General features: G+C 71.9%; 47 protein-coding genes, 2 tRNA genes and 1 riboswitch (1 of these 50 cut by a window edge). Of the genes, 28 read left to right on the plus strand and 21 right to left on the minus strand.

The window, feature by feature from the left end:
- From pth to ABT123_RS05400, 5 genes are all read right to left on the minus strand, one after another.
- Positions 1-253, minus strand: the start of a protein-coding gene (gene pth / locus ABT123_RS05380; protein WP_351310004.1) for an aminoacyl-tRNA hydrolase. 344 nt of this gene lie to the left of the window's left edge; the window shows 253 of its 597 coding nt (coding positions 1-253); its start codon is at positions 251-253; its stop codon lies off the left edge, out of view.
- A gap of 90 nt (positions 254-343) precedes the next feature.
- Positions 344-934 carry a 50S ribosomal protein L25/general stress protein Ctc gene (locus tag ABT123_RS05385; RefSeq protein WP_351310006.1) on the minus strand — a complete coding sequence of 197 codons (591 nt, stop codon included), beginning with the start codon at positions 932-934 and terminating at the stop codon, positions 344-346.
- A gap of 194 nt (positions 935-1,128) precedes the next feature.
- Positions 1,129-2,109 (minus strand): ribose-phosphate diphosphokinase, encoded by a 981-nt coding sequence (locus tag ABT123_RS05390; protein ID WP_351310007.1) that lies wholly within the window; start codon positions 2,107-2,109, stop codon positions 1,129-1,131.
- 124 nt (positions 2,110-2,233) lie between these two features.
- Positions 2,234-3,682: a bifunctional UDP-N-acetylglucosamine diphosphorylase/glucosamine-1-phosphate N-acetyltransferase GlmU gene (gene glmU / locus ABT123_RS05395; protein ID WP_351310009.1), complete on the minus strand. Its 1,449-nt coding sequence runs from the start codon at positions 3,680-3,682 to the stop codon at positions 2,234-2,236.
- 106 nt (positions 3,683-3,788) lie between these two features.
- Positions 3,789-3,864, minus strand: a tRNA-Gln gene (locus tag ABT123_RS05400).
- Positions 3,865-3,996: 132 nt separating this feature from the next.
- On the opposite strand from ABT123_RS05400, the gene ABT123_RS05405 reads away from it, so the two are divergent.
- Positions 3,997-5,280, plus strand: a complete 1,284-nt coding sequence (locus ABT123_RS05405; RefSeq protein ID WP_351310011.1) for a sensor histidine kinase — start codon at positions 3,997-3,999, stop codon at positions 5,278-5,280.
- A gap of 63 nt (positions 5,281-5,343) precedes the next feature.
- Here the strand turns inward: ABT123_RS05405 and ABT123_RS05410 are convergent, their stop codons facing one another.
- Positions 5,344-5,850, minus strand: a complete 507-nt coding sequence (locus ABT123_RS05410) for an SUKH-3 domain-containing protein (RefSeq protein ID WP_351310012.1) — start codon at positions 5,848-5,850, stop codon at positions 5,344-5,346.
- Positions 5,847-6,377: a YwqJ-related putative deaminase gene (locus ABT123_RS05415; RefSeq protein WP_351310013.1), complete on the minus strand. Its 531-nt coding sequence runs from the start codon at positions 6,375-6,377 to the stop codon at positions 5,847-5,849. Before ABT123_RS05415 ends, ABT123_RS05410 begins: the two co-directional genes overlap by 4 nt.
- Positions 6,378-6,603: 226 nt before the next feature.
- On the opposite strand from ABT123_RS05415, the gene ABT123_RS05420 reads away from it, so the two are divergent.
- From ABT123_RS05420 to ABT123_RS05430, 3 genes are all read left to right on the plus strand, one after another.
- The gene (locus tag ABT123_RS05420) at positions 6,604-7,596 is read left to right on the plus strand and encodes an SMI1/KNR4 family protein (RefSeq protein ID WP_351310015.1); all 993 of its coding nucleotides are present in this window, start codon (positions 6,604-6,606) and stop codon (positions 7,594-7,596) included.
- Between the two features lie 7 nt (positions 7,597-7,603).
- Entirely contained in the window at positions 7,604-10,156 is a 2,553-nt protein-coding gene (locus ABT123_RS05425; RefSeq protein ID WP_351310017.1) for an SUKH-4 family immunity protein, read from the plus strand.
- 158 nt (positions 10,157-10,314) lie between these two features.
- Positions 10,315-11,202 carry a coiled-coil domain-containing protein gene (locus tag ABT123_RS05430; protein ID WP_351310019.1) on the plus strand — a complete coding sequence of 296 codons (888 nt, stop codon included), beginning with the start codon at positions 10,315-10,317 and terminating at the stop codon, positions 11,200-11,202.
- Between the two features lie 28 nt (positions 11,203-11,230).
- Here the strand turns inward: ABT123_RS05430 and ABT123_RS05435 are convergent, their stop codons facing one another.
- Complete coding sequence (locus ABT123_RS05435; protein WP_351310021.1) at positions 11,231-12,094, minus strand: alpha/beta fold hydrolase; 864 nt, start codon at positions 12,092-12,094, stop codon at positions 11,231-11,233.
- Between the two features lie 81 nt (positions 12,095-12,175).
- Between ABT123_RS05435 and ABT123_RS05440 the strand changes: the two genes are divergently transcribed.
- The gene (locus tag ABT123_RS05440) at positions 12,176-12,763 is read left to right on the plus strand and encodes a CGNR zinc finger domain-containing protein (RefSeq protein ID WP_351310022.1); all 588 of its coding nucleotides are present in this window, start codon (positions 12,176-12,178) and stop codon (positions 12,761-12,763) included.
- Positions 12,764-12,766: 3 nt separating this feature from the next.
- On the opposite strand, the gene ABT123_RS05445 is transcribed toward ABT123_RS05440, so the two are convergent.
- The gene (locus ABT123_RS05445) at positions 12,767-13,648 is read right to left on the minus strand and encodes a hypothetical protein (protein ID WP_351310023.1); all 882 of its coding nucleotides are present in this window, start codon (positions 13,646-13,648) and stop codon (positions 12,767-12,769) included.
- A 128-nt stretch (positions 13,649-13,776) separates the two neighbouring features.
- Here ABT123_RS05445 and ABT123_RS05450 point away from each other — a divergent pair, with 128 nt between their 5' ends.
- Positions 13,777-14,139: a DUF4180 domain-containing protein gene (locus ABT123_RS05450; RefSeq protein ID WP_351310025.1), complete on the plus strand. Its 363-nt coding sequence runs from the start codon at positions 13,777-13,779 to the stop codon at positions 14,137-14,139.
- 7 nt (positions 14,140-14,146) lie between these two features.
- Here ABT123_RS05450 and ABT123_RS05455 read toward each other — a convergent pair whose 3' ends face one another.
- Positions 14,147-15,844, minus strand: a complete 1,698-nt coding sequence (locus tag ABT123_RS05455; protein ID WP_502970874.1) for an MFS transporter — start codon at positions 15,842-15,844, stop codon at positions 14,147-14,149.
- Between the two features lie 302 nt (positions 15,845-16,146).
- On the opposite strand from ABT123_RS05455, the gene ABT123_RS05460 reads away from it, so the two are divergent.
- From ABT123_RS05460 to mfd, 3 genes are all read left to right on the plus strand, one after another.
- Positions 16,147-16,956, plus strand: a complete 810-nt coding sequence (locus ABT123_RS05460; protein WP_502970875.1) for an ABC transporter ATP-binding protein — start codon at positions 16,147-16,149, stop codon at positions 16,954-16,956.
- Positions 16,953-19,529 carry an ABC transporter permease gene (locus ABT123_RS05465; RefSeq protein ID WP_351310028.1) on the plus strand — a complete coding sequence of 859 codons (2,577 nt, stop codon included), beginning with the start codon at positions 16,953-16,955 and terminating at the stop codon, positions 19,527-19,529. Before ABT123_RS05460 ends, ABT123_RS05465 begins: the two co-directional genes overlap by 4 nt.
- Positions 19,530-19,769: 240 nt before the next feature.
- Positions 19,770-23,309 carry a transcription-repair coupling factor gene (mfd, locus tag ABT123_RS05470; RefSeq protein ID WP_351310030.1) on the plus strand — a complete coding sequence of 1,180 codons (3,540 nt, stop codon included), beginning with the start codon at positions 19,770-19,772 and terminating at the stop codon, positions 23,307-23,309.
- 69 nt (positions 23,310-23,378) lie between these two features.
- On the opposite strand, the gene ABT123_RS05475 is transcribed toward mfd, so the two are convergent.
- Positions 23,379-23,552 carry an Rv0909 family putative TA system antitoxin gene (locus tag ABT123_RS05475; RefSeq protein WP_351310031.1) on the minus strand — a complete coding sequence of 58 codons (174 nt, stop codon included), beginning with the start codon at positions 23,550-23,552 and terminating at the stop codon, positions 23,379-23,381.
- Between the two features lie 86 nt (positions 23,553-23,638).
- Here ABT123_RS05475 and ABT123_RS05480 point away from each other — a divergent pair, with 86 nt between their 5' ends.
- On the plus strand, positions 23,639-24,361 hold the full coding sequence (locus tag ABT123_RS05480; RefSeq protein ID WP_351310033.1) for an HNH endonuclease family protein: 723 nt from the start codon (positions 23,639-23,641) through the stop codon (positions 24,359-24,361).
- Positions 24,362-24,379: 18 nt separating this feature from the next.
- Here the strand turns inward: ABT123_RS05480 and ABT123_RS05485 are convergent, their stop codons facing one another.
- Positions 24,380-24,943 (minus strand): TetR/AcrR family transcriptional regulator, encoded by a 564-nt coding sequence (locus ABT123_RS05485; protein ID WP_351310034.1) that lies wholly within the window; start codon positions 24,941-24,943, stop codon positions 24,380-24,382.
- Between the two features lie 60 nt (positions 24,944-25,003).
- Here ABT123_RS05485 and ABT123_RS05490 point away from each other — a divergent pair, with 60 nt between their 5' ends.
- Positions 25,004-26,059 carry an NAD(P)H-dependent flavin oxidoreductase gene (locus tag ABT123_RS05490; RefSeq protein WP_351310036.1) on the plus strand — a complete coding sequence of 352 codons (1,056 nt, stop codon included), beginning with the start codon at positions 25,004-25,006 and terminating at the stop codon, positions 26,057-26,059.
- 101 nt (positions 26,060-26,160) lie between these two features.
- On the opposite strand, the gene ABT123_RS05495 is transcribed toward ABT123_RS05490, so the two are convergent.
- Together ABT123_RS05495 and ABT123_RS05500 are read right to left on the minus strand one after the other, a co-directional pair.
- The gene (locus ABT123_RS05495) at positions 26,161-26,973 is read right to left on the minus strand and encodes a hypothetical protein (protein WP_351310038.1); all 813 of its coding nucleotides are present in this window, start codon (positions 26,971-26,973) and stop codon (positions 26,161-26,163) included.
- A gap of 166 nt (positions 26,974-27,139) precedes the next feature.
- Positions 27,140-27,835 carry an Rv1352/Rv1906c domain-containing protein gene (locus ABT123_RS05500; protein ID WP_351310039.1) on the minus strand — a complete coding sequence of 232 codons (696 nt, stop codon included), beginning with the start codon at positions 27,833-27,835 and terminating at the stop codon, positions 27,140-27,142.
- 142 nt (positions 27,836-27,977) lie between these two features.
- Here ABT123_RS05500 and ABT123_RS05505 point away from each other — a divergent pair, with 142 nt between their 5' ends.
- The 3 genes from ABT123_RS05505 to ABT123_RS05515 all read left to right on the plus strand — a co-directional run bounded on the left by ABT123_RS05505 (position 27,978) and on the right by ABT123_RS05515 (position 32,266).
- A complete protein-coding gene (locus ABT123_RS05505) occupies positions 27,978-30,026 on the plus strand; it encodes an N-6 DNA methylase (protein WP_351310041.1) in 2,049 nt (682 codons plus the stop codon).
- 135 nt (positions 30,027-30,161) lie between these two features.
- Complete coding sequence (locus ABT123_RS05510) at positions 30,162-30,731, plus strand: hypothetical protein (RefSeq protein WP_351310043.1); 570 nt, start codon at positions 30,162-30,164, stop codon at positions 30,729-30,731.
- Entirely contained in the window at positions 30,728-32,266 is a 1,539-nt protein-coding gene (locus ABT123_RS05515; RefSeq protein WP_351310044.1) for a protein kinase domain-containing protein, read from the plus strand. The genes ABT123_RS05510 and ABT123_RS05515 overlap by 4 nt, the downstream gene beginning before the upstream one ends.
- A 222-nt stretch (positions 32,267-32,488) precedes the next feature.
- Here the strand turns inward: ABT123_RS05515 and ABT123_RS05520 are convergent, their stop codons facing one another.
- Positions 32,489-34,840, minus strand: coding sequence for a YfhO family protein (locus ABT123_RS05520; protein ID WP_351310046.1), 2,352 nt, complete (start codon positions 34,838-34,840; stop codon positions 32,489-32,491).
- A 181-nt stretch (positions 34,841-35,021) separates the two neighbouring features.
- On the opposite strand from ABT123_RS05520, the gene ABT123_RS05525 reads away from it, so the two are divergent.
- Together ABT123_RS05525 and ABT123_RS05530 are read left to right on the plus strand one after the other, a co-directional pair.
- Positions 35,022-35,645 (plus strand): SurA N-terminal domain-containing protein, encoded by a 624-nt coding sequence (locus ABT123_RS05525; RefSeq protein WP_351310047.1) that lies wholly within the window; start codon positions 35,022-35,024, stop codon positions 35,643-35,645.
- Between the two features lie 25 nt (positions 35,646-35,670).
- On the plus strand, positions 35,671-36,663 hold the full coding sequence (locus ABT123_RS05530; protein ID WP_351310049.1) for a nucleoside triphosphate pyrophosphohydrolase: 993 nt from the start codon (positions 35,671-35,673) through the stop codon (positions 36,661-36,663).
- Positions 36,664-36,672: 9 nt separating this feature from the next.
- Here the strand turns inward: ABT123_RS05530 and ABT123_RS05535 are convergent, their stop codons facing one another.
- Positions 36,673-37,887, minus strand: coding sequence for a globin domain-containing protein (locus tag ABT123_RS05535; protein ID WP_351310051.1), 1,215 nt, complete (start codon positions 37,885-37,887; stop codon positions 36,673-36,675).
- A gap of 115 nt (positions 37,888-38,002) precedes the next feature.
- On the opposite strand from ABT123_RS05535, the gene ABT123_RS05540 reads away from it, so the two are divergent.
- From ABT123_RS05540 to ABT123_RS05580, 9 genes are all read left to right on the plus strand, one after another.
- Complete coding sequence (locus ABT123_RS05540) at positions 38,003-39,280, plus strand: cytochrome P450 family protein (RefSeq protein ID WP_351310053.1); 1,278 nt, start codon at positions 38,003-38,005, stop codon at positions 39,278-39,280.
- A gap of 146 nt (positions 39,281-39,426) precedes the next feature.
- Complete coding sequence (locus ABT123_RS05545; protein ID WP_351310055.1) at positions 39,427-40,578, plus strand: LysM peptidoglycan-binding domain-containing protein; 1,152 nt, start codon at positions 39,427-39,429, stop codon at positions 40,576-40,578.
- 276 nt (positions 40,579-40,854) lie between these two features.
- Positions 40,855-41,032: riboswitch (cyclic di-AMP (ydaO/yuaA leader) on the plus strand.
- A 3-nt stretch (positions 41,033-41,035) separates the two neighbouring features.
- The gene (locus ABT123_RS05550; protein WP_351310057.1) at positions 41,036-41,770 is read left to right on the plus strand and encodes a transglycosylase family protein; all 735 of its coding nucleotides are present in this window, start codon (positions 41,036-41,038) and stop codon (positions 41,768-41,770) included.
- A 262-nt stretch (positions 41,771-42,032) separates the two neighbouring features.
- Complete coding sequence (gene eno / locus ABT123_RS05555) at positions 42,033-43,319, plus strand: phosphopyruvate hydratase (protein WP_351310059.1); 1,287 nt, start codon at positions 42,033-42,035, stop codon at positions 43,317-43,319.
- Positions 43,320-43,410: 91 nt separating this feature from the next.
- Positions 43,411-43,893, plus strand: coding sequence for an FtsB family cell division protein (locus tag ABT123_RS05560; protein WP_351310061.1), 483 nt, complete (start codon positions 43,411-43,413; stop codon positions 43,891-43,893).
- Between the two features lie 52 nt (positions 43,894-43,945).
- Entirely contained in the window at positions 43,946-44,512 is a 567-nt protein-coding gene (locus ABT123_RS05565) for a DUF501 domain-containing protein (protein WP_351310062.1), read from the plus strand.
- Positions 44,509-45,450 carry a Ppx/GppA phosphatase family protein gene (locus ABT123_RS05570; RefSeq protein ID WP_351310064.1) on the plus strand — a complete coding sequence of 314 codons (942 nt, stop codon included), beginning with the start codon at positions 44,509-44,511 and terminating at the stop codon, positions 45,448-45,450. Before ABT123_RS05565 ends, ABT123_RS05570 begins: the two co-directional genes overlap by 4 nt.
- A gap of 381 nt (positions 45,451-45,831) precedes the next feature.
- On the plus strand, positions 45,832-47,214 hold the full coding sequence (locus tag ABT123_RS05575) for an NAD(P)/FAD-dependent oxidoreductase (RefSeq protein ID WP_351310066.1): 1,383 nt from the start codon (positions 45,832-45,834) through the stop codon (positions 47,212-47,214).
- A 177-nt stretch (positions 47,215-47,391) separates the two neighbouring features.
- Complete coding sequence (locus ABT123_RS05580; RefSeq protein WP_351310068.1) at positions 47,392-48,681, plus strand: class I SAM-dependent methyltransferase; 1,290 nt, start codon at positions 47,392-47,394, stop codon at positions 48,679-48,681.
- 90 nt (positions 48,682-48,771) lie between these two features.
- Here the strand turns inward: ABT123_RS05580 and ABT123_RS05585 are convergent, their stop codons facing one another.
- A complete protein-coding gene (locus ABT123_RS05585; protein ID WP_351310069.1) occupies positions 48,772-51,318 on the minus strand; it encodes an ABC transporter permease in 2,547 nt (848 codons plus the stop codon).
- Between the two features lie 67 nt (positions 51,319-51,385).
- Positions 51,386-52,150: an ABC transporter ATP-binding protein gene (locus tag ABT123_RS05590; protein ID WP_351310136.1), complete on the minus strand. Its 765-nt coding sequence runs from the start codon at positions 52,148-52,150 to the stop codon at positions 51,386-51,388.
- Positions 52,151-52,589: 439 nt separating this feature from the next.
- On the opposite strand from ABT123_RS05590, the gene ABT123_RS05595 reads away from it, so the two are divergent.
- Both ABT123_RS05595 and ABT123_RS05600 read left to right on the plus strand, forming a co-directional pair.
- Positions 52,590-52,671, plus strand: a tRNA-Leu gene (locus tag ABT123_RS05595).
- A 147-nt stretch (positions 52,672-52,818) separates the two neighbouring features.
- Positions 52,819-53,676 carry a Bax inhibitor-1/YccA family protein gene (locus ABT123_RS05600; protein WP_351310071.1) on the plus strand — a complete coding sequence of 286 codons (858 nt, stop codon included), beginning with the start codon at positions 52,819-52,821 and terminating at the stop codon, positions 53,674-53,676.
- A gap of 104 nt (positions 53,677-53,780) precedes the next feature.
- On the opposite strand, the gene ABT123_RS05605 is transcribed toward ABT123_RS05600, so the two are convergent.
- The gene (locus ABT123_RS05605) at positions 53,781-54,011 is read right to left on the minus strand and encodes a DUF4287 domain-containing protein (RefSeq protein WP_351310073.1); all 231 of its coding nucleotides are present in this window, start codon (positions 54,009-54,011) and stop codon (positions 53,781-53,783) included.
- A gap of 104 nt (positions 54,012-54,115) precedes the next feature.
- Here ABT123_RS05605 and ABT123_RS05610 point away from each other — a divergent pair, with 104 nt between their 5' ends.
- Positions 54,116-54,451: a hypothetical protein gene (locus ABT123_RS05610; protein ID WP_351310075.1), complete on the plus strand. Its 336-nt coding sequence runs from the start codon at positions 54,116-54,118 to the stop codon at positions 54,449-54,451.
- Here the strand turns inward: ABT123_RS05610 and ABT123_RS05615 are convergent.
- The gene (locus tag ABT123_RS05615) at positions 54,435-55,256 is read right to left on the minus strand and encodes a hypothetical protein (protein WP_351310138.1); all 822 of its coding nucleotides are present in this window, start codon (positions 55,254-55,256) and stop codon (positions 54,435-54,437) included. The genes ABT123_RS05610 and ABT123_RS05615 overlap by 17 nt on opposite strands.
- 309 nt (positions 55,257-55,565) lie before the next feature.
- Positions 55,566-56,786: an acetyl-CoA C-acetyltransferase gene (locus ABT123_RS05620; RefSeq protein ID WP_351310077.1), complete on the minus strand. Its 1,221-nt coding sequence runs from the start codon at positions 56,784-56,786 to the stop codon at positions 55,566-55,568.
- Positions 56,787-56,813: the final 27 nt, after the last annotated feature.

Here is a 56,813-nt window from a genome sequence, read left to right on the forward strand (position 1 = left end):
CCGGGCCGCCCGACAGGTTCATGAACGACATGGGCTTGGCCAGCACGATCCGCCGGTTCGCCGGACCCGGCGGGCCGATCCGGCCCTCCAGCACCTGCGCCCGCGCCTTGTGCGCCTTGAACTTCCCGCCCATCCGCTCGGCCAGCAGGTCGGCCACCATGAAGCCGATGTTGTGACGGTTGCCCGCGTACTCGCCGCCCGGGTTGCCCAGGCCCACGACCAGCCAGGGCGTCGTCACGTCGTCGTCCGGCATCGAAAGCTCCTTAACGAAGACGACCGCCGTCCCGCTCCAGTGGAGCCGGACGGCGGTCGGTCAGCAACAGCTGAGGTGAACGGCCGAAGATCAGGCCTCGGTGCCCTCGGCCTCGGCGGCCTCGGCGGCCGGCTCCTCGGCCTGCGGGGCGACGACCTGCAGAACGGCGGTCTCGCCGTCCACGGCCAGGGTGGTGCCCTTGGGCAGGACCAGGTCCTTGGCGTGGATGGCGGCGCCGGCCTCGAGGCCCTCGATGGAGACGGTGACGGCCTCGGGCAGGTGGGTGGCCTCGGCCTCGACCGTGATGGTCGTCAGCAGGGTCTCCAGCATGTTCGCACCGGCGGCGAGCTCGCCCTCGGTCTGGACCGGAACCTCGACGGTGACCTTCTCGCCCTTCTTGACGATCAGGAAGTCGACGTGCGAGATGGTGCGCTTCAGGGGGTGACGCTGCACGGCCTTCGGCAGGACCAGCTCGGTGCCGTCGCCCGCGATGTTCAGGGTGATCAGGACGTTCGGGGTCTTCAGCGCCATCATCAGGCCGTGGGCCTCGACGTTGACGTGCTTCGGGTCCTGGCCGTGGCCGTAGATGACCGCGGGGGTCTGGGCGGCGCGACGGGCCTGGCGGGCAGAGCCCTTGCCGAAGGTGGTGCGGAGCTCGGCGGAAAGCTTGACGTCGGACATGCTCACTCCTCGTGGGGTGACAGAAGAACGGACAGGTCACCCGGCCACGGATCGCAGCCTGCTACGAAGAGCGCGTCGATAACGGATCGCCGCACATGAGTGCGGCCTCCCTCGCCGAGCAACTCGAAGAGTCTACCCGGCGGGGAGGCCGCACCCCAAAACGATCTACAGCACAGTGGCTGCTACTGCTACTGCTACTGCTGCTCTTCCTCGAACAGGCTCGTCACCGAACCGTCCTCGAACACCTCGCGCACCGCGCGGGCGATCATCGGGGCGATCGACAGCACCGTGATCTTGTCGAGCTCCAGGTCCGAGGGGTCCGGCAGGGTGTTCGTGAACACGAACTCGCTGACCTTCGAGTTCTTCAGGCGGTCGGCCGCCGGGCCGGACAGGATGCCGTGCGTGGCCGTCACGATGACGTCCTCCGCACCGTGCGCGAACAGCGCCTCCGCCGCTGCGCAGATGGTGCCGCCGGTGTCGATCATGTCGTCCACGAGCACGCAGACGCGGCCCTTGACCTCACCGACGACCTCGTGGACGGTCACCTGGTTGGCGACGTCCTTGTCACGGCGCTTGTGCACGATCGCCAGCGGCGCGTCCAGCCGGTCGCACCACCGGTCCGCCACCCGCACGCGGCCGGCGTCCGGAGAGACGATCGTCAGCTTCGTACGGTCGACCTTGGCGCCCACGTAGTCCGCCAGCACGTTCAGCGCCGACAGGTGGTCCACCGGGCCGTCGAAGAAGCCCTGGATCTGGTCCGTGTGCAGGTCGACCGTCAGGATCCGGTCCGCGCCTGCCGTCTTCAGCAGGTCCGCGACCAGACGCGCCGAGATCGGCTCGCGGCCCTTGTGCTTCTTGTCCTGGCGGGCGTACCCGTAGGACGGCACGATCACCGTGATGGAGCGCGCCGACGCGCGCTTCAGCGCGTCGATCATGATGAGCTGCTCCATGACCCACTTGTTGATCGGAGCCGTGTGGCTCTGGATCACGAAGCAGTCGGCGCCGCGCGCCGACTCCTCGAAGCGGACGTAGATCTCACCGTTCGCGAAGTCGAAAGCCTTGGTCGGCACGAGCTCGACACCGAGCTGGTGCGCGACCTCCTCGGCCAGCTCGGGGTGGGCGCGGCCGGAGAAGAGCATCAGCTTCTTCTCGCCGGTCGTCTTGATCCCGGTCACAGCACAGTCTCCTCAGACGTGTTGAAAGCTGCTCGCCCCCATGTGCGTCCGTCCCGCACACGGTGAGCCAGCCGAATTGCGTGCACTTATCACGGTACGCCGTCGCCGACGCACCTGTTTCCGGTCAGCTCTCGGCCGGGACCTCATCGGTCGCCGACTGAGCGGCCTGCGCAGCCGCGCTTCCCGGACGCTTGCGGGCCACCCAGCCCTCGATATTCCGCTGCTGGCCACGGGCGACGGCCAGTGCGCCGGGCGGCACATCCTTGGTGATCACGGAGCCGGCGGCCGTGTAGGCGCCGTCCCCGACCGTGACGGGCGCCACAAACATGTTGTCGCAGCCCGTCTTGCAGTGCGAGCCGATCGTGGTGTGGTGCTTGTGCTCGCCGTCGTAGTTCACGAACACGCTGGCCGCACCGATGTTCGTGTACTCGCCGATGGTCGCGTCGCCGACGTAGGAGAGGTGAGGGACCTTCGTCCCCTCGCCGATCGTGGCGTTCTTCATCTCCACGTACGTGCCGGCCTTCGCCTTCGTGCCCAGCCGGGTGCCCGGCCGCAGGTACGCGAACGGACCCACGCTCGCCGAATCCCCGACCACCGCACGGTCGGCCACCGTGTTGTCCACCCGCGCCGACGCACCCACCACGGTGTCCGTCAGCCGCGTGTTCGGTCCCACCTCGGCGCCCGCGCCGATCGAGGTCTCACCCAGCAGCTGCGTCCCCGGGTACACGACGGCGTCCTGTCCGAAGCTGACCGTCACATCGATGAACGTACTGCCCGGGTCCACCACGGTCACGCCCGCGAGCATCGCCCGCTCCAGCAGCCGCGCGTTCAGCAGCGCCCGCGCCTCGGCCAGCTGCACCCGGTTGTTGATCCCCAGAATCTCCCGGTGGTCCCCGCCGACCGCGGCGCCGACCCGGTGCCCGGCCTCCCGCAGAATCCCCAGTACATCCGTCAGGTACTCCTCGCCCTGACTGTTGTCCGTCCGCACCTTGCCGAGCGCATCGGCCAGCAGCGCACCGTCGAAGGCGAACACCCCGGAGTTGATCTCGCGGATCGCCCGCTGGGCGTCGGTGGCGTCCTTGTGCTCCACGATGGCCTTCACGGCCCCGGACTCGGCGTCCCGCACGATCCGGCCGTAGCCGGTGGAGTCCGGCACCTCGGCGGTCAGCACGGTGACGGCATTGCCGTCGGCGTCGTGCGTCGCCACCAGCTGGGCCAGGGTGTCCCCGGTCAGCAGCGGAGTGTCCCCGCACACCACGACCACGGTCCCGCCGACCCGCCCGCCGAGCTCCTCCAGGGCCATCCGGACGGCGTGCCCGGTCCCGTTCTGCTCGTACTGGACCGCGGTCCGCACCCCGGCATCGATCGCCCCGAGGTGTGCGACGACCTGCTCCCGGGCGTGCCCGACGACCACGACGAGGTGTTCGGGGTCCAGCTCACGGGAGGCGGCGACCACGTGACCGACGAGCGAGCGCCCGCAGATCTCGTGCAGCACCTTGGGGGTGGCGGACTTCATGCGGGTGCCCTCACCCGCTGCGAGGACGACGACGGCTGCCGGGCGGTTGGCGCTCACGGGGATGCCCTTCGGCTTCAGGGGGTGGACGCACGAAGGATACCGGGGGGTTAAGGGGGGTAAACGAGCGCGGGTCCCGACTGTTAAGTCAGGACCCGGTTGGTATTGGCTCCCCCGTCAGGACTCGAACCCGAACCTAATGGCACCAAAAGCCACTGTGCTGCCAATTACACTACGGGGGATCAAACCCGACCAAACAGGACATTGCGCCCTGGTGATCGAGTCGACGCACCTACTATGCCGCACCAGGTGCCTTCGACGCGACGGTACAAGGCCCAGCCTGCCGACAGACACCCGCCCGTAGGCTGGGTGGTATGACCATGACGGGGGAAAAGCAAGGCGGCGAGGGTCGCGCGGGACCATTGTGGTGGGGGCGGCCCCGGGAGGCCGCCTTGGATGTGGGGCTCGGCGTGGTGTCCGCCGCCGAGTGCGGGTTCGAGGGGGTGGCCTTCGCGCGGGAGGCGGGGCTGCCGACCGCGGTGGGGGTGGGGTTCGGGGTCCTGGTGGGATCCATGCTGGTGCTGCGCCGGCGGTGGCCGGTCGCCGTGGTGCTGCTCGCGCTCGCCGTGTCGCCGACCGCGATGGGGTTCCTGCTCGGGGTGGTGGCGCTCTACACGCTGGCCGCCTCCGAGGTGCCGCGCCGGATCACGGTGCTGCTGGCCGTGCTGTCACTGACCGCGACCTTCGCCGTGACGTACGTACGGACCGAGGGCGACGTGGAGGCCAGCGGAACGTATCTCCTGGTGCTGTCGGGGTTCATCGCCATCGGGCTGACGGCGCCGCCCGTGCTGCTCGGCCTGTACATAGGCGCCCGGCGGCGGCTCATGGAGAGCCTCCAGGAGCGTGCGGATTCGCTGGAGCGGGAGCTCGGGCTGCTGGCGGACCGGGCCGAGGAGCGGGCCGAGTGGGCGCGGCAGGAGGAGCGGACGCGGATCGCCCGGGAGATGCACGACGTGGTGGCGCACCGGGTGTCGCTGATGGTGGTGCACGCTGCCGCGGTTGCGGCGGTGGCGCGGAAGGACCCGGAGAAGGCGGCGAAGAACGCGGCGTTGGTCGGGGACATGGGTCGGCAGGCCTTGACGGAGCTGCGGGAGATGCTCGGGGTGCTGCGGGCGGCGGAGAAGCAGGTGCAGCCGGTGCGGGCGGCGGCTGCGGCTGCGGTGCCGGTGGCCCTGGTGGCTTCGGTGGCCGTGGTGGAGGAGGGGCCGACGCTGGCGGAGCTGGAGGTGCTGGTCGGCCAGTCGCGGGCGGCGGGGATGGCCGTGGAGCTGGTGGTCCAGGGGGAGGCCGCGGGGTATGCGGCCGACGTGGAGCAGACCGCGTACCGGGTGGTGCAGGAGGCGTTGACCAACTGCCACAAGCACGCGCCGGGGGCGCGGGTGACCGTACGGCTGGCTCACCGGGGGGACGAGGTGGCGATGCAGGTGGAGAACGGACCCTGTGACGGTGAGGCGAAGGGGGCCGGGCTGCCCAGCGGGGGGAACGGCCTGGTGGGGATGCGGGAGCGGGTGCTGGGGCTCGGCGGGGTGTTCGTGTCCGGCCCGACGGATGCCGGGGGGTTCCGGGTGTCGGCGGTGCTGCCGGGGCGGTCCGGGTGACGGCGCTGCCCGCCGGGTGCCCGTACGAGCGGGAGGCCGCCGGGCCGCCGCCTGGCCGGCGGGTCAGGTGGTGAGGCGGGTGGGCTGGAGGCCGGTGAGGAGGGCCGTGAGGGCTTCGTCGATGCCGGCGCCGAGGTACCAGTCGCCGGTGTGGTCGATGGAGTAGACGCGGCCTTCGGCGTCGAGGGCGAGGTGGGAGGCGCCGTCGGCCTCCACGCCGAGGGGGCAGAGCCGGGTGGAGAGGGCGCGGCCGAGGTCGGCGAGGGTGCGGGCGAGGTGGAGTCCGGTGAGCGGGTCGAGCCGGAGGGGGGTGGGGGCTATCTGGCGGCCTGGGCCGGGGGCGGTGATGGTGAGGCCGCCGAATTCCGCCCAGGCCTCGACGGCCGCGGGGAAGACGGTGTGCTGGTGCCCGGCCGGGGTGGTGTGGTCGCGCAGGGCGTCGGCCCAGTATTCGGCCTGCTTGATGTCCCAGCGGCCGGGCTGCCAGCCGGCGGTGCGCAGTGCGGTGTCGACGACGGGCGGGAACCGGGTGGCCGAGGACCGGTCGTAGGAGGCAGAGGTGGCGGTCATGGCTTCTCGGGGGTGGTGAGGTCGACGGGGCGGACGCCGAAGTGGGCGAGGAGTGCGTCGCAGGAGCGGCAGGGCGGGGCGTAGCTGCCGTGCAGGGGGTCGCCGTCCTCGCGGATGCGGCGGGCGGTGATCCGCGCGTTCTTGAGGGCGCGGCGGGCTTCGCTTGCGGTGAGGGGTTTCCGGGAGGCCCGTTTGCTGCGGGCGCCCTCGACGGTGGTGAGGTGCCGGGAGAGCAGGATGGCTTCGGGGCAGCGGCCGGTGAAGCGTTCGCGCTGGTTGCTGGTGAGGGTGTCCAGGAAGTCCTGGACGAGGGGGTGGAGCGCGGGGGGCTGGTCGCCCTTGCCGGCGGTGCTGGTGAGGGTTTCGCCGCGGACCGAGAGCGCTGCGGCGACGGTGGGGAGGATGCCGTCGCGGCGGAACCGGAGGGTGGGCGCGGTGTGGCCGTCGGTGGCGCTCCAGCGCAGGCGGGGGTCGCCGGCCGGTGCGGTGGTGTCCGGCGGCCCGTTCCGTGTTGCCGTGTTCTGCATGTGTGTTCCCTCCCGTGGCGGCGGTGGTGGCCGCGGTCGCGCACGCCCCCGTGCTGCGGGGACAGCCTGCCAAACGTCCTCATGGGCGCGGAAGCGGGGTCGAATATTCGTATCAATTCGGATGTTCCGGGGCGGCGGGCGGGGGTGGAGCGCGGGGGAGGGGGCGCCTCTTGCAGTACCGCATAGGCTGTGCTGAACCAGCCAGATCCAGCAGGGGGCTACCGCCATGACGACAGGTCGGCTCGGGCAGCAGGCCGCGCCACCCAACGCCGCGTACTCCGGGCAGGTCGTGCACTTCCCGGACCCCGTCCGGGCCGCCCGGCATCCTCAGGGTGTGCGGATGGACGCGGACGGGCATCCCGATTTCGCTCCGTACGCGCGCGCGGCGGTGGAGATCGCCGAGCCGCCGGAGGGCTTCGGTGTGGACGAGCTGCGCCTGACGGACTGCGTGTCGGCGAACGCGGCGATGCATGCGGCCGGGCACGAGCTGTGGGACACGGTGGCGTCGGTGGCGACTCCGCACGGCTGGACCTGGCACCACGTGGCGGGCACGCGCCGGCTGGAGCTCGTCCCGGTGGAGGTGAAGGCGCTGCTGCGGCATCACGCCGGCCTGGCGACGGCTCCGGTGGACCACGAGAAGCGTGGCACGCGGCCCTTGCAGGAGGTGCGTCCGGTGCACCTGGGGCTGCCGAAGTCGGTGGTCTCGGTGTCGGAGGAGCAGGTGCAGGGGGTCGAGGAGGACCTCGGCTACCGGCTGCCGGAGGCCTACCGGTCCTTCCTGAAGGCCGCGGGCGGGTGTGCGCCGGTGGGCGCGGGCCTGGACGTGGAGCTGGGTCTGCTGGTGGACCAGCCGTTCTTCACCGTGCGTGAGGAGGCGGCGGTCAACGACCTCGTGTACGCGAACAAGTGCCTGCGGGACCACCTGACCAAGGACTACCTGTGCGTCGGGTTCGTCCAGGGCGGTCTGCTCGCGGTGAAGGTGAAGGGCGAGGCGCTGGGTTCGGTGTGGTTCTCGCCGTACGACGACGCGCGTGACCGGGACGGCTGGTCCGTCCAGGAGCGGGTGGAGCGGCTGTTGCTGCCGTGCGGTGCTGATTTCGACTCCTTCCTGGAACGGCTGGCGGGGAACCCGCCGGAGCTCGAGACGGTGGCCGGTCTCATGGTGGACGGCGGTTTCGCACGCTCGGTTCCGGTCTCTGGGCCGTCGGTGGAGGGGTGATTGCGTCGTGGTGACGTTTGCGCAGGCGCAGGAGCGCGCCGAGGAGTGGATCAACGGGGACATGCCCGCGTACCAGCACCGGGAGGTGCGGGTGCGGGAGTTCGGCCTCGGGTTTGTGGTGTGGGCGGAGGACCGTCCGGCGGGTCCGGTGTCGGGGGGTGGCCGGCAGCGGCTGGTCATCGCGCGGGACAGCGGTGAGGTGACGCTGTGGCCGGGGCTGCCGGTGGGTGAGGTGATCCGCCGGTACGAGGAGGAGTACGGGGCTGCGGTGTCGGGCGGCGGCCAGGAGGCTTCGGTTCCGCCGCCGCGGATCGACTCGGAGCAGACCTCGTTCATGCTGAGTCCGCCGGAGTGGCTGCGGGAGGCGGGGGCGTCGGCGATTCCGGCGACGCCGCAGGGGCCTGCGGCCCCGGTTTCGGCTTCGGGCGCGGCCTCGGCTTCGGGCGCGGCCCCGGTGCCGGTTTCGGCTCCGGCCTCGGTCCCGGCTCCGGTCTCGGATTCTGCTTCCGCGCCGGCGCCGGCGCCCATGTCAGCTCCGGTTGCTGCTGCCGGTGCCGACGCCGTCGATCCGTTGCGCCGCGGGAGTGTGCCCGCGGAGGCGGCGCCGGCCGCCGCGGAGGCCGGGCGTGCGCCCTCGGCCCCGGAGGAGGTGCCCTTGGGCGCGACCCCGTGGGCCGGGACGGATGTGAACCAGGGACCGGACGACGTGTCCGTGCCGCTGCCCGCGACCGTGTTCGCCCCGCCGCTGTCCGGTACGGATCTGGAGGACGTGCTGTCCCCCGCGGTGGAGCCGGAGGCCAAGACCGCGCTGATGGCCGGTGGCAGCCAGCTGCCCCGCACCGCGGTGGCCCCGGCGATCGATCTGAGTGCCGGCGGACCGGGTGCGTCGGCTGCCCCGGCTGCTCCGGGTGCTCCGGGTGCTTCGGGCGGTGCCGAGGACATCGCCGACGCGCCGACCAGCAAGGCCCAGGTGCCGAGGCGGCCCGCGCCCGCGGCCGGCGGGGACGGGCACCATGCCGCGACGGTGCTGGCGGGCCCCCCTGCGGGTCAGCCCGCGCCGCCCGGTCCGCCTGGTCCGCCCGGTGCGCCGGGTGTGCCGGCCGCGCCCGGTGTCGGTCAGCCGCCCGCGCCTCCCGGGCCGCCCGGGGTTCCGGGCGGTGGTCTTCCGCATGCCGCGACCATGCTGGCCGGCCCCGCCGTGGGTCAGCCACAGCCTCCCGGTCCGCCCGGTGCTCCCGGTGCTCCGGGTGTGGGCCAGCCGCCGGCGCCTCCCGGTCCGCCCGGGGTGCCCGGTGGGGATGCGCACCATGCCGCGACGATGCTGGCCGGGCCTGCCGTGGGTCAGCCGCAGCCGCCTGGTCCGCCCGGTGCTCCCGGTGCTCCGGGTGTGGGTCAGCCGCCGGCGCCGCCCGGTCCGCCCGGTGGGGACGCGCACCATGCCGCGACCATGCTGGCCGGCCCCGCCGTGGGCCGGCCGCAGCAGCCCGGTCCGCCCGGTCCGCCGGCGCCGCCCGGGCTCCCCGGGACGCCGCCCGGCGGAGTGCCGCAGCCGCAGCCTCCTCAGCCGCCCGTACCCACCGGGGTGCCCACCGTCGGCCCCGGCTACCAGGCCGTACTGCGCTACCGCGCGCCCGACGGCTCGGAGCAGCAGATCATCCGCCGCTCCGCGCCCGGCACCCCGCACCCGGAGTGGCAGATCCTGCACGAGCTGCGCGCCATGAACGTGCCGCCGCAGCAGGTGCTGGAGCTGCACACCGAGCTGGAGTCCTGTGAGCTGCCCGGCGGTTACTGCGCCCGGATGATCCGGGAGACCTGGCCTCAGGTGCGGATCACCAGCGTGGCTCCGTACGGCCAGGACCACGCAGGCCGCCAGCAGGGCATGCGGCACCTGCTCACCCACCAGGGCGAGCTGCACCAGGTGGCCGACGGTCCGGCGCGTCCGGCTCCGGTACGGGCGCCGCTGCCGCAGGTCCAGTTGCAGCCGGCGATCCCGATGGAGGCGATCGCGCAGGAGCTGGCGGGGGCCTTCGGTCCGCAGGGTGTGTTCCGGTTCGAGCAGCGGGCGGTGTCCCGGCAGGGGGTGCCGGAGATCGTGGCCCAGACCCTGGTCTGGGCTGGTCTGCCGGTGGACTTCGGGCCGTTCTTCTGGGCGCAGGCGGTGCCGGGTCAGCCGGTGCCGACGCTGGCCGAGCTGGCTGCGCAGCGGCAGGTGCAGCCGGCTTCGGACGCCGGCTCGTACCTGGTCGTCGGCAGTGACTTCGGCAAGGCGCTGTGCGTGCAGTACGGCACGGCGCACATCGTGGCGGTGCCGGTGGAGGGCGGGCCCGGTGGTGCGCCGGTGCCTCCGCAGTTCGTCAACTCGAGCCTGCCGCAGTTCGTCCGGTGCATGGCGATGCTGGGTCACATGTGGCGGCTGCGGCAGCATCTGACGCCGGAGCAGGCGGGCCGCTGGACCGTCGATTTCCAGGCGAATCTGGTGGGGCTGGACAGTGCCGCGCTGGCCTCGCCGGAGAGCTGGTGGTCGGTGCTGCTGGAGCAGATGTGGGACGGACTGCTCTGACCGGACGCTGATCGGGCCGCTGTCCGACGATGATCCGAATGGCCGGGCCGGGACCCCTCGACGGGGGTCCCGGCCCGGCCATTCCGGCTTCTGCCCGCAAATGGCGCATCCTTGACGGAAATCCCCGCGAGAGAGGCGCTTCCAGGATGAGTGCACCCATGTCACCTCAACCGCACCGCTTCACCACCGTCCGCGGGCGCGCCTACCGCATGGAGGACGTCGACCGCTATCTGTCCCGGCTGTCCGTGAGCCGGGACGAGGCCTGGGAGCGGGTGGCCCGGCTGACCGTCCTCGCCAAGCGGATGGAGGCGGAGGCGGTGCGGCTGCGCGAGGCGGTGGACCGGCTGGCTCCGCAGACGTACGACGATCTGAGCGAGCGGGCCCGCCGGATCCTCTTCCTCGCCGAGGAGGAGGCGGATGCGCTGCGGACGGACGCGCGGGCGGACGCCTCGGCGGCGGCGGGTGCCGCCGAGGCGCACGCGGAGCGGGTGGCGGAGCTGGCCCGGGCCGATGCGCAGGCGGTCCGTGAGCAGACGGAGGTGCGGGCCGGGCAGGGGCTGCTGCGGGCCGGGCAGGAGGCGGAGGAGCTGCGGGCCCAGGCCCGCGCGGAGACCGGGGAGTGGCGGGCGGAGGCCCAGGCGGCGCTGGTGGAGATGCGGCGGCGGTCGGAGGCGCTGCTCGAGGACCGCGAGGCGGAGCAGGCGGAGCGGTGGGAGGCGGCGGAGCGGGAGTTCGCGGCCCGGGCCGAGGAGATCCGGGTACGGCACGAGGAGCTGGAGGCGTACGGGCAGGAGCGGCTGACGGAGGCGCGGCGGGCGTTCGCCGAGGCCGAGGAGGCGGCGCGGCACGGGCAGGAGGACGCGGAGGCGCGGGCCGCCGAGCTGCTTGCCGAGGCGCGGGTCCGGGAGGAGCGGATCGGCCGGGAGACGGACCGGGTGCTGCGGGAGCATGTGGAGGCGCAGGAGGAGATGCGGGCGCATATGAACCATGTCCGGTCCAGCCTGGCGGCGTTGACCGGCCGGGCCCCGGCGGAGGACTCGCTCTGAGCCGCGCTCTGGGCCGCACTCTGAGCCTTTAGGCCCGGTCCGGGCGGAGCCGGGCGAGGAAGTCCTCGATCAGCGGGGTGATCTCGGGCAGGTGGGTTTCCAGCGCGAAGTGGCCGGCGTCCTCGAAGAGGTGGAGTTCGGCCTCGGGGAGGTCGCGCAGGTAGGCCTTGGCGCCGGCCGTGGTGAAGAAGGGGTCGCCGGCTCCCCACAGGATCAGGGTGGGCGGGCGGTGGGTGCGGAGCCATTCCTGCCAGGCGGGGTAGCGGTCCACATTGGTGCGGTAGTCGAAGGCCAGGTCGGTCTGGGCGTCGGCGCGGCCGGGCAGGTCGAGGAAGTACTGGTCCAGGGCCGGGGCGCCGGGGTCGAGGCGGGTGGGGTCGGCGAGCCCGGCCTCGTACTGGAAGCGGGTGCCGGCGGGGGTGAACAGGCTGCGGACGGCTTCCTCGTCGCCCGGGGTCTCGCGGCGGCGGGCGATGAGCTCCCGGGCCCCGTCGGAGAGGCCGTCCTCGTAGGCGTTGGCGTTCTGCACGATCAGGGCGGTGATCCGCTCGGGGCGGCGGGTGGCCAGGCGGAGGCCGACCGGGCCGCCGAAGTCGAAGAGGTAGAGCGCGTACGTGTCGAGGTGGAGGGCGTCGGTGAAGGCCTCGGTGATGTCGGCGAGCCGGTCGAAGGTGTACGTGAAGCCGGCGGGGGCTTCGGTGTGGCCGAAGCCGGGGTAGTCGGGGGCGATCAGCCGGTACCGGTCGGCGAAGGTGTCGATGAGTCGGCGGAACTGGTGGGAGCCGGTCGGGAATCCGTGCAGGAGCAGCAGTGCCGGGGCGTCGGCGGGGCCGGCCTCGCGGTAGAAGACGCGGACGCCGTCGATGTCGATGTGGCGGTTCCGGATGTCCATCACATGCCTCCTAGGGCTTCGATGGCATTAGGTTCTCCGATCATGGCTAATCCGTCAAGCGACTCAAGTACCATTAGGCGGGTGACTGCGAACGCGATGGGGGCCGTGACCTTCCCCCTCACCGGCGAGCCGCTCGCCCTCGACCTGCTCAACACCCGGCCCCCGGCGACCGGGGACCTGATCGGCGACCCGGCCGGCCTCACCGCCTGGCTGGGCGAGCAGGCGGGCCGGCTGACACCGGTCGCGGCGGTGGGCGCGGCCGAGCTGGCCGCCGTACACGCCGTACGGGAGGCCGCGGGTGCCGCGCTGCGTGCCGCGGCGGAGGGCGGCCGGCCGCCTGCGGCGGCGCTGCGCGCGCTGAACGGGGCCATGGCGGGGGCGCCGGCCCAACGCGAGCTGGAGTGGACCGAGACGGACGGCCTCACGGCGGCCCGGCGCAGGCCGGCCGCCCCCGCGGCCCGCCTGGCTGCGGAACTGGCGGAGGCGGCGGCCGAGCTGCTGACCGACCCGCGGGTCACCTCGGTGCGGGCCTGCGAGGCGGAGGACTGCGTCCTGCTGTTCCTGCCGGCCCACCCGCGCCGCCGCTGGTGCGTGGCCTCGGCCTGCGGCAACCGCACCCGGGTGGCCCGCTACTATGCCCGCCACAAGGCGGACCGGGGTGAGTCCTAGGACCTAGGCGTCGGGGGCCGGGCGCTGGGGGATCACGGTCGGTGCCGGCGCGGCATCCGCGGCAGCCGGGGCGGCCGGGGTGAAGGGGTACGGGTCGCTGCGGAGGCCGGATGCGGTGACCACCACCGCCTGGGTGCCGGTGAGCGGTCCCGGGCGGTCCACGACCAGGCGGCCGTTGTCGAGGCGGGCCTCGGTTTCGGTGCCGTTGAAGGACACGCTCGCCGCGTCCGGCCGGAAGCCGCCGCCCGACAGGGTGACCGGCCCGCCGGGGGCCTCCTGGCGGACGTCGGTGATCACCGGGGTGGGCCTGGCCGCCATCTTGTTCAGCAGGTAGGCGCCGGCCGGGGCCCCGGTCAGGGCCCAGATCTGTTCCGGCAGCCGGGGGAGCCCGGCGCCGATGTCGCTCAGGAAGAAGGCCACCACATAGGCCATGGTGACCGCGCTCAGGGCGACGTACTGGAGGTCGACGAGATCGGTGCGCCCGCCGTCGTTCGCGATGAGGTCGCGGACCGGCCGCGGGCCGGAGCCGGGCCCCGGACCGGGCTTGGCCAGCGTGCCCTGCTCGACCCGCAGTCCGACCACCGCCTTCGCGGCGATCAGGGCCACGTACGGTCCGCCGAGCAGGGGCAGGTAGACGGTGGCGAGCGGGGCGAGCGGGCCGTCGGGGCGGTGGAAGTACGCGATCCCGTCCCCGGCGAGGATCCCGTACCCCAGGACGACCAGCAGCAGCCAGACCAGGACGACCGTCCAGGCCAGGGCCAGGGTGGTGGAGGTGGACAGCCGGCCGTCCCGGCCGGTGATGAACGCGGGCTGTTTGCGCAGCCGTACGATCACCGGCCCGGCCAGCGCGCCCAGCGTCAGCAGTGCGAAGAAAGCGGAAAGCATGCTCGTCCCCCCGGTAGGTGCCCCGTGCAGTGGTCTATCGCGTGGCGGAGGCCATGACAAGGGCGACCCGGCGGCGGCTCCGGAATTGCCTCGACGCCGCCCGCCCCTGCCGCCTAGCCTCGGTCGCTATGACCGAGTTGCAGACCGTCCACGACGTGCCCGTGCTGGTGTTCCCCGCCGAGGGTGAGCCCATCGGCTGTGAACGCGATGCCCTGGACTGCATCGGGGAGGCCGGCTACCTGGGCGCCCGATGGGCGGTCATCCCCGCCGAACGCTTCGACGAGGCGTTCTTCCGGCTGAGTACCCGGGTGGCGGGCGACATCGTCCAGAAGTTCGTGAACTACCGGGTGGGGCTGGTCGTCCTCGGCGACATCTCCCCGTACACCGAAGCCAGTCCGGCGCTGCGGGACTTCGTCCGGGAATGCAACCGCGGGCTCCACACCTGGTTCCTCGCCGATACCGAGGAGCTGTACGAGCGCCTGAAGGGCTGAGCGGCGGCTATGCGGTCCGGCCGCCGCTCCGGGGGGCGCGGACCGGGCCGGCCGGCGGGTCCTCCAGCTGTTCGGGGAGGACCTGGAACCGGCGCGGGGCCATCAGCAGCAGGACCAGCAGGGCCGCGACCGCCGCCGCGGCGGCACCCACGTAGACATGGTCCACCGCGCTGGTCACGGCCCCGCGCAGATAGTCCGCCGCGGCATCGGTGAGCGCCGCCGGGTCCTCCAACGCCCGGGTGACCTCGTCGAGATGGGCCGGCAGTCCGGGCACCGGCGCATCGGCCAGCCGCGCCGCGAGGGTGGCGTTGGCGATCGCGCCGAACACCGCGGCGCCCACGCTCTGGCCCACCTGCCGGCAGAACAGCACCGATGCGGTGGTCACCCCGCGTTCCGCCCAGCCCACCGTGGACTGGACCCCGACGACCAGCGGCAGCTGGAACAGTCCGAGCGCACCGCCGAGCGCCAGCATCAGCAGGGCCGGCTGCCAGGGTTGGGCGGGGTGCGGGAGGAGGGGGAAGGCCGCGAGGCAGAGGAAGGCCAGGCCGATGCCGAGGGCGGCGGAGTTGCGGAAGCCGATCCGCCGGTAGACGTGCTGGCTGACCGCGGCGGAGATCGGCCAGCTCAGGGTCATCGCGGACATCACGAAGCCGGCCGCGATCGGGTCGAGGCCGAGCGCGGACTGCGCGTAGGTGGGCAGGAAGACCATCGGCGCGACCATGACCAGGCCCAGGGCGGCCATGGCCAGGTTGACCGCGGCGATGGTGCGCCGGCGCCAGACCCAGCCCGGCAGGATCGGTTCCGCAGCGCGTCGTTCCACGTACACCACGAGTACGGCGAGCAACGCGGTCGCACCGAACAGGCCGAGGGACGGCGCCGACAGCCAGGGCCAGGCCACCCCGCCCTGCACCAGGGCGAACAGCAGCAGCCCGCCGCAGGCGAACACGCAGGCGGCGCCCGCCCAGTCGATCCGGGCCAGCCGGGCCGCGGCCGGGAGGGCGGAGGCCGGCCGGGCCGGCTCGCGCAGGTGGCGGGCGGTGAGCCAGAGGGCGAGGGCGCCGAAGGGCAGGTTGAGCAGGAAGATCCAGCGCCAGTCCGCGTAGGCGGCGAGCAGCCCGCCGAAGGCCGGCCCGGCGATCGCGGAGACGGCCCACACGGTGGACATCCGGGCCTGGATCCTGGGCCGGTCCTTGAGCGGGTACAGGTCGGCGGCGAGGGTCTGCACGGTGCCCTGGATGGCGCCGCCGCCCAGGCCCTGGACGATACGGAAGGCGATCAGCGCGGCCATGTTCCAGGCGGAGGCGCAGAGCAGGGCGCCGACCAGGAAGAGGGCGGTGCCGGCCAGCAGGACGGGCTTGCGGCCGAAGGTGTCGGAGAGCTTGCCGTACACGGGGAGGGTGACGGTGACGGCGAGCAGGTAGCCGGAGAAGAGCCAGGAGAAGACGGAGAAGCCGCCGAGGTCGCCGACGATCTGGGGGACGGCGGTGGAGACGATGGTGCCTTCGAGGGCGACGAGCGCCATACCGAGCATGAGCGCGGCCACCAGAGCCGGCCGCGGCCGGCCGGGCGCCCGCCCAGCCTCGCCCGCCTGCTCTGCCTCGCCCGCCTGCCCCGCTCCGCCTCCGGCCCCGCCTGCCGTACCCGCCGTGCCGGATCCGTCGGCGCCCGTGTCCCCCGCCCCCACCTTGATCCTTTCACCGTGCACGTATCTTCCGGGCAACACCTTCTCACCCGGCCCGCACCGCGCGGTATCCCTCAGGGCGCCTCCCCCTGGAGGGGGAGGACCCCTAGGGGTTGCTCCTCACATTGGGCCAGGGTCCTTTCGTCCCGGCGGAGGACGAGGAAAGTCCCGGCCGGTCCTTAACTGGTTCCTACGGGCAACGGGGGGCGTTGCCGGGGGGTGGGGTTAACCCCCGGACGGATACGGAGATCGGCACCAGGGTGCCGGGCACCCCTCGCGGCACAGACTTGCAACGCGACGAAGCAACCGCGACGAAGCGACACCGGATGCGAACGAGGAGAAATACCGTGACAACGGCTGTGACCGAAACCAGGCACGGGGGTACTGGAGGGCGTACGGCCGTCGCGGCACGAGCGCGGCAGGTCCTGAAGGCCTACGGCGCGGGCGAGACCCGGGTGGTGGCGCTCGACCACGTCGACGTGGACATCCACCGCGGTCAGTTCACCGCGATCATGGGTCCGTCCGGTTCCGGCAAGTCCACGCTGATGCACTGCCTGGCCGGTCTCGACACGGTGACCGGCGGCCAGATCTACCTGGACGACACCGAGATCACCGGGCTGAAGGACAAGAAGCTCACCCGGCTGCGCCGCGACCGGATCGGCTTCATCTTCCAGGCCTTCAACCTGCTCCCGACGCTCAACGCGCTGGAGAACATCACCCTCCCCATGGACATCGCGGGCCGCAAGCCCGATGCGGAGTGGCTGAACCGGGTCGTGGAGACCGTCGGTCTCGCGGGCCGGCTCAAGCACCGTCCCACCCAGCTCTCCGGCGGCCAGCAGCAGCGGGTCGCGGTCGCCCGTGCCCTCGCCGCCCGCCCCGAGATCATCTTCGGTGACGAGCCGACCGGAAACCTGGACTCCCGGGCCGGTGCCGAGGTGCTCGGCTTCCTCCGCCGCTCCGTCGACGAGCTCGGCCAGACCATCGTCATGGTCACCCACGACCCGGTGGCCGCGTCCTACGCCGACCGCGTCCTCTACCTCGCGGACGGCCGGATCGTGGACGAGATGTACAACCCCACCGCCGACCAGGTGCTCGACCGTATGAAGGACTTCGACGCGCGCGGGCGGACCTCATGACCGTCCTCAAGACCTCGATGCGCAACTTCCTTGCGCACAAGGGGCGGATGGCGCTGTCCGCCATCGCCGTCCTGCTGTCCGTCGCCTTCGTCTGCGGCACCCTGGTGTTCACCGACACCATGAACACCACCTTCGACAAGCTCTTCGCCGTCTCCAGCGCCGATGTGACGGTCAGCCCGAAGGACGCCAAGAGCGGCGACGACAACCCGCAGACCGGCAAGCCCCTGGCCCTCGCCGGCAGCGCCGTCGCGCAGGTCGCCAAGGCGGAGGGGGTCAAGTCCGTCGAGGGCGGCGTCATGTCGATGTCCGTCACCGTCGTCAACTCCAAGAACGAGAACCTGGGTTCGACCACCGGTGCCCCGACCCTGGCGGGCAACTGGACCGAGAACGAACTCAAGTCCATGAAGATCACCTCCGGGCAGGCCCCGCGCGGCCCCACCGAGGTGATGCTCGACGCCGACACGGCCAAGAAGCACAAGCTGAAGCTGGGCGACGAGATCCGCACCATCGCCATCACCGGTGACATCCGGGCCAAGATCTCCGGCATCGCTTCCTTCACCGTCACCAACCCGGGTGCGGCCGTCGTCTACTTCGACACCGCCACCGCGCAGAAGCAGCTGCTCGGCACCGTCGGCGCGTTCACCCACCTCAACGTCGTCGCCAAGGACGGCGTGAGCGACGAGCAGCTCAAGCGATACGTGGCCACCGCCGTCGGCGCGGACACCTACAAGCTGCAGACCGCCAAGGAAGCCGCGGACGCCAACCGCAAGGACGTCGGCTCCTTCCTCAACGTCATGAAGTACGTGATGCTCGGCTTCGCCGGCATCGCCTTCCTGGTCGGCATCTTCCTCATCTTCAACACCTTCTCCATGCTGGTCGCCCAGCGGACCCGCGAGATCGGCCTGATGCGCGCCATCGGCTCCGACCGCTCCCAGATCAACCGCTCCGTCCTCACCGAGGCCTTCCTGCTCGGTGTGGTGGGCTCGATCCTCGGCGTCGGCGCGGGCGTCGGCCTGGCCATCGGCCTCATGAAGCTCATGGGCCAGCTCGGCATGAACCTGTCCACAGACGACCTGACCGTTCTGTGGACCACCCCGGTCATCGGCCTGATCCTCGGTGTCGTCGTCACCGTCGTCGCCGCCTGGATCCCGGCCCGCCGGGCCTCCCGGGTCTCCCCGATGGCTGCCCTCCGCGACGCCGGCACCCCCGGCGACCGCAAGGCCGGCATCGTCCGCGCCGTCATCGGCCTGGTCCTGACCGGCGCCGGCACCGCCGCGCTGCTGATGTCCGCCAACGCCGACAAGGCGAAGGACGGTTCGCTCTGGCTGGGCCTGGGCATCGTGCTCAGCCTGATCGGCTTCATCGTGATCGGCCCGCTGCTCGCGGGTGCCGTGGTCCGGGTGCTCTCCGGGGTCGTCCTCCGGCCCTTCGGTTCGGTCGGCCGGCTCGCCGAGCGCAACGCCCTGCGCAACCCCCGCCGTACGGGTGCCACGGCCGCCGCGCTGATGATCGGACTGGCGCTGGTCGCCTGCCTGTCGGTGGTCGGATCCTCGATGGTGGCCTCCGCCACCGACGAACTCGACAAGTCGGTGGGCGCGGACTACATCGTCAGCTCCGAGACCGGCCAGCCGGTCCTGCCGCAGGCCGAGCAGGTCATGCGCACCGCCAAGAACATCGACCACGTCACCGCCTACCGCGAGGTCGAGGCCAAGGTCACCGCCCCGGACGGGTCCGCCGCGGACACCGAGCTCAGCGTCACCGACCCCACGTACCCGCAGGACGTACGCCGCAAGATGGCGGCCGGCGAGCACCAGGACGCGTACAAGCCGGGCTCCATGGCGGTCGGGTCGATCTACGCGAACGAGCACCGCATCAAGGTCGGCGACGAGATGACGGTCGCCTTCAAGGGCGGCAAGACCGTCAAGCTGAAGGTCGCCGCGATCACCCTCGACGAGGGCAACCTCGACAAGGGCGCGAAGTACATCAGCACCGCCGTCGCCCAGGCGAACGTGCCGGCCGACCTCCTGCCGCGCCCGTTCATGCTGCTCGGCAAGGCGAAGGACGGCCAGGCCGAGGCCGCGTACGCCGGCCTGAAGACGGCCATGGCCGAGTACCCGCAGTACAAGGTCCGCAACCAGGCCGACTACAAGCAGGCCCTCAAGGACCAGGTCGGCACCCTGCTCAACATGGTCTACGGCCTGCTGGCCCTCGCGATCATCGTCGCGATCCTGGGTGTGGTGAACACCCTGGCCCTGTCGGTGGTCGAGCGGACCCGCGAGATCGGCCTGATGCGCGCCATCGGCCTCTCCCGCCGCCAGCTGCGCCGCATGATCCGCCTGGAGTCGGTGGTCATCGCCCTCTTCGGCGCCCTGCTGGGCCTCGGCCTGGGCATGGGCTGGGGCGCGACCGCGCAGCAGCTGCTCGCGCTGGAAGGCCTGAAGGTGCTGGAGATCCCGTGGGGCACGATCCTCGGGGTGTTCATCGGATCGGCCTTCGTGGGCCTGTTCGCGGCCCTGGTCCCGGCCTTCCGGGCCGGCCGGATGAACGTCCTGAACGCCATCGCCACCGAGTAGCCGGCTGGATAGCGGCTCGCGGCTCGCGGCTGTGGTGTGGTGGCTCCGGTCTCCCTCGGGGGAGGGACCGGGGCCACCGGCGTTTTCCGAAGGCCTCCTGGACCACGCCCTGCGCAATCCCTCGCGCGGGTGACGGACCCCCGTCGTAGGCTGGGACCCCCGGCCCGTGAGACGTGTCGGGCCCCTCGCGTTGCCCCGAGAACCCCGAGATCAACGAATCCTCCGGACGGAAAGCCCTTCATGAGCCTGCACGGACTGCTCGACGCCGTCATCCGGGACCCCGCTCTCACCGAGGCGGTCAAGGCAGCCGCCGACGGGAACCGGATGTACGTGGACCTGGTCGGTCCGCCCGCCGCCCGGCCCTTCGCGATCGCCGCACTGGCCCGGCGTACCGAGCGGACCGTGCTCGCCGTCACCGCCACCGGGCGGGAGGCCGAGGACCTGGCCGCCGCCCTCCGGTCGCTGGTGCCCCCGGACCAGCAGAGCTCGATCGTCGACTACCCGTCCTGGGAGACCCTGCCGCACGAGCGGCTGTCCCCGCGCTCCGACACCGTCGGCAGGCGGCTGGCCGTGCTCCGCCGGCTCACCCACCCCAGCAAGGACGACCCGGCCGCCGGCCCCGTCTCCGTGGTGGTCGCGCCCATCCGGTCCGTGCTCCAGCCGCAGGTCAAGGGGCTCGGCGAGCTGGTTCCGGTCGCCCTGCGGCAGGGCGAGTCCGTCGATCTCGGCGAGGTCACCGAGGCCCTCGCGGCTGCCGCCTACGCCCGCGTGGAACTGGTGGAGAAGCGCGGCGAGTTCGCCGTACGCGGCGGCATCCTCGACGTGTTCCCGCCCACCGAGGAGCACCCCCTCCGGATCGAGTTCTGGGGCGACGAGGTCGAGGAGATCCGCTACTTCAAGGTCGCCGACCAGCGCTCCCTGGAGGTCGCCGAGCACGGGCTGTGGGCCCCGCCGTGCCGGGAACTGCTGCTGACCGCCGACGTGCGGGAGCGGGCCGCGGCCCTGGCCCAGGCCCACCCCGAGCTCGCCGAACTCCTCGACAAGATCGCCGAGGGGATCGCCGTCGAGGGCATGGAATCCCTCGCCCCGGTCCTGGTCGACGACATGGAGCTGCTGCTCGACGTGCTCCCCGCCGGGGCGATGACGGTGGTCTGCGACCCCGAGCGGGTCCGCACCCGGGCCGCCGACCTCGTCGCCACCAGCCAGGAGTTCCTCCAGGCCTCCTGGGCCGCCACCGCCGGCGGCGGCGTGGCCCCCATCGACGTCGGCGCGGCCAGCCTGTGGGGCATCGCGGACGTCCGCGACCGGGCCCGCGAGCTCGGCATGATGTGGTGGTCCGTCTCGCCCTTCGCCGCGGACGAGGAGCTCACGGGCGACTCCCTCACCCTGGGCCTGCACGCCGCCGAGGCCTACCGGGGCGACACCGCCCGCGCCCTGGCCGACACCAAGGGCCGGCTTGCCGACGGCTGGCGCACCGTCTACGTCACCGAGGGCCACGGCCCCGCGGTCCGCACCGTGGAGGTGCTCGGCGGGGAGGGCATCCCGGCCCGCCTGGAAGCCGACCTCGGCACCCTGGAACCCGCGCTGGTGCACGTGGCCTGCGGCGCCCTCGACACCGGGTTCGTCCACGAGGAGCTGCGGATCGCCGTCCTCACCGAGACCGATCTGACCGGGCAGCGCACCGCCAGCAAGGACCTCGGCCGGATGCCCACCCGGCGCCGCAAGACCATCGATCCGCTGACCCTGGAGGTCGGCGACTACATCGTCCACGAACAGCACGGCGTCGGCCGCTACATCGAGATGGTGCAGCGCACCGTGCAGGGCGCCACCCGCGAATACCTGCTCGTCGAGTACGCCCCGGCCAAGCGCGGCCAGCCCGGCGACCGCCTCTACATCCCCACCGACCAGCTGGAGCAGGTCACCAAGTACGTCGGCGGCGAGGCTCCCACCCTGCACCGGCTGGGCGGCGCCGACTGGACCAAGACCAAGCAGAAGGCGAAGAAGGCGGTCAAGGAGATCGCCGCCGACCTGATCAGGCTGTACAGCGCGCGGATGGCCGCCCCCGGCCATGTCTTCGGCCCGGACACCCCCTGGCAGCGCGAGCTGGAGGACGCCTTCCCGTACGCGGAGACGCCCGACCAGCTCACCACCATCGCCGAGGTCAAGGAGGACATGGAGAAGTCGGTCCCGATGGACCGGCTGATCTGCGGTGACGTCGGCTACGGCAAGACCGAGATCGCGGTCCGGGCGGCCTTCAAGGCGGTCCAGGACGGCAAGCAGGTCGCCGTGCTCGTCCCCACCACCCTGCTGGTGCAGCAGCACTTCGGAACCTTCTCCGAGCGGTACGCGCAGTTCCCGGTCCATGTGAAGGCGCTGTCCCGGTTCCAGACCGACACCGAGTCCAAGGCCACCCTGGAAGGCCTCCGGGAGGGCTCGGTGGACGTGGTCATCGGCACCCACCGGCTGTTCTCGCAGGAGACGAAGTTCAAGGACCTGGGCCTGGTCATCGTCGACGAGGAGCAGCGGTTCGGCGTCGAGCACAAGGAGCAGCTGAAGAAGCTCCGCGCCAACGTGGACGTACTGACCATGTCGGCCACGCCCATTCCCCGCACCCTGGAGATGGCGGTCACCGGCATCCGCGAGATGTCCACCATCACCACCCCGCCGGAGGAGCGGCACCCGGTGCTGACCTTCGTCGGCCCGTACGAGCAGAAGCAGATCGGCGCGGCCATCCGGCGCGAACTGCTGCGCGAGGGGCAGGTCTTCTACATCCACAACCGGGTCGAGTCCATCGACCGGGCCGCCGCCAAGCTCCGCGAGATCGTGCCGGAGGCGCGGATCGCGACCGCGCACGGGCAGATGGGCGAGACCGCCCTGGAGCAGGTCGTGGTCGACTTCTGGGAGAAGAAGTTCGATGTGCTGGTGTCCACGACGATCGTGGAGTCCGGCATCGACATCTCCAACGCCAACACCCTGATCGTGGAGCGCGGCGACAACTTCGGCCTCTCCCAGCTGCACCAGCTGCGCGGCCGGGTCGGCCGTGGCCGCGAGCGCGGGTACGCCTACTTCCTCTACCCGCCGGAGAAGCCGCTGACCGAGACCGCGCACGAGCGGCTGGCGACCATCGCCCAGCACACCGAGATGGGCGCGGGCATGTACGTGGCCATGAAGGACCTGGAGATCCGCGGCGCGGGCAATCTGCTCGGCGGGGAGCAGTCCGGCCATATCGCGGGCGTCGGGTTCGACCTGTACGTACGGATGGTGGGCGAGGCGGTCGCCGACTACCGGGCCTCGTTGGAGGGCGGGGTCGAGGAGGAGCCGCCGCTGGAGGTCAAGATCGAGCTGCCGGTGGACGCACATGTCCCGCACGACTACGCGCCGGGCGAGCGGCTGCGCCTCCAGGCGTACCGGTCGATCGCCGCGGCCAACTCGGAGGCCGACATCAAGGCCGTCCGGGAGGAACTCACCGACCGCTACGGCAAGCTGCCCGAGCCGGTGGAGAACCTGCTGCTGGTGGCCGGGCTGCGGATGCTGGCGCGGGCCTGCGGGGTCGGCGACATCACCCTGCAGGGCACCAACATCCGCTTCGGGCCGGTGGAGTTGCGGGAATCGCAGGAGCTGCGGCTGAAGCGGCTCTACCCGGGGTCGGTCATCAAGCCGGCCACCTCGCAGGTGCTGGTCCCGCGGCCGAAGACCGGCAAGATCGGCGGCAAGCCGCTGGTCGGGCGGGAACTGCTCGCCTGGACCGGCGAATTCCTCAGCACGATCCTCGGGTCGTAGCCCTCGCGGTGGGCGGTACAACGGCGGCAGCCGCGGCATACGTGCCGCGGCTGCCGCCGTGCGGACCGCCTACTTGTTGGGGTCTTCGTCGATGCCGAGCTTGTCTTCCGCCTGCTGCTGGGCCTGGTCGATCTTCTCGGTGTACTTGCCGCCGGACCGCTCGTTGGCCTCTTGCTCGGCCTTGTCGGACATCTCCTTGCCCTTGCCCTTGGCCTGGTCCTTGAACCTGTCGAAAATCCCCATGCGAGAACTCCTTAGGTACCCCTGTATGTGACGCTACGCCGGTTTTGATCCATTCGCTCGCCGGGGGCGGTTTAGGATCTTGACTCATGCGCTCCCGCCTGGTGCCCTCCGTCGTCCTCCTGGTCCTCGCCGTGTCCGGCTGCTCCGGCTCCGGCTCGTCCTCGGGTGCCCCCGCCCCCGGCCCCGGCCCGGCCGACGGGGCCAACGCGCTTGCCGCCGTCGGGCAGCTGGCCGTCAAGGGGCGGGCGCCGAAGACCGGGTACGAGCGCGCCCAGTTCGGCACGGCGTGGCTGGACACCGACAACAACGGCTGCGGGACCCGCGACGACATACTCAAACGGGACCTGGCGGCCACCTCGTTCAAGGGCGGCGACTGCACGGTGGCTTCGGGGGTGCTGGAGAAGGATCCGTACACGGGGGAGCGGATCGCCTTCGAACGCGGCAAGTCGGGCGGCGGTGTGGACATCGACCATGTGGTCGCGCTCTCGGACGCCTGGCAGAAGGGCGCCGGCTCCTGGGACAAGGGCAAGCGCATCGCCTTCGCCAACGATCCGCTGAACCTGCTGGCCGTGGAGGCGGCGGCCAACCGGAAGAAGGGCGACGCGGACGCGGCGACCTGGCTGCCGCCGGACCGGTCGTACCGCTGTACCTATGTCGCGGCCCAGGTCGCGGTGAAGCAGAAGTACCGGCTGTGGGTCACCGAGGGGGAGCGGGACGCGATGAAGCGGGTGCTGTCGGACTGCCCGGACCAGCGCCTCCCCACCGGCGGCAACCCCACCACACCTCCGGCCCGGCCGGCCCGCCAGTAGCTCTCCCCGCAGGGCGGGTCAGCGCGCCAGCAGGGGGGCCGTGCGGTCCCACAGGTTGTCCAGCAGGCCCGGGTCGCCGGCCAGTTTCGCGAACAGGACCATGCCCTCCAGCTGGGCCAGCACCGCCCGGGCGGTGTCCCGGCCGTGATCCGGCAGGGCCGCGTGCACCAGGTCGATCTGCTCATCGAAGATCTCCGCGAGCCGGGCCTGGATCACCTCGTCCCGGCCGCTCAGCTCCAGCGCCAGATTGCCGAACAGGCAGCCGTTCACAAAGCCGTGCTCAGCCTTGGCAGCGTGCTGTGCCGCCGCCTGGTCCTCGAACAGCCGGCGCAGTCGGTCCTCGCCCGCGGTGTCCGGGGCGGAGAGCGCGGCGGTCCAGGCCGGCCGCTGGGCGGCCCAGTGGGCGTTGACCGCCTCGACGGTCAGGGCCTGCTTCGATTCGAAGAAGTGATAGAAGCTGCCCTTCTTCACCTCGGCCCGGGCGCAGATCTCGGCGACCCCGATGGTGCCGTAACCGCGGCTCAGCATCAGCGCGCAGGCCGCGTCCAGCAGGCGTTCCCGTGCGGTGCTCGTCCGTCCCATGGCGCGAGTATACGACCGGTCGGCTGGTGAATAGTTGACCGGTCGTCTACTCTCCCGGTCATGACCTCCTTCGCAGAGCTCTTCGAACTGGAACATCCCATCGTGCAGGGCCCGTTCGGTGGCGGGCTGTCCTCGGTCGCGCTCGCCGCCGCCGTCTCCGGGGCGGGCGGACTCGGCTCGTACGGGGCGCACATCCTCACCCCCGCCGGCATCGGCGAACTGGTCGCCGAGCTGCGCGCAGCCACCGCCCGGCCGTTCGCCGTCAACCTCTGGGTGCCGCACCCCGACGAGGCCGCGGCCCCGCCGGACCCGGCGGCGCTCGCCCGGTACGCGGAGCGGATGCGGCCCTGGTACGAGGAGCTCGGGCTGGACCCGGCCTCCCTGGAACACCCGCCGCCGGCCCCGGAGTTCGCAGAGCAGGTCGAAGCGCTGCTCGCCGCGGCCCCGCCCGTGATCAGCTGGGTGATGGGCATTCCGGAGCCCGCCGTCCTGGCGGAGGCCCGGCGGCTGGGCATCCGTACGATCGGCACCGCGACCACGGTCGCGGAGGCGGAGGCGATCGAGGCGGCGGGCATGGACGCGGTCGTGGCCTCCGGCAGCGATGCGGGCGGCCACCGGGGTTCGTTCCTGCGGCCGGTGCACGAGTCGCTGGTGGGCACGTTCTCGCTGGTTCCGCAGGTGGCCCGGGCGGTGTCGGTGCCGGTGATCGCGGCGGGCGGCATCGCCGATGCGCGCGGGGTGGCGGCAGCTCTCGCGCTGGGCGCGGACGGGGTGCAGGTGGGCACCGGATTCCTGGCCACCGAGGAGTCGGGGGCCAGCGGGGTGCACCGGGCGGCCCTGGCCGGGCCCGAAGCCCGGTCGACCGTCCTGACCCGGGCGTTCTCCGGACGGCTCGCGCGGGCGATCCCGAACCGGTTCACCCGCGGGATGCTGCCGTACGAGGCGGAACTCGCGCCCTACCCGCTGCAGTACACCCTGACCCGGCCGGTACGGACGGCCGCGGGCCTGGAGGGCCACGGCGACCTCGCCAACCTGTGGGCCGGGCAGGCCGCCCCGCTCACCCGGCGCCGGCCGGCTGCGGAGTATCTGGCGGAGCTGGCGGCGGGGCTGCACTGACCTTCCGGTGGCTGCCGGGCCCCGGCACCGCGGACGTGCCGGGGCCCGGGGCCGCCCTCCCCTTGTGCGGCGGCTTCCCGGGCCGGGTCCGGGGCCTGCGGTCAGGCGCTGTCGTTGGAGCCGCCGCCCAGCTTGTCGCCGTCGACGATGTCCTTGTCGGCCGGGGCCTGGGTGTCGACCGGCTTGTTGAACTCGGAGAAGTTCAGCTCGCCGTTCTCCTTGCCGGTGACCGTGGCCTTGAGCATGAAGGGCTCGCCCTGGGTGGCGACCCAGTAGGTCTCGTCGCCGTCGGCGGTGGTGTTGGTGAGGGTGAACGCCGGGCCGGCGGGCAGCTGGGTCTCCTGGCCCTTGCGGGCGAGGGAGGCGGTGCCGAACTCGCCGAGCAGCTCGTCCAGGTCGCACATGGCGGATATTTCCTTGGAGTCCGCGGCGCTGGCCGTCTTCTTCACCCAGCGGTCGGCGAGCTGCTTGACCACCGCGTCCCGTTGGGCCTTGGGCGCGCCCTTCAGCGAGTTCCGGAAGAACTGGGCGTCGGCCTTGAAGTACAGGTAGGTGGGGTTCTTGATGATCTTCATCGACCCCTCTTTCGCCACGGATACGGAGCCCGCGCAGTCGCCGGTCTTGGTGATGGCCAAGTCCACGGTCATCGGCTTGCCGTCCTCCAGCACCTGGCCCTTGACCCGCAGCGTCTGGGCTGCGCGGGTGGCGGCGAGGGACTTCTCGGCGATCTCCGGGCCGGAGAGGTCGGCGAACGGAGCCTTGCTCACGCTCGGGCTGGGCGTCGGCGTGGCCGAAGTGCTCGCCTTGCTGCCGGACTTGGCGCTGTCGGCGGAGTCGGATCCGTTGCAGGCGGTCAGCCCGAGAAGGGCGGCCGAAGCCAGGGCGGCAGTGACGGTCACGCGGGCTGTTCGCATGAGAGGAACTTCCTGTGCGGAGGGTTTTGCCGGGCGAGGGGGGAGTGTAAGGGGCATTTAAGCGCAGCCTGTGGGCGGGGGGTGGGGCGGGGAGGGGAATGCCGGCCGGGGGAGGCCCGGGAGGGGCTGGCCGGGGAGGGAGTGGGAGGGGTGGGGCGGGGGAGGGTCAGCCGGTCTTCTTCCAGTCGGCGCAGCCGGTGGTCTTGAAGTAGCCGTCCTTCGGGGAGATCGTCACCACGGCCGGGCCGGTCGGGTTGTCGTTGGCGGCGATCGACTCCAGGCCGTGCTCGGCGTTCTTCGCGCGCTCCCAGTAGCAGCCGATGCTGCCCTCCGCCGGGCCGGCCGACTTGTAGGTGCCGGGGGCGATGTCGGCGCCGACCCGGACCATGCCGCCGTCGCCCTTGATCTCGGCCTTCGGGGTGCCGGACGGCTTGGCGTCCACCGCCTCCCAGTCCTTGCAGCCATTGGTCTTGAGGAGCTTGGCGGGTGCCTTGACGGTCACGTAGCTGGAGCCCGTCACATTGTCGTTCGCCATGATCGAGTCGAGCTCCCCGGAGGAGTCCTTGGCCAGCTCCCAGTAGCAGCCCGCGCCGCTGTTGCCGGTGGTCCGGTAGGTGCCGGGCTGGAGGTCCTTGCCGACCTCGAAGGTGCCATCGCCCTTGAACGCGGCCTTCTTCTCCTCCTTCTTCTCTTCCTTCTGCTCCTTCTGTGCGGTGGGCTGCGCGCCCTCGGCCGGCTTTCCGGTGGCCTTGGTCGAGGGAGCGGGCTTGTCGGTGTCGGAGCAGGCGCCGAGGGTGGCGAGGGCGAGCGCGACTCCCGCGCCGGTGAGGGCGGTGCGGGCGAACTTCGAGACGTGCGACATGAGTTGCGTCCTTCGATCGGTCGGTCGGGCTGACGGGGGTAATCACAACAGAAGCTGTGAACCGAGTCAACAAGGTTCACATGATGAGATCGGTTCACGCTGTGAAGGCGGTTTCCGGGTGTGTACGGGATATGCTCCGCGCATGCCGGAGAACACCGCAGAGGTCACCGCCGCCGAGATCGCACGCCTCGCCGGAGTCGGCCGCGCCGCCGTCAGCAACTGGCGCCGCCGCCACCCCGACTTCCCCAAGCCCGTCGGCGGCACCGAGACCAGCCCCTCCTTCGCCCTGCCCGAGATCGAGGAATGGCTGCGCGCCCAGGGCAAGCTCGCCGAGGTCCCGCTGCGCGAACGGGTCTGGCAGCAGCTCTCCGGCCACCCCGGCGGAGCCGTCGCCGGACTGCTCGAAGCCGGCTGCGTCCTGCTCGTCGTACGCGACCGGCCCACCGACTGGCGGGCGCCCGCAGCCGTCTCCGACCAGCGGATGGCCGCCCTGCTCCGGCCGCTCCTCGCCGAGGTCCTCGGCGCCCGCTTCGGCACCGGACACCCCCTCACCGTCACGGCCCCCGGCCCCGAAGCCATGCCCCTGGCCCGCGGCGTGGCCGCCCTCGCCGCCGAACTCGGCGCCCGCAACGCCTTCGAGTTCCTCCTCGGCCGGCACCTCGACACCAGCCCCCGCCAGTACACGCCGACCCCGCCCGGCCCCGCCGACCTGATGGCCGCACTGGCCGGCCCCGCCGCCCGCACCGTCCTCGACCCGGCCTGCGGCACCGGCACCCTGCTGCGCGCCGTCCGCAGCCGGCCCGAGGCCCCCGCCACCCTGTACGCGCAGGACAGCAGCCCCGAACTCGCCGCCCTCAGTGCACTCCGGCTCGCCCTGCACGGCGACGCCGAGGTCGTGGCCGCCACCGCCGACAGCCTGCGCTCCGACGCCTTCCCCGGCCTCGCCGCCGACGCCGTGCTCTGCCACCCGCCCTTCAACGAACGCAACTGGGGCCACGAGGAACTCGCCTACGACCCCCGCTGGGAGTACGGCTTCCCCGCCCGCACCGAATCCGAGCTCGCCTGGGTCCAGCACGCCCTCGCCCGCCTTCGCGAGGGCGGCACCGCCGTCCTCCTGATGCCGCCCGCCGTCGCCGCCCGCCGCTCCGGCCGCCGCATCCGCGCCGACCTGCTGCGCCGCGGCGCCCTGCGCGCCGTCGCCGCCCTGCCGGCCGGTGCCGCGCCCCCGTACGGCATCCCCCTCCACCTGTGGGTGCTGCGCAAACCCGCCCCCCACACGCCACCCCCGGCCGGACTGCTGCTCGTCGACACCGCCCCGCTCGCGGAGTCCGGGGGCGGCCGGGAGCGGGCCGCCTGGCCCGCCGTACACAGCGCGGTGCTGGACGCCTGGGAGACGTACGACCGGACCGGCGGCACCGAGGAGGTCCCGGGCATCAGCCGGGTCGTCCCCGTCCTCGAACTCCTCGACGACGACGTCGACCTCACCCCGGCCCGCCACCTGCCGCCGCCCGCCGGCGGGGCCGGCCCCGCCGCCCTCACCGCCGTACGGGACCGCCTCGACGAAACCCTCACCCTCGCCACCCGGCTCACCCCGCCGCCCGCCGCCCCCGCCACGGCCGACGGCGACCCCGCCCGGCTGCCCCTCACCACCATCGGCGAACTCGCCCGGGCCGGCGCCCTGGTGCTCCGCACCGGCACCGGCAGCGGCACCGGCAGCGCACCCGTCCTCACCGAACAGGACGTCTACACCGGCACCGGCCCCTCCGGCACCCTCGCCGACACCGCCGACGAGCCGCTCCTCACCGAACCCGGAGACGTGGTCGTCCCCGTGGTCGGCGGCGCCACCGTCGCCCGCGTCATCGGCCCCGCCACCGCCGGCGCCGCCCTCGGCCGCAACCTCCAGCTGCTGCGCCCCGACCCGGCCGCCCTCGACCCCTGGTTCCTGGCCGGCTTCCTGCGCGGCACCGCGAACCAACGCCAGGCCAGCAGCTACGTCTCCACCGCCACCCGGCTCGACGTACGCCGCCTCCAGCTGCCCCGGCTGCCACTCGCCGAACAGCACCGCTACGGCGACCGGTTCCGCGCGCTCGCCGAATTCGAGGACGCGCTGCGGCTGGCCGGACGCCTCGGCGAACAGCTGGTCCAAGGCCTCTACGACGGCCTCACCGACGGAACCGTCACCCCCGAATAAGTCGAAGCCCGGCTTCCACGCAACGGTTGGGCTGCATCCTGGACATCCCCTGACCGGGTGTCCCTTTCCGGCTATACGCTCTGCCCCGAGCAGTTTTGCGCCATCCCTCGTCCGTACGGCCCGTCAGGAGCAGTGATGCACGGCCCCGGCTACCCGCCGCCGCACCACCAGGAACACCGTCCCAACAGCGGGTTCCTGGTGACCATGCGTGTGCTGTTCGCCCTGCTGCCCCTGCTGAGCTGCGGCATGCTCGCCTTCGGGACGCTGATCCGGCTCGCCGTCGTCACCCGCCGCACCCGCGACTGGGTCCTGTGCGGGACCAACGCCGTCCTGTCCGTGTGCTGCCTCTGGCTGCTCGGCACCGACCCCACCCCCGACGCCAGCACCTGGCGCGGCAACACCGGCATGGGCGTCATGCTCGCCATGGCCGCGGCGATCGTCGCCTACTTCCTCTACGCCGACATCAAGCACCACGCGAACCTCGCGAACCCGCAGCCGGTGCCGCCCGCCGGCTGGTACCCGCCGACCCCGCCGCCCGGCCCGACGCAGTACGGCTACCCGCCCGCCGCGCAGACCCAGCCGCAGGGCCCCGGCCCCACCCCGCCGCCCGCGCCCCCGGCACCCCGCATCGGCCAGGTCCGCGCCGAACTCGACGAGCTGAGCGAACTGCTGCGCAAGCAGGACGGCCGGGAGCAGGGCCGGTGACCGCGCCCGCCACCACCGGCGCCGGCGCCCCCGCCACCGAGCGGGTCATCGCGGACCGGTACCAGCTCGCCACCGTCCTCGGCCAGGGCGGCATGGGCCAGGTCTGGACGGCGTACGACCGGCGGCTCGACCGGCGCGTCGCCGTCAAACTGCTGCGCCCCGACAAGGTCGCCGGGCCCGGCACCGTCGCCGAGGAACTGCGCCGCCGGTTCGTCCGCGAATGCCGGGTCACCGCCCAGGTCGACCACCCCGGGCTGGTCACCGTGCACGACGCCGGCAGCGACGGCGACGACCTCTACCTGGTCATGCAGTACGTCGAAGGCGCCGACCTCGCCGACCACCTGGCCGAGCACGAGCCCTACCCGTGGCAGTGGGCGGTCTCGGTCGCCGCCCAGCTCTGCTCGGTGCTCTCCGCCGTGCACGCGGTGCCCATCGTCCACCGCGACCTCAAGCCGCGGAACGTGATGGTCCGGCCGGACGGCACCATCCTCGTCCTCGACCTCGGCGTCGCCTCCGTGATGGACACCGACACCACCCGCCTCACCCACACCGGCTCGCCCATAGGCAGCCCCGCCTATATGGCCCCCGAACAGGCCATGGGCGGCGCCGTCGGCCCGCGCACCGACCTGTACGCCCTTGGCGTGCTCATGTACGAACTCCTCAGCGGCAGCGTCCCCTTCGCCGGCTCCACCGCGCTCGGCGTGCTCCACCGGCACCTGTACGAGCCGCCGCTCCCGGTCCGCCAGCTCCGCCCGGAGATCCCGCACCAGCTGGAAGCCCTCCTCCTGCACCTCCTCGCGAAGGACCCGCAGGACCGGCCCTCCTCCGCCCAGGAGGTGTACGAGGCGCTGGCCCCGCTGCTGCCCGCCCACGGCACGGCGGCCGGCCCGATGGACCCCACCCGGCCCTTCCTGCGCCCGATGGCCCCCTGGCCGGACCGGGCCGCGGTGCCCGCCGTGCCGCCCCGCCCGGCAGCCCCGCCGCGCCCGGACATCGCCTCCTCCGTGGACGAGGTGAAGCGCCTCCTCGACCAGGGCCGGCTCACCCAGGCCGTGGACATCCTCGGCTCCCTGCTGCCGGCCGCCGCCGCCCAGCACGGCGAGAAGTCCCCGGTGGTCCGCTCCCTGCGCAAGCAGTACGCGGCCACCCTGATGGACGACGGCCAGTACCGGCGCGCCCTGCCCGAACTCCGGCGGCTCGCCGACGAACTCCCGCCCGGCGACCCGCAGGCGCTGCGGTTCCGCTACGAGGCGGCCCAGTGCCTGGACCAGCTGGGCGAGCCGGCCGCTGCGCTCGCCGAATACCGGTCCCTGCTCCCGCTGTTCGAGAACCACTACGCCAACCCGGACCCGGAGCTTCCGCTGGAGGTCCGGCGCCGGATAGCGCACCTGCTGCTCTCGCTGGGCGACCGCCAGGCCGCCCACGAAACCCTGGCCCGCCTCCTCTTCGACGCGGACCGCCTCCACGGCCCGGCCCACCCCTTCCCCACGGAAGTCCGCCGCACCCTCCACTGGCTAGGCCAGGTCAGGGGCTAACCCCCAGGTGTGGGCAATCGTTCCGCAGGGCGGAACGGGTGGGCACACCGGAACCCGCACCCGCAGGGCCCGCGCAGCGTGCACAGCCACCGCCCCGGGGCGGTGGCTTCGCTGCACCCCGGCGGGGCCGGGGGCGCGGGCACACGCTGCGCGGCCGGTGCGCGCCGTCGTGCCGTGTGCCCACCCGTGCCGCCCTGCGGCACGATTGCCCACACGGCGGGGTTACGCGCCCCGGCGCACCCGCAGGGCGACCGCCCCAAGGACCAGCAGGCCCGCCGCGCCCGCGGAAAGGCCCGCCACCAGCCCCGGCGGCCGGAACGTACAGGTGATCTCGGCGGTGCGCCCGTCCAGCGGGACCGAGACCAGCCCCAGGTGTCGCCCCGCCGGACGGCCGTTACAGGTCCACCCCGCTATCCGCGGAGCGGCAAGCACCGCGACGGACCCGGCCGCGGTCCCGGCCGGCAGCTCCGCGCGGACCCCCCGCGAGCCGACCTGCACCGAAGTCGCCGCCGTCGCCCGGAGCCGGGCCACCGCCGCGTCCAGCCGGGACCGGTCCAGGCAGCCCAGGGTCCAGCGGCGCGGCGGCTTCCGGTCGAAGACCACCGCCGAGGCGGCCCCGTTGGAGCGGCCCAGCGGCTGCAGCGCCGCCCGGTTGCGCGGCGCATTGCCGTGCATCAGGAAGGCCGGCCCGTCCGCCAGCCGGACCCGCGCGTTGTACTCCGGAGCCCACAGGAACGCCTCCGTGCCGGCCGCGCACACCCCCCGCGCCACCGGATCCGCATACACCCGTGCCCCCAGCAGCAGTTCCTGGTTCCGGAACGGCGAGTCGCCATAGACCGGCCGGGCCGCGGCCGGCGGCCGGACCGTGACCAGCGGCAGGGTGTCCCGGCGGACGACCGTGCCGTCCGGCTGGAGCCTGGCACCCACCGCGAACAGCGCGTCCGTCACCGGGTTGTCGATGCTCTGCACATTGCGCCCGCGTGAGGTCCAGCCCGCCCCCAGCGCCACCATGGTGCGGGTGAACACGTCCGGGGTGTGGCTGCTGTAGTAGGCGCCGCCCTCGCCGCCCAGCAGCATCGGATCGTTGCCGGTGAGGGCCGGCCGGCTCGGGTCCGTCCGGTACGCCGGCCAGCCCTCGGCGGCGGCCAGCGCCTCGGCCCGCGCGGTGTGTTCGCGGCCCCAGGACGGGTAGTCGTCCAGCCCGCCCAGCTTGCCCTGGTGGCCCCAGGCGGTGGTGGCCGCCGCCTGCCCGGCCAGCACCAGCGCCAGCAGTCCCGCCGCCGGGACGGCGAACCGGCGGTGGTGCAGCAGCCACCAGGCCAGCGCCGCCACCAGCAGCCCGCCCAGGAACAGGGCGTACGAGGTCGTGGTGGGCAGCCGGCTGCCGCTCGCCCAGAGCACCGCCCCGGCCAGCACGGCCGCGCCCCCGGCGAGCGGTCGCAGCCCCGGCCGGCCGGCCGCCAGCCCCATCCACGCGGCGATCACCACCACCCCGGCGAGCACGAACGTCTGCCGGTACGCACTGCCGTTGGGCGTGGCGAACACGTGCCAGGCCAGATGCGTCGGCTTCCACTGGAAGGAGAGCAGCACCGCCACCAGCAGCCCCGTCCACCACAGCCGGGGCCGCAGCGGCACCGCCCGGTGGAACGGCAGGGCCACCGCCAGCAGCAGGGTGCCGGTGCCGACGAACAGGGCGGGGGAGGAGAAGCTGTAGGTGGCGGGCAGCAGCCGGGCGAACAGGTCCGACCAGGCCACCGGGGTGAACTCCCGCACCAGGCCCGGGTAGGCGTGCTTCGACCCGAGGAAGACCGGCACCAGCACGGGCGCGGCCAGCGCGATGCCCAGCAGGGTGCTCCCCGCGGCCCGCAGCACCACCCGCACCCGGGCCCGTACGTCCTCCCGCTCCAGCACCACCCGCACCAGCAGCACCAGCGCCGCACCGAGGGTGGCCATATAGGCGGTGTAGAAGTTGGCCGTCCAGGACACCGCCACCACCAGCGGGGCGAGCACCGCGCGGCGTCCGCGCAGCGCCCACTCCCCGGTCAGGCACAGCATCGGGAAGGCGATGAGACCGTCCAGCCACATCGGGTTGTACGAGGCCTCGATGACCGACCATCCGCACAGGGCGTACGAGGCGCCCAGCACGGCCGCGCCCCACCACGGCCCCGGCCGCATGGTCCGCAGCAGCCAGGCCATGGCCGCCCCGGCCGCCGCGATCTTCAGCACCGTGACCACGTACACCGCGAGATCGATGTCCTGGCGCGGGAAGAAGCCGACCAGCAGCGCGAACGGGCTCGTCAGATAGGTCCCGAGGTCCGGCAGGAAGCTGGTCCCGTACCCGGACTGCCAGTTGAGCAGCACCCCGCCCGCCGCCCGGCCGTGCAGCAGGTCCCACAAGTGCGCGTGGAAGGGCACGAACTGGTTGCCGAGGTCGTTGATGCTGCGGTGCCGGTGGCCGTACGGGAACACCCGCGCGACCGCGTCCCCGGCACCCACCCCCACGACGGCGATCAGCGCCGCGAGCGCCGATCCGTAGAGGCTGTGGCGGCGCGGTGAGCGGTGCGGTGTCGACATGGTGGGGGAACCTTGGCAGGGGTGGACGACAGAAGGATGGCCACCGGGTGAACACGCACCCCGACAGCGCGGGAATCGTTGGTCGAACCGGTGGCTCTGATCAACCTGAGCTCATACCATCGATCACCGCAAGGCACTTGTGCACCGCTGCACAATCTTCAGCCAGGCCCTGGAGGCTCCTTTGCACCGTCGCACTGCGCTCTCCGTCTCCGCCGCCCTGCTTCTCGCGGCCCCGCTGCTCTCCGCCTGTTCGGGCGAGGCACGACCCGGCACCGCGGCCGTCGTCGGCGGTGAACGCATCACCACCTCCGCGCTCCAGGCCCAGGTGAAGGACGTCCGGGACGCCCAGCAGCGCTCGGCGAACGCCACCCAGCTGGTGGCCAACTCGACGCAGCTGGAACGGGTCAAGCTCAGCAAGATGATCCAGCTGCGGGTGCTGGAGAAGGCCGCCGCGACGGCCGGAATCACGGTCTCCACCAAGGAGACCGAAGAAGTGCAGAAGAGCAGGCTGGCCCAGACCGGCGGTCAGGAGAAGATGGACGAGATCATGCTGGCGCAGCGGGTGCCGCTCGCGCCCGGGCAGGTCGAGGACGAGGTCCGCTTCCAGCTGCTCTTCGCCAAGCTCAGCGACCGCTACGGCGAGGACAAGGTGCTGGAGCCGCTGGCCAAGGCCGCCGAGCAGCTGCGCATCGAGGTGAACCCCCGCTACGGCGCCTGGGACACCCGGCAGATCACCGTCGGCGACCAGAAGATCCCGTGGATCAGCCAGAAGACCCGGCCCGAGCAGCCCCCGGCCGGGGCCTGACCGCCGGCGGAGGTAGGTTCGAAGGGTGACTGAGCACCCGACCGCCGAGCACCCCACCGCCGAGCCCACCGGCCGCATCGTCCTGCTGACCACCAGCCACCGGGTCGCCCCCGGGGTGCTGTCCTGGTCCGCGTGGCAGACCCTGCACGCAGCCGACCTGGTGCTGTGCGCCGACCCGGACCACCCGCAGCTGCCCTATCTGCGGGAGGCCGGGATCGAGGTCGTGGGGGAGAGCCCGGACGCGCACGCGCTGGTCGAGGAGTGCGCGGGCGGCCGGACCGTGGTGGTGCTCCCCTCCGGCGAGGGCGACCGGCGGCTCACCGACGGCCTGGCCCGGCTGGCCGGCTCCGGCCGGCACAGCATGCCCGACCTGGAGCTGCTGCCCGGCTCCTACGATCTGCCCGGCGCCCGGCTGCTCGACCTGGTCCAGGTGATGGACCGGATCCGGCGCGAGTGCCCCTGGTCCTCCCGCCAGACCCACAAGGGCCTGGCGAAGTACGGGATCGAAGAGGCGTACGAGCTCGTCGAGGCGATCGAGGACGGCGACCGGGAGGAGCTGCGCGAGGAGCTCGGCGACGTCCTCCTCCAGGTGGTCTTCCACGCGCGCATCGCCGAGGAGGACCCCGAGGAGCCGTTCTCGGTCGACGACGTGGCCGGGACGATCGTGGAGAAGCTCATCCACCGGCATCCGCACGTCTTCGGCGACGCGAAGGCCGAGACCCCGGAGGACGTGAAGGCGCACTGGATGCGCACCAAGGCGGCCGAGAAACAGCGTGATTCGGTGACCGACGGGATCCCGCTGGGGCAGCCGGGGCTCGCGCTCGCGTCGAAGCTGGCGGGCCGGGTCCGGTCCGGCGGGGTGGACGTACCGCTGCCGGAGGGCGAGGGCATCGGGTACGAACTGCTGGCGCTGGCGGCACGTGCCGAGGCGCAGGGGGTGGACCCGGAGACCGCGCTGCGCGCGGCGGCCCGCACCTACCGGGACGCGATCCGGGCCGCCGAGGGCCTCGACGGATAGCGCGGCGGGTCAGCGCCCGTACGGCTCGCGCGGGGCGCGGGCCGAGGGGTTGTGCCAGTGCGGGGCCGGGCGGTTCAGGAACCACTCGCCGGAGCCCAGCGGCCGGGCGTGCGCGGGGCCGGCGGGGACCGCATCGTGGAAGAGCCGGTCGGGGCGGGCGCCCAGCTCCGCCAGGAGGCAGGCGGTCTCCTCCATGAAGGCCGCCGGGCCGCTCAGGTACACGTCCTGGTCGGGCCACAGGCCCCGGTTGCCGAGCGCGGTGGCCAGCCGTTCGGTGGCCTGGTTGCGGTGCCTGCCCGGGGCCGGGGTCAGATAGGTGACGCTCAGCCAGCCGTACGCCTCGGCGTATGCGTCGATGAGCGGGCGGTCGTACAGGTACGCCTGCTCGCGGGCGGTCACGAACAGCCGCACGTCCTGATCGGGAGGGTCCGCGACCAGCTCCTCCAGCAGGGCCAGCACCGGCGCCCAGCCGGTGCCGGCGGCGATCAGGCTGATCGGGCGGCCGTCCCGGCGCAGGGTCATCAGGCCGCCGGGGGCACCCAGCCGCAGCAGTTCGCCGGGCTGGACCTCGCGGACCAGGGCGGTGCTGAGCCGGCCCCGTTCGATCCGGCTGACATGCAGGTCGACGGTGTGGTCGGCACGCGGCGCATTGCCGATGGAGTAGGTGCGCCAGGTGGTCGGCACCCGTGCGCTGCTCACGCTGACGTACTGGCCGGCCCGGTAGGGCAGCGGCTGGTGGGGCCGGAGGGTCAGCACCCCGATGTCCTCCCCGTACTGGAGGTGGCGCACGACCTCCGCGTCCCACCACGGGGGGTCCTTGCTTTCGGCGGCGCCGGCCGTCATCGCGTCGGCGATCACCTGGTACGCCTCGGCCCAGGCCTTCTCCACGTCCGGGGTCCAGGCCTCGCCGGAGGTCTCGGCGAGCGCGGCGAGCAGGCTGGAGCCGACGGCGGCGTAGTGCTCGGGGCCCGTGCGGAACTTGCGGTGGTCGCGGCCCAGGTCCCGTAGATAGGGGAGGAGCGTCTCGTCCTCCAGATGGGCGATCACGTGGGTGAGCGCGGCGAAGAGCCGGTCCCGCTGCCGCTCCATGTCCTCGAAGGAGGAGGGGAACAGCTCACGGAGTCCGGGGTTGTGCCAGAACAGGTGGGAGTAGAAGAACTTGACCGCGTGTTCGGCCCGCCTCTCCACCACCGCAAAGCTGCTCTTCAAGATCCTCACATCCACAAAACCGAAAGTAGGAATGCCGGGCAAGGTGAGGTCAAGCTCTGTCCGATCTGCGGACAGCCGCGGCGAACCACCCATAAGGGGTGGCGCCCCGGCGGCGGGATACCGTCGGACGGTGCACGAGGACCCCGCCACCGCCGCAGCAGCCGCCCCCGCAGCAGCCGCCCCCGCCGCCCCCACGCTCTTCGACTGGGAGTTCGCGACCGACCCGTACCCGGCCTACGCCTGGCTGCGCGAACACGCCCCGGTGCACCGCACCAAGCTGCCCAGCGGGGTCGAGGCCTGGCTGGTGACCCGGTACGCCGACGCCCGCCAGGCCCTCGCCGACCAGCGGCTCAGCAAGAACCCGGCGCACCATGCGGAGCCCGCGCACGCCAAGGGCAAGACCGGGATTCCGGGGGAGCGCAAGGCGGAGTTGATGACCCATCTGCTCAACATCGACCCGCCGGACCACACCCGGCTGCGGCGGCTGGTGTCGAAGGCCTTCACCCCGCGCCGGGTGGCCGAGTTCACCCCGCGGGTCCAGGAGCTCACCGACCACCTGATCGACAACTTCGCCGGCCGGGGCGAGGCGGACCTCATCCACGAGTTCGCGTTCCCGCTCCCCATCTACGCCATCTGCGAGATGCTCGGCGTACCGCGGGAGGACCAGGACGACTTCCGCGACTGGGCCGGGATGATGATCCGGCACGGCGGAGGTCCGCGCGGCGGGGTGGCCCGGTCGGTGAAGCAGATGCGGAACTACCTGGTCGAGCTCATCCACCGCAAAAGGGATGATCTGGGCGATGACCTGATTTCGGGTCTGATCCGGGCAAGCGACCACGGCGAGCACCTGACCGAGAACGAGGCCGCCGCCATGGCCTTCATCCTGCTCTTCGCCGGCTTCGAGACCACCGTGAACCTCATCGGCAACGGCGTCCACTCTCTCTTCGCCAACCCGGACCAGCGCAGCCGCCTCCAGGCCTCCCTCGCGGCCGGGGAGACCGGACTGCTCGCCACCGGGGTCGAGGAACTGCTCCGCTACGACGGCCCGGTCGAGCTGGCCACCTGGCGGTTTGCCACCCGCCCGCTGACGCTCGGCGGACAGGACATCGCGGCCGGCGACCCGGTCCTCGTCGTCCTCGCCGCCGCCGACCGCGACCCCGCCCGGTTCGCCGATCCGGACATCCTGGACCTCTCCCGCAGTGACAATCAGCACCTTGGATACGGGCACGGAATCCATTACTGCCTGGGTGCTCCGCTGGCCCGGCTGGAGGGACAGACAGCGCTTGCAACTTTGCTGACGCGGATTCCGGATCTGGAGCTCGCCGTGGAGCCCGAGGCGCTGCGCTGGCGCGGCGGGCTGATCATGCGTGGACTGCGCACGCTTCCGGTTCGCTTCACACCCCGCTAATTAACTGACCGCAGGTCAACAGCCCGGGTGCCCACTGCCGCCCCGCTGTGACCTTCGCGTGATCTGCGCTGCATCGACTTGTGACAAGCGTTCGAGGAGCGCTAGGTTCCGTGACCTCCCCGCTGTCACGCGAAAGGTCCACCCTCATGCGTTCCGGGAACGGCCGCCATCGTCGGCCCCGTCAGGCCCCTGCGATCGTCGTCACGGCCGGAGTCACCGGCTCCGCCCTGGCCATGCCGCTGCTCGCCGCCACCAGTGCGAGCGCGGCGGACACCGCCACCTGGGACAAGGTCGCCGAGTGCGAGAGCGGTGGCACCTGGAGCGCCGACTACGGCAGCGGTGCGTACGGCGGGCTCCAGTTCACCCAGGAGCAGTGGAAGGACGCCGGCGGTCTCGACTACGCCCCGCGCGCCGACCTGGCCAGCCGCTCCCAGCAGATAGCCATCGCCGAGCGGGTGCTGGCCGCCGACGGGCCCGGAGCCTGGGCGCACTGCGGGGAGTCGGCCGGACTGACCCGCAACGGCCCCGCCGCCGCCGTGGACCCGGGCCAGCCGGGCCCCCAGCCGGACCGGTCGCTCGCCCCGGTCCGCCCGGAGGACCGCCCGGAGGACTCCGGCAGCTCCGACCCGACGGCCGTGCCGGGCGGGGTGTTCACCCCGGGCATGCCGGTCATGCCGGCCCCGCTGCCGCCCACCGAGCCGGTCGCGCCCACCGCGCCCACTGCGCCGGTCGCACCCACCGCGCCCGGTAAGCCGACCGCGCCGGTCGGTGAGACGCCGGCGCCGGGCACCACCCCGACCCTGCCCGCCACCCCGGGCACTCCGGGTACTCCGGGCACCCCCACCGGCCCGACCACGCCCGGCACTCCGACCGGCCCGGTGGACCCCACCGCCCCGCCGGTCGCGCCGACCACGCCCGGCACGCCGACCACCCCGGCCACTCCGGGCAGCCCGACGACCGACCCCACGGCCCCCACGGCACCGGTGAGCCCCACGGCGACCACCGACCCGGCGACGCCCGTCACCGACCCGAGCGGCGCCCCGGTGGCCGGCACGGACACCGGCACCGGACGACACCGCGGTGCACCCGCCGCCGAGGAAACCGCCGCAACCAATGCCAAGTCGGAAAAAACGGACCCGACATACACCGTGAAGGCCGGCGACACCCTCGGCGACATCGCCGACGCCAAGGGGCTCAAGGGCGGCTGGAATGCCCTCTACGCGGCCAATGAGCAGGTCATCGGGGGCGACGCGGATCTCATCAAGCCGGGCCAGAACCTGGATCTAAGCCAGAAATAGGGCCAGTTCGGGCGACCGGAAAGCCCCTAATGTCCGTTGTGAGCAAGTGAGACATGCGTCTCTTCCGGTCAACTGGCGTGTCCTCCCTGTGACCTTCCGCGAATCCGCCCCTCACCTGCGCAAACACCCTTTCGGGGAGCGCAAGTAGGGGCGGTTTTGTGCTCGAAACGCTCGTTGAACATCCGGGGCAGACCTGTCTACCTTCTGAATCGCTCGCCACCGCGGGCCTCTTCGACCGCATCGCCGAATCCTGCCGGCGGACGGAGGGAACAGTCGTCGCGTCAAGCGCCGAAGGCAGGAGCGGGGGAACCAAGGTAAGTGCCGGACCCGGACGGCCGTTGAGAGACGGTCAGCGGGAATGGCTTGGGGTTAAGCCACGCGCTAGGTCGCGAGGCCGGGCAACTCACTCGCCCGAACCCGACAGCTCACCTCGTAGGCGTCGGTGAGGAGAAGTTCCATGCTGCTTTCCGGCAAGGGCAAGCACCGTCGCGCCTCCAAGGCCACCCGGATCGTCACGCTCGCCGGTGTCACCGGTGCCGCGATCGCCGCCCCGCTGATGGCTGCGGGCACCGCGAACGCCGCCACCGCCTCGCAGTGGGACACCGTCGCCAAGTGCGAGTCCGGTGGCAACTGGTCCATCAACACCGGCAACGGCTACTACGGCGGCCTGCAGTTCTCCGCCTCCACCTGGGCCGCGTACGGCGGCAAGGCGTACGCCGCCACCGCCAACAAGGCTTCCAAGGCCCAGCAGATAGCCGTCGCCGAGAAGGTCCTCAAGGGCCAGGGCAAGGGCGCCTGGCCGCACTGCGGCAAGGGCCTGACCAACTCCGCGTACACCGGCGGCTCCACCGGCACCTCGAACGGCTCCGGCACCGAGGTCAAGCAGGCCAAGCCGAAGACCGAGACCAAGCGCACCGAGACCAAGCGCACCGAGACCACCACCACCCGGTCCGAGCGCTCCCAGGCCCCGGCCCCGTCGAAGCCGGCCACCAAGCCGGCCGCGAAGCCCGCCGCCCCCCTCGCCGTGAAGACCGGCACCGGCTCCTACGAGGTCAAGGCCGGCGACACCCTCGGCGCCATCGCCGACGCCAACGGCGTCCAGGGCGGCTGGCAGCACCTGCACGACCTGAACAAGGACATCGTTGCGGATGCCGATCTGATCTACCCGGGCCAGAAGCTGAAGCTTTCCTGACACCCGGCTGAATGGCCGGCACTTCCCGGCACATCCCGGCGCAGCACTCCCGCCCGGCGCGTCCCCGACGTGCCGGGCGGTGGTGTGTCCGGCGGAATTCAAGGGTCCTATGTCCTGTAAGGAGGGTATTCGGGCCCTTTTTCGTCCCAGGACCCGGGCGGTCGACCGGCCCACTGCCCGGAGCCGGTTAGGCTCTAGACCGGCAGGGGCCTCCCACGGCCCCACACGCCACCGCACACCCAGCGTCACATCCCAGAAGGAGATGCTCGTGCCGTCCATCGACGTCGTCGTAGCCCGGGAAATCCTGGACTCCCGAGGCAACCCCACGGTCGAGGTCGAGGTGGGCCTCGACGATGGCAGCACCGGCCGTGCTGCCGTCCCGTCCGGCGCCTCCACCGGTGCCTTCGAGGCCATTGAGCTCCGTGACGGTGACCCCAACCGCTACATGGGCAAGGGCGTGGAGAAGGCCGTTCTCGCGGTCATCGAGCAGATCGGCCCGGAGCTCGTCGGCTACGACGCCACCGAGCAGCGCCTGATCGACCAGGCCATGTTCGACCTGGACGCCACCGACAACAAGGGCTCGCTCGGCGCCAACGCCATCCTCGGCGTCTCCCTCGCCGTCGCGCACGCCGCGTCCGAAGCCTCGGACCTGCCGCTCTTCCGCTACCTCGGCGGCCCGAACGCGCACCTGCTGCCCGTTCCGATGATGAACATCCTCAACGGTGGGTCGCACGCCGACTCCAACGTCGACATCCAGGAGTTCATGATTGCCCCGATCGGCGCGGAGTCCTTCTCCGAGGCGCTGCGCTGGGGTGCCGAGGTCTACCACACCCTCAAGAAGGTCCTGCACACCAAGGGCCTCTCCACCGGTCTCGGTGACGAGGGCGGCTTCGCCCCGAACCTGGAGTCCAACCGCGCCGCGCTCGACCTCATCGTCGAGGCCATCAAGCAGGCCGGCTACGTCCCGGGCAAGGACATCGCGCTCGCGCTCGACGTCGCCGCGTCCGAGTTCTACAAGGACGGCAAGTACGAGTTCGAGGGCCAGTCCCGCTCGGCCGCCGAGATGACCGAGTACTACGCCGAGCTCGTCGACGCGTACCCGCTGGTCTCCATCGAGGACCCGCTCTTCGAGGACGACTGGGCCGGCTGGAAGGTCATCACCGACAAGCTGGGCGCCCGCGTCCAGATCGTCGGTGACGACCTGTTCGTCACCAACCCGGAGCGCCTGGCCCGCGGTATCGAGGAGGGCTCCGCGAACGCCCTGCTCGTGAAGGTGAACCAGATCGGTTCGCTGACCGAGACCCTCGACGCCGTCGAGATGGCCCAGCGCAACGGCTTCAAGTGCATGATGTCGCACCGCTCGGGCGAGACCGAGGACGTCACCATCGCCGACCTCGCCGTCGCCGTGAACTGCGGTCAGATCAAGACCGGCGCCCCGGCCCGCTCGGACCGCGTCGCCAAGTACAACCAGCTGCTGCGCATCGAGGAGATCCTCGACGACGCCGCGGTGTACGCGGGCCGCTCCGCCTTCCCGCGCTTCAAGGGCTAATCACCCGGCCTCGGGTCTAGCCTCCGTACGTCCCCGCACCCGGTCCCGTACCGTGTGCGGGGACGTACTGCGTACACAGGGGAGGCGGGACATGGCCGGGAACCGGGATCGGTTCTCCACCGCGACCAGGCTCAAGCAGCTCGGCGAGCGGACCGCAGCCCACGTCTACCGATCGCAGTCGCGCCGTCAGGTACGCCGCAGCCGGCTCACCGGCAGGGCCGCACTGCTGGTGCTCGTCCTCTGTACGCTGGTTGTCGCCCTCGCGTATCCGATGCGCCAGTACGTCTCCCAGCGCTCGGAGATCACGGAGCAGCAGCGGGCCGCGGACGAGGCGCGCCAGCGACTCGAGGAGCTGCGCGACGAAAAGGCCCGCTGGCAGGACCCGGCCTATGTGAAGCAGCAGGCACGCAGACACCTGCACTTCGTACAGCCCGGGGAGATCGGCTACACCATGATCGATCCGACCGCCGAGGCCGAGGAGCGTCGCCGCAACGAACACGGAGCGGCCGACCGCCCCTGGTACTCCAACGTCTGGGACGGCGTCGACAAGGCCGACCGCCCCGTCGCCAACTGAGTGCGCCAACCAAGTCAGACCGAGCAACCACGAAGAAGAGACCTCTCCAGGCATGCAGACGCCCCCGCCCCAGACCGAACGGACCGAGCCGACCGACGCCGACATCGAGGCGTTCCAACAGCAGCTCGGCCGCCCGCCCCGCGGGCTGCGCGCCATCGCGCACCGCTGCCCCTGCGGGCAGCCGGACGTGGTCGAGACGGCCCCCCGCCTCCCCGACGGCACCCCCTTCCCGACCCTGTACTACCTGACCTGCCCGCGCGCCGCCTCCGCCATCGGCACCCTGGAGGCCAACGGGGTGATGAAGGAGATGCAGGCCCGGCTCGCCGAGGACCCGGAGCTGGCCGCCGCCTACCGGGCCGCGCACGAGGACTACATCGAGCGCCGGGACGCCATCGAGGTGCTGGAGGGCTTCCCGAGCGCGGGCGGCATGCCCGACCGGGTGAAGTGCCTGCACGTGCTGGTCGGCCACTCGCTGGCGGCCGGCCCGGGTGTGAACCCGTTCGGTGACGAGGCCCTGGCGATGCTGCCGGAGTGGTGGGCCAAGGGCGCCTGCGTCACCCCGTGCGCCGGGGATGCCGGGAACGCCGAGAACACCGAGAAGACGGAGTCCGAGGCGTGACCCGGGTCGCCGCCATCGACTGCGGTACGAACTCGATCCGGCTGCTGATCGCCGACTGCACCCCGGAGACGGGCGAGCTGGTCGAGCTGGACCGCCGGATGACCATCGTCCGGCTCGGCCAGGGGGTCGACAAGACCGGCCGGCTGGCCCCGGAGGCCCTGGAGCGGACCTTCGCGGCCTGCCGCGAGTACGCGGCGGTCATCAAGGAACTGGGCGCCGAGCGCCTGCGGTTCGTGGCCACCTCCGCCTCCCGGGACGCCGAGAACCGGGACGTGTTCGTCCAGGGCGTGCTGGACATCCTGGGCGTCGAGCCCGAGGTGATCTCCGGGGACCAGGAGGCGGAGTTCTCCTTCACCGGCGCCACCAAGGAGCTCGTCGCGCACGATCACCTGGAACGGCCCTTCCTGGTGGTCGACATCGGCGGCGGCTCCACCGAGTTCGTGGTCGGCGAGGAACACGTCCGGGCCGCCCGCTCGGTCGATGTGGGCTGCGTACGGATGACCGAGCGGCACCTGGTCGTGGACGGGGTCGTCACCGACCCGCCCACCGAGGCGCAGATCGCCGCCATGCGGGCGGACATCGAGGCGGCGCTGGACCTGGCCGCGGAATCGGTGCCGCTGGCCGAGGCCCGCACCCTGGTCGGCCTGGCCGGCTCGGTGACCACGGTCGCCGGGATCGCGCTCGGCCTCGCGGAGTACGACTCGGCGGCGATCCACCACGCCCGGATCCCGTACGAGAAGGTCCGCGAGATCAGCGAGCGGATGCTGACCTCCACCCACGCGGAGCGCGCCGCGATCGGCGTGATGCACCCGGGCCGGGTGGACGTCATCGGTGCCGGTGCGCTCGTCCTGCTGGCCATCATGGAGCGGATCGGCGCCACCGAGGTCGTGGTCTCCGAGCACGACATTCTTGACGGAATCGCCTGGTCGGCCGCCTGAATGTGACATGACAGGGGGGTCGGTGACCCCCCGCTCGAACGAACTTCGTGAAGTTCTTCACAAGGAAAAGGGGCCTGGTGGGCCGCTGGAAGGGCCTTCAGAGGCCCTCCGGACGCCCTCAGGCCCCTTTTGTGCGCGCGTTTGTGCGAATGGCGGGAGCTGCGGGTTCCGTATCGGAGTTATGGCCAAAGCCGGTGGTCCAGTCCACTTGAGGGCCTGGAGGCCAGTTCAGACCGGGTGTACAACGACTCCCGTTACACCGTGGTTCCCGTTGCGCGCCATGACCTGGGTCACGTGGGCGGCGCAGTGTAGCAGAGGGTCTGTCTCACCTTGTGAAGGGGCTCACGAGCGTCCCTCTACCGGGTGCTGGATACTCGTTCCATGAGCACCACGGAGCGTCCCAGGATCCTCGTAGTAGGAGGTGGGTACGTAGGCCTGTACGCAGCCAAGCGCATCATGAAGAAGATGCGTTACGGCGAGGCGACCGTCACGGTCGTCGACCCGCGGTCGTACATGACCTACCAGCCCTTCCTCCCCGAAGTGGCCGCAGGCAGCATCTCGCCGCGGCACGTTGTCGTCCCGCTGCGACGCGTGCTGCCCAAGGCTGAGGTTCTCACCGGCCGGGTCACCACCATCGACCAGGACCGCAAGGTCGCCGTCGTCACGCCGCTGGTCGGCGAGGCGTACGAGCTGCCCTTCGACTACCTGGTGATCGCGCTCGGCGCCATCTCCCGCACCTTCCCGATCCCCGGCCTCGCCGAACAGGGCATCGGCATGAAGGGCGTCGAAGAGGGCATCGGCCTGCGCAACCACGTCCTCGAGCAGCTCGACAAGGCCGAGTCCACGACGGACGAGAACGTCCGCCGCAAGGCCCTCACCTTCGTCTTCATCGGCGGCGGCTTCGCCGGCGCGGAGACCATCGGCGAGGTCGAGGACATGGCCCGCGACGCCGCGAAGTACTACACCAACGTGAAGCGCGAGGACATGCGCTTCATCCTGGTCGACGCGGCCGACAAGATCCTTCCCGAGGTCGGCCCCAAGCTGGGCGCCTGGGGCAAGGAGCACCTCGAGTCCCGTGGGATCGAGATCTACCTCGGCACCTCCATGGACTCCTGCGTGGACGGCCACGTGGTGCTGAAGAACGGCCTCGAGGTCGACTCCAGCACGATCGTCTGGACCGCCGGCGTCAAGCCGAACCCGGCGCTGGCCCGCTTCGGCCTGCCGCTCGGCCCCCGCGGTCACGTCGACGCCGCCCCGACCCTCCAGGTCACCGGCACCGACTACATCTGGGCCGCGGGCGACAACGCCCAGATCCCGGACGTGGCCGCCCGCAAGGCCGGCGTGGAGAACGCCTGGTGCCCGCCGAACGCCCAGCACGCGCTGCGGCAGGCCAAGGTGCTCGGCGACAACGTCATCTCCGGCATGCGGGGCTTCCCGCAGAAGGAGTACTCGCACTCCAACAAGGGTGCGGTGGCCGGTCTCGGCGTCCACAAGGGCGTTGCGATGATCGTCATGGGCAAGATGAAGATCAAGCTCAAGGGGCGGCTGGCCTGGTACATGCACCGTGGCTACCACGGCATGGCCATGCCGACCTATAACCGCAAGATCCGCGTCTTCGCCGACTGGACCCTCGGCATGTTCCTCAAGCGCGAGGTGGTCTCCCTCGGCGCGCTGGAGACCCCGCGCGAGGAGTTCTACGAGGCTGCAAAGCCGGCTCCGGCCGCTGCCGCCCCGGCGCCGGCCGAGAAGGCCAAGGCGTCCTGACGCCGGACCGGGCCCGAGCGCCCGGTCCCGCATCACCCGGTACGACCTGCATGACCTGTACGACCTGTACAACCCCGAAGGGGCTGCCTGCCATCCGTGGTGCGGGCGGCCCCTTCGGCGTACCGGAGGCCCACGCTGGGTAGTCGGAAATGTCGAGCCTTTGTGGAGGTGTTCGCCATGACCGACGCCGCACCGCGGCTGGCCGCTCTTGCCGAGACCCTGCTGGGTGCACCGCTGCCCGTGCGCATCCGTGCCTGGGACGCCAGTGAGGCGGGCCCGCCGGGCGCCCCCGTGCTGGTGTTCCGGCATCGCCGCGCCCTGCGCCGGCTGCTGTGGAAGCCGGGTGAACTCGGGCTGGCCCGGGCGTGGGTCGCGGGCGACCTGACCATCGACGGCGACCTCTACGAGGCCCTCGGCCTGCTGTCGGGCCTGCTCTGGGAGCGGCCGAAACCGGCCACCGCCCCGGCGCGGGGTGCGGTGCGGCGGGCGGCCCTGCGAGACCTGCTGGCGCTCGCCGGGCCCTGGCTGCTGCCGCCCCGGCCCCCGGCCGAGGAGGCGCCCCACCGGTCCGGGACGCAGCACACCCGCTCCCGCGACCGGCAGGCCATCCGTCACCACTACGACGTCGGCAACGAGTTCTACCAGCTGGTCCTCGGCCCTTCCATGGTGTACTCCTGCGCCTTCTGGCAGCCCGGCGGCACCCTGGAGCAGGCCCAGCACGACAAGCTCGACCTGGTCTGCCGCAAGCTCGCGCTGGCCGAGGGCGACCGGCTGCTCGACGTCGGCTGCGGCTGGGGCTCCATGGCCCTGCACGCGGCCCGGGCGTACGGGGCCAAGGTCACCGGGGTCACCCTCTCCCGGGAGCAGGCGCTGTACGCCCGCAAGCGGGTGGCGGAGGAGGGCCTGGCGGACCGCGTCGAGATCCGGGTCCAGGACTACCGGGACGTCAAGGACGGCCCGTACGACGCGATTTCCTCGATCGGGATGGCCGAGCACGTCGGCACGGACCGCTACCGCGAGTACGCCGGCCTCCTGCACGCCCTGCTGCGGCCGGGCGGCCGGCTGCTGAACCACCAGATCGCCCGCCGCCCGGAGCCGGACGAGACGGCGTACCGGGCGGACCGGTTCATCGACGCGTACGTCTTCCCGGACGGGGAGCTGTCCCCGCTGGGCAGCACGGTCGGCGAGCTGGAACGGGCCGGCTTCGAGGTCCGGGACGTGGAATCGCTGCGGGAGCACTACGGACTGACCCTGCGCGCGTGGGTGTCCCGCCTGGAGGAAGCCTGGGAGGACGCGGTACGCCTGAGCTCCCCGGGCCGCGCCCGGGTCTGGCGGCTCTACATGGCCGCCTCCGCCCTGGGCTTCGAGCACGCCCGGCTGGGGGTCAACCAGGTGCTGGCGGTGCGGGCGGCCCCGGGGGGCACCTCGGGGCTGCCGCTGCGGACCCGTACCTGGCCGGCGGCCTGACCGCCCGGCCGGGTACGGGCCGGAACGCGCGAGGGCCCCGCGACCTCGGTGGTCGCGGGGCCCCTGCGGTGTCCCGGGGCGTGAAGCCCGCTACTCCGTCTTGATGGCGGTCAGCATGTTCAGCCGCGCCGCACTGCGGGCCGGCCACATCGCGGCCAGCACGCCCACCAGCGCCGCGAGCAGCAGGAACAGGCCGATCCGGTCCCACGGGAGCACCAGCTCGTAGCCCGGAATGGACTTCGAGAAGGTGGTGCCGCCCGCCCAGGCGAGGAAGACGCCGACCACGACACCGAGCGCCGCGCCGAACAGGGAGATCACCACGGACTCCAGGCGGATCATGTTCTTGACCCGGCCGCGGTCCAGGCCGATCGCCCGCAGCATGCCGATCTCCTGGGTCCGCTCGAAGACGGACATCGCCAGGGTGTTGACCACGCCGAGCACCGAGATGATCAGGGCCATGCCGAGCAGGCCGTACATGATGTTCAGCGCCATGTTGACCATGCCGCCCATCTCGTTGCGCATGTCCTGCTGGGTGGCGACGGTGATCGCCGGGTTGTTGCCGAGGGCGTCGATGACGGCCTTCTCGGCGGCCTTCGACTCGCCGCCGACGGTGTTCACGTACACCTCGGGGATGTACTGGTCCTCGCTGTGCGCGGCGAGCACCTTGTCGTCGATGAGGTACGGGGAGAGCAGGCCCTCGAGCTCCTTGTAGACCGCGCCGACCTTCAGCTGGGCCTTGGTGCCGTCCTCGTACTGGACCTGGAGGACCGAGCCGACCGACAGGCCGTCCTTCTTGGCGGTCTTGTCGGCGACCGCGACCTCGCCCTTGGTGAGGCTGCTGAGCTGTCCGCTGACCACCTCGACGTTGAGCAGCTCCGCGATGGCGGCCGGGTTGATGCCCGAGGCGGACTGGAACTCGCCGTTGAACTTCAGGTAGCCGTTCGTCCGCGGGGAGACCGACTTGATGCCGGGGGCCTTGGCCAGGGTCTCGGCGACCGACTTGTCCAGGCTGCCGATGCCGCCGGACATGGTGACCTTGTAGTCGGCCTTGAGCTTGTCGGTGCTCATCCGGTCGACGGCCTTGCCCATGGTGATGCCCATCACCGACATGGCGGTGACCAGGGTGAGGCCGATGGCGAGGGAGGCGGCGGTGACGGCGGTCCGGCGCGGGTTGCGCACCGCGTTCTGCGCGGCCAGCTTGCCGGGCACGCCGAACACGCGTTCCAGCAGCGGGCGGAGGGTCGCAATGACCGGCCGGGACAGCAGCGGCAGGAGCACGATCAGACCGAGCATCAGGAAGAACCCGCCGGCCGCGACGGTCTCCTTGCCGTCGCTCCCCATGGAGACGCCGAGGAAGACGACGCCGACGCCGAGCAGGCCGAGCAGGATGCCGAAGACGTTGCGCAGCACCAGGGACTTGGCGGTGGCCGGCAGGTGGGCGCTGCCCATGGCGGCGACCGGGGGGATCCGGCCGGTGCGCCAGGCCGGGACGAGGGCGGCCAGGGTGGTGACGACCACGCCGATGACCAGGGCCACGATGATGGTGGCCGGGGCGATGATCAGGTCGCCGGCCGGGATCTTGGCGCCGAGCGAGTCCATCAGCGAGCGGATGCCGATCGCCAGGCCGATGCCGCTGACCAGGCCGATGGTGGCGGAGACGATGCCGACGACCCCGGCCTCGGCCAGCACGGACCGGACGACCTGGCCGCGCTTGGCGCCGACGGCGCGGAGCAGGGCCAGCTCCTTGGTGCGCTGGGTGACCAGCATGGTGAAGGTGTTGTAGATGAGGAAGATGCCGACGAACAGGGAGATACCGGCGAAGATCAGCAGCGCGGTGCTCATGCCGGCCATCTGTTCTTCGATGTTCTTGGCCTGCTCCGCGGCCAGCTCGGCACCGGTCTTGGCGGTGGAGTGCTGGTCGAGCAGCGGCTTGATCCCGGCGAGCAGGGTGTCGGCGGTGGTGCCGGGCTTGGCGCCGACCGACAGCTCCTGGTAGAAGCCGGGCTGCAGGTAGAGCTGCTGGGCCACGGCGGTGTCGAAGAGGACCAGGCTGCCGCCCGCGTTGACCTGGCCGTCGTCGGTGGTGAACACACCGGCGAGGGTGTACTCCTTCACCGGCCCGTTGGTGGCGACCCGGACCTTGTCGCCGACCTTGTACGAGCCCTGCTTCGCCGTCTCCTTGTCCAGGGCGATCTGGCCGGCCGCGGCCGGGCCGGTGCCCTCGGTGAACGCGTAGCGCGGGTCCTTGCCGTCCTTGACCGGTGCGTAGTTGGAGCCCTGGTTGGCCCAGCCGGTGCCGATCAGCTTGCCGTTCTCGTCGCCGACTCCGGCGAAGCCGAAGACCCGGCCGGAGACGTCGGCGGCTCCGGGCAGCGCCCGGACCTTCTCGAGGGTCTTCTGGCTGATGCCCGGGTCGCCCTCCTTGACCCCGTCGTCGTTGCGGCCGGCGCCGTAGGAGGTGACGGAGACGGCGACGCCTTCATAGCTCTTGGCGGACTGGCCGGAGAGGGCCTTGCTGAGGGTGTCGGTGAAGACGAGTGTGCCGGAGACGAAGGCGACGCCGAGGGTGACGGCGAGGACCGTCATCAACAGCCTGGCCTTGTGCGCGAGGACGTTGCGCAGGGCGGTACGGAACATGGTGGAGGAGTCCAGGGGGTTGTGGCGGAGCTGCGGGCGGACAGGCGACTGCGGGGCGGGGGACGCCTCAGCTGGTGCGGCCCTTGGCGTCGAAGGCCTTCATGCGGTCCAGTACGCCGTCCGCGGTGGGGCTGTGCATCTCGTCGACGATCCGGCCGTCGGCCAGGAAGATCACGCGGTCCGCGTAGGAGGCGGCGACCGGGTCGTGGGTGACCATCACCACGGTCTGGCCGAGCTCGCGCACCGAGTTGCGCAGGAACCCGAGGACCTCGGCGCCGGAGCGGGAGTCCAGGTTTCCGGTGGGCTCGTCACCGAAGATGATCTCGGGGCGGGAGGCCAGGGCGCGGGCCACGGCCACGCGCTGCTGCTGGCCGCCGGAGAGCTGGGTGGGGCGGTGCGAGAGGCGCTCGGAGAGGCCGACCATGTGGATCACGGTCTCCAGCCACTGCTTGTCGGGCTTGCGGCCGGCGATGTCCATGGGGAGGGTGATGTTCTCCAGGGCGGTCAGGGTCGGCAGCAGGTTGAAGGCCTGGAAGATGAAGCCGATCTTGTCCCGGCGCAGCTGGGTGAGCTGCTTGTCCTTCAGGCTGCCGAGCTCGGTCTCGCCGATGCGGACGGAGCCGGAGGAGAAGGTGTCCAGGCCGGCCACGCAGTGCATCAGGGTGGACTTGCCGGAGCCCGAGGGGCCCATGATCGCGGTGAACCGCCCCTGGCCGAAGTCGACGGAGACGTTGTCGAGCGCGACGACCTGGGTCTCGCCCTGGCCGTACACCTTGGAGAGGCCGGTGGCGCGGGCGGCCACGGCCTGGGTGGTGTGCGGGGCGTAGTTCATGGTGGTCACTTCGGGAGCTCCTGTCGGGGCGGGACGGCGACGCGGACGAGGTCTGCGGGACCTTTCCATCGTCGCGGCGTCCGCCCCGCCTGGGATCAGCCGCCGAGCCCGTTCACGGGTCGACCGGAGTCTGACCGCGAGGGGGAGGGTGTCCTCCTTTGGTATGACAGCGAGCCCTGACGGACGGCCGGGTGGGCCGGGGTGGCTCGGGGTGGCCCGGGGTGGCGCACGAGGTGGCGCAGGGGCGTCGAAATCCCGTCATTCCCGAACAGACGGTGATCGGCACCCATAGGGGGCCGACCCCGCGTTCTCGCCTCTGACGGACCCTCAAGCGCCAATAAAATCAGACAACATCGCAAAGGGGGGCGCCTGGGGAGAGGGGGGTTCCCGTTAGGCTCGCCATAGCGTTCAAGGCTTTGTGTACGAGCCGCACGGCGTTGCCCGGATGGTGGAATGCAGACACGGCGAGCTTAAACCTCGCTGGCCCTCGGGCCGTGCCGGTTCAAGTCCGGCTCCGGGCACTTCCGCGGTCCCCGTGCGGTCGCCTTCCTTATCCCCTGCGCTTCGCCATGCCTTCTTCTAAGATCCTCCTCCAGCAGTAGAGTGCTTTTTTTGCGAACGCATTACTCTTGATGCAAGGCCGCGCACCGTGGCCATGGAGGAGTGAGATGAGGAGCAGCAACCCGGTCTTCTCGCGACGGGGGTTCAGCCGCGACAACGGCGGTTACGCGGGCTTTGACGCCCAGCCGCAGATGCAGGCCGGGACCGCGACCAACCCGTACGCGACCAACCCCTATGCGACCGACCCGGCCACCGGGATGCCGCAGGCCCCGGCACGCGCCAATGTGATGACGATCGACGACGTCGTGAGCCGTACGGCCATGACGCTCGGCCTGGTCGTGCTGACGGCGGCCATCTCCTGGATCGCCCTGCCGGTCGACCCGGCCAACATCGGCAAGTCCTACGGGATCGCCATCGGTGCCGCGCTCGTCGCCATGGTCCTGGCGCTCGTCCAGGCCTTCAAGAGCAAGCCGGTCCCCGCGCTGATCCTGGGCTACGCGGCCTTCGAGGGTGTCTTCCTCGGTGTCATCAGCGCCGCGACCAGCACCTACATCGGCGCCGGCGTGGTCATCCAGGCCGTGCTCGGCACGATGTGCGTGTTCGCCGGCGTGCTGTTCGCGTACAAGATGCGCTGGATCCGCGTCACCCGCCGCTTCTACGGCTTCGTGATGGCCGCCGCCATGGGCTTCATCCTGCTCATGGTCGCGAACCTGCTCTTCTCGGTGTTCGCGGGCGGCGACGGCCTCGGCTTCCGCTCCGGCGGCCTGGGCATCCTGTTCGGCATCATCGGCGTCATCCTCGGCGCCTGCTTCCTCGCCCTGGACTTCAAGCAGGTCGAGGACGGCGTACAGTACGGCGCCCCCCGCGAGGAGTCCTGGCTGGCGGCCTTCGGCCTCACCATGACCCTGGTGTGGATCTACCTGGAGCTGCTGCGCCTGTTCTCGATCCTCTCCGGCGACGACTAGCCGGACCGGACCGGCAGGTCCTCTCCGGCGAACCGGACACGGCATGGGGAAGGCCCCGCGAGCATCCGCTCGCGGGGCCTTCCCGTGTCTCGGGTCGGCCCGGTTCAGCCGAACTTTCTGGCTGCCCGGCGCAGGTCGTACTCGTGGAGGATGGCCTTGGCCTGGCCGTACGAGAGCTCGTACGCCCCGCGCAGCCAGCTGATCTTCTCTTCGAACCGGACGAGGGAGGGGCCCTCGTCGATGGCACGGAGCCAGTCGGACAGATCACGACCGGTGCTCTGCGGGATGCGGTCGATCATGTTGCGGTGGGTCTGCTCGGAGAACTCTACGGACATGGGCGCCTCCGGGGGTATCGCCGTCGTGCTGTTCTCTTCACGACACCGTGCCGCAGTGTTCGCCCGTTGGCAATGGTGCCGCGACGGCGCGTAAGGTCGGCCGGGTGCTTGATACTTCGCCCCTGGACGCCGTTGTGGAACGTTTCGCCGACCGGCTGAGGGCCGCGCCGCAGAGCCGGCTGCAGCGGGGCGCGGCGGCCGAAGGACTGGCGCTGGCGAGGGAACTCTCCGCCCGGGCCCAGCGGCTGGAGGGGGTCCCGGAGCCGCGCGAGATGCCCGACGCGGGACTCTTCGCGGTGGGGGACCAGCTGACGGTGGCCGGCCGGGACATGGCCGAAGCCCTGCGCCGGATGCCCCCGGACGCGACGACGGCCCCGTCCGTGGCGCGGGACGAGGCCGTGCGGCTGGTGGAGCAGGCGGAACTCAGAGCGATGCGATGACGCGGTCCGCGAGGATGTAGACGTTGTTCTCCGGGTCCTCGGAGTCCCCGCAGGAGAAGGTCAGCGCGTACGCGCCGGAGATCCCGGAACCGCCCAGCAGGACCGGCGCGGTGCCCGACCGGAGCGCCTCGGCGAGCCGCTCGGCGGTCTCCCGGTGCCCCGGGGTCATACAGAGCGTGGTGCCGTCCGTGAAGACGTACACGTCCAGGGTGCCCAGCGGGCCCGGGCGGACGTCCGCGAGGGCCGTACGGGCCTCGGCGAGCTCCTCCAGGCGGCTGACCGTGCGCTCGTGGTCGGCGCCCGGGTTCGGCTGCACCGGTACGAAGTCGGGGTGCGAGGGGTGTCGGCGGCGGGCGGCTGCCAGCTCGGCGGAGTCCGCCGGGTACTCGGGGTAGTCGTCCTCGTAGGCGGAGTCCTCGGCCGGACGCGGCTCCAGGCCCACCATGTCCGCCTGCCGGGGCAGGAAGACCGGGTTGTCCTCGCCCAGCCCGGGCAGGCCGCCCAGCAGGGAGGGAGCGTCGGCGGCGTCCCGGGCCTCCTGCGCGGCCCAGAAGGCCCGCGCCTCGGCCAGCTCGCGCTCGCGCTCCTCGGCCAGGGCCTCGGCCACGGCGGCTCGTATCTCGGCGGCAGGGGTTTCGACGGCGCTGCGGGCGTGCGGGACGCCGGCCACACCGCGCGGGTGCACCGAGCTCGCGAGCTCCCCGCGCAGGGCCGTGACCTGCTTGCGGAGGCCGTGGACGGCGTGCAGCGCAGCAGCGCCCACGGCCGTGGCAGCGGCCGTGGTCAGCAGCAGGGCAAGAGACATGGCGCTCACTGACTAACTCCCGAAGTGATTCGATCCCCCGACTTCCTACATCAGCTTGTCCTGACCTGGGAATGGCGTGCAGTGCATTACGTCACGAACTGGACAGGGCTTTCGTCACTCCGGACACCCCCATATGCCTGCTGACCTGGGTAAACACCGAACCCCCAGGATAAAGGTCACATCCTGGGGGAGATTCGGTCACAGATAGGCCGCGACGGGATTGGATTCGGTGTCAGCAGAGACGGAACGATCTCCCGGGCCCCTTGGGAGACCCGGGACGTGTCCACCATGCGACCACCGAGAGCGCCTTTAGCTCAGGCGCTCGATCACCATGGCCATGCCCTGCCCGCCGCCGACGCACATCGTCTCGAGGCCGAACTGCTTGTCGTGGAACTGCAGGCTGTTGATCAGCGTGCCGGTGATCCGCGCGCCGGTCATCCCGAACGGGTGACCGACGGCGATGGCACCGCCGTTGACGTTCAGCTTGTCCAGCGGGATCTCCAGGTCCCGGTAGGACGGGATGACCTGGGCCGCGAACGCCTCGTTGATCTCGAACAGGTCGATGTCGCCGACCGTCAGGCCGGCCCGCTTCAGCGCCTGCTTGCTCGCCTCGACCGGGCCCAGGCCCATGATCTCGGGGGACAGGGCGGTCACACCGGTGGAGACGATCCGGGCCAGCGGGGTCAGGCCCAGCTCCCGCGCCTTGGTGTCGCTCATGATGACCAGCGCCGCGGCGCCGTCGTTCAGCGGGCAGCAGTTGCCCGCCGTGACCAGGCCGTCGGGGCGGAAGACGGGCTTGAGGCCCTGCACGCCCTCCAGGGTCACGCCGGCGCGCGGGCCGTCGTCCGTCGACACGACCGTGCCGTCCGGGGTGGTGACCGGGGTGATCTCGCGGGCCCAGAAGCCGTTCTTGATGGCCTCTTCGGCGAGGTTCTGCGAGCGCACGCCGAACTCGTCCATGTCCTGGCGGGTCACGCCCTTCAGGCGGGCCAGGTTCTCCGCGGTCTGCCCCATCGAGATGTAGGCGTCCGGAATCAGGCCGTCCGTGCGCGGGTCCTGCCAGGAGGAGCCCTCGCTCTGCGCGACGGCGGCCGTACGGGCCTCCGCATCGCCGAAGAGCGGGTTGTGCGTGTCCGGCAGGCCGTCCGAGGAGCCCTTCGCGAACCGGGAGACCGTCTCGACGCCCGCGGAGATGAAGACGTCGCCCTCGCCGGCCTTGATGGCGTGCAGCGCCATGCGGGAGGTCTGGAGCGAGGAGGAGCAGTAGCGGGTGATCGTGGTGCCCGGCAGGTAGTCCATGCCCATCTGCACCGCGACGATGCGGGCCAGGTTGTGACCCTGCTCGCCACCGGGAAGGCCGCAGCCGAGCATCAGGTCGTCGATCTGGCGCGGGTCCAGCTCGGGGATCTTGGCCAGGGCGGCCTGGATGATCGTCGCGGTCAGGTCGTCCGGGCGGACGTCCTTGAGCGACCCCTTGCCGGCGCGCCCGATCGGGGAGCGGGCGGTGGAAACGATGACGGCTTCGGGCATCGGGACTCCAAGGGGTGCGTCGTTGCG

Source organism: Streptomyces sp. NPDC002054, from assembly GCF_040296685.1.
GTDB lineage: Bacteria > Actinomycetota > Actinomycetes > Streptomycetales > Streptomycetaceae > Streptomyces.

What these genes read in the sequence shown, in the direction of transcription:
- ABT123_RS05385 (WP_351310006.1), bottom strand. Translation starts at nt 934, where the DNA reads ATGTCCGACGTCAAGCTTTCCGCCGAGCTCCGCACCACCTTCGGCAAG.
- ABT123_RS05405 (WP_351310011.1), top strand. Translation starts at nt 3,997, where the DNA reads ATGACCATGACGGGGGAAAAGCAAGGCGGCGAGGGTCGCGCGGGACCA.
- ABT123_RS05410 (WP_351310012.1), bottom strand. Translation starts at nt 5,850, where the DNA reads ATGACCGCCACCTCTGCCTCCTACGACCGGTCCTCGGCCACCCGGTTC.
- ABT123_RS05415 (WP_351310013.1), bottom strand. Translation starts at nt 6,377, where the DNA reads ATGCAGAACACGGCAACACGGAACGGGCCGCCGGACACCACCGCACCG.
- ABT123_RS05420 (WP_351310015.1), top strand. Translation starts at nt 6,604, where the DNA reads ATGACGACAGGTCGGCTCGGGCAGCAGGCCGCGCCACCCAACGCCGCG.
- ABT123_RS05430 (WP_351310019.1), top strand. Translation starts at nt 10,315, where the DNA reads ATGTCACCTCAACCGCACCGCTTCACCACCGTCCGCGGGCGCGCCTAC.
- ABT123_RS05435 (WP_351310021.1), bottom strand. Translation starts at nt 12,094, where the DNA reads ATGGACATCCGGAACCGCCACATCGACATCGACGGCGTCCGCGTCTTC.
- ABT123_RS05445 (WP_351310023.1), bottom strand. Translation starts at nt 13,648, where the DNA reads ATGCTTTCCGCTTTCTTCGCACTGCTGACGCTGGGCGCGCTGGCCGGG.
- ABT123_RS05450 (WP_351310025.1), top strand. Translation starts at nt 13,777, where the DNA reads ATGACCGAGTTGCAGACCGTCCACGACGTGCCCGTGCTGGTGTTCCCC.
- ABT123_RS05460 (WP_502970875.1), top strand. Translation starts at nt 16,147, where the DNA reads ATGCGAACGAGGAGAAATACCGTGACAACGGCTGTGACCGAAACCAGG.
- ABT123_RS05465 (WP_351310028.1), top strand. Translation starts at nt 16,953, where the DNA reads ATGACCGTCCTCAAGACCTCGATGCGCAACTTCCTTGCGCACAAGGGG.
- mfd (WP_351310030.1), top strand. Translation starts at nt 19,770, where the DNA reads ATGAGCCTGCACGGACTGCTCGACGCCGTCATCCGGGACCCCGCTCTC.
- ABT123_RS05475 (WP_351310031.1), bottom strand. Translation starts at nt 23,552, where the DNA reads ATGGGGATTTTCGACAGGTTCAAGGACCAGGCCAAGGGCAAGGGCAAG.
- ABT123_RS05480 (WP_351310033.1), top strand. Translation starts at nt 23,639, where the DNA reads ATGCGCTCCCGCCTGGTGCCCTCCGTCGTCCTCCTGGTCCTCGCCGTG.
- ABT123_RS05485 (WP_351310034.1), bottom strand. Translation starts at nt 24,943, where the DNA reads ATGGGACGGACGAGCACCGCACGGGAACGCCTGCTGGACGCGGCCTGC.
- ABT123_RS05490 (WP_351310036.1), top strand. Translation starts at nt 25,004, where the DNA reads ATGACCTCCTTCGCAGAGCTCTTCGAACTGGAACATCCCATCGTGCAG.
- ABT123_RS05495 (WP_351310038.1), bottom strand. Translation starts at nt 26,973, where the DNA reads ATGCGAACAGCCCGCGTGACCGTCACTGCCGCCCTGGCTTCGGCCGCC.
- ABT123_RS05500 (WP_351310039.1), bottom strand. Translation starts at nt 27,835, where the DNA reads ATGTCGCACGTCTCGAAGTTCGCCCGCACCGCCCTCACCGGCGCGGGA.
- ABT123_RS05505 (WP_351310041.1), top strand. Translation starts at nt 27,978, where the DNA reads ATGCCGGAGAACACCGCAGAGGTCACCGCCGCCGAGATCGCACGCCTC.
- ABT123_RS05510 (WP_351310043.1), top strand. Translation starts at nt 30,162, where the DNA reads ATGCACGGCCCCGGCTACCCGCCGCCGCACCACCAGGAACACCGTCCC.
- ABT123_RS05520 (WP_351310046.1), bottom strand. Translation starts at nt 34,840, where the DNA reads ATGTCGACACCGCACCGCTCACCGCGCCGCCACAGCCTCTACGGATCG.
- ABT123_RS05545 (WP_351310055.1), top strand. Translation starts at nt 39,427, where the DNA reads ATGCGTTCCGGGAACGGCCGCCATCGTCGGCCCCGTCAGGCCCCTGCG.
- ABT123_RS05550 (WP_351310057.1), top strand. Translation starts at nt 41,036, where the DNA reads ATGCTGCTTTCCGGCAAGGGCAAGCACCGTCGCGCCTCCAAGGCCACC.
- eno (WP_351310059.1), top strand. Translation starts at nt 42,033, where the DNA reads ATGCTCGTGCCGTCCATCGACGTCGTCGTAGCCCGGGAAATCCTGGAC.
- ABT123_RS05560 (WP_351310061.1), top strand. Translation starts at nt 43,411, where the DNA reads ATGGCCGGGAACCGGGATCGGTTCTCCACCGCGACCAGGCTCAAGCAG.
- ABT123_RS05565 (WP_351310062.1), top strand. Translation starts at nt 43,946, where the DNA reads ATGCAGACGCCCCCGCCCCAGACCGAACGGACCGAGCCGACCGACGCC.
- ABT123_RS05575 (WP_351310066.1), top strand. Translation starts at nt 45,832, where the DNA reads ATGAGCACCACGGAGCGTCCCAGGATCCTCGTAGTAGGAGGTGGGTAC.
- ABT123_RS05580 (WP_351310068.1), top strand. Translation starts at nt 47,392, where the DNA reads ATGACCGACGCCGCACCGCGGCTGGCCGCTCTTGCCGAGACCCTGCTG.
- ABT123_RS05585 (WP_351310069.1), bottom strand. Translation starts at nt 51,318, where the DNA reads ATGTTCCGTACCGCCCTGCGCAACGTCCTCGCGCACAAGGCCAGGCTG.
- ABT123_RS05590 (WP_351310136.1), bottom strand. Translation starts at nt 52,150, where the DNA reads ATGAACTACGCCCCGCACACCACCCAGGCCGTGGCCGCCCGCGCCACC.
- ABT123_RS05600 (WP_351310071.1), top strand. Translation starts at nt 52,819, where the DNA reads ATGAGGAGCAGCAACCCGGTCTTCTCGCGACGGGGGTTCAGCCGCGAC.
- ABT123_RS05605 (WP_351310073.1), bottom strand. Translation starts at nt 54,011, where the DNA reads ATGTCCGTAGAGTTCTCCGAGCAGACCCACCGCAACATGATCGACCGC.
- ABT123_RS05615 (WP_351310138.1), bottom strand. Translation starts at nt 55,256, where the DNA reads ATGTCTCTTGCCCTGCTGCTGACCACGGCCGCTGCCACGGCCGTGGGC.
- ABT123_RS05620 (WP_351310077.1), bottom strand. Translation starts at nt 56,786, where the DNA reads ATGCCCGAAGCCGTCATCGTTTCCACCGCCCGCTCCCCGATCGGGCGC.